This window comes from Ensifer sp. LC11, assembly GCF_001695835.1.
Classification (GTDB): domain Bacteria; phylum Pseudomonadota; class Alphaproteobacteria; order Rhizobiales; family Rhizobiaceae; genus Ensifer.
On record NZ_MBSO01000034.1, the window covers coordinates 172,039 to 228,700 of the forward strand.

General features: G+C 62.2%; 51 protein-coding genes and 1 pseudogene (1 of these 52 cut by a window edge). 22 read left to right on the forward strand and 30 right to left on the reverse strand.

All coding sequences use genetic code 11. The features are described from left to right. Window positions 1-505: 505 nt before the first annotated feature. The 6 genes from BBX50_RS22095 to BBX50_RS22120 all read right to left on the reverse strand — a co-directional run bounded on the left by BBX50_RS22095 (window position 506) and on the right by BBX50_RS22120 (window position 5,031). Complete coding sequence (locus BBX50_RS22095) at window positions 506-1,042, reverse strand: MerR family transcriptional regulator (RefSeq protein WP_065777457.1); 537 nt, start codon at window positions 1,040-1,042, stop codon at window positions 506-508. Window positions 1,043-1,181: 139 nt separating this feature from the next. Next, window positions 1,182-1,520 (reverse strand): integration host factor subunit alpha, encoded by a 339-nt coding sequence (locus tag BBX50_RS22100; protein ID WP_034803721.1) that lies wholly within the window; start codon window positions 1,518-1,520, stop codon window positions 1,182-1,184. Between the two features lie 92 nt (window positions 1,521-1,612). After that, window positions 1,613-2,584 (reverse strand): beta-ketoacyl-ACP synthase III, encoded by a 972-nt coding sequence (locus BBX50_RS22105; RefSeq protein ID WP_065777458.1) that lies wholly within the window; start codon window positions 2,582-2,584, stop codon window positions 1,613-1,615. Window positions 2,585-2,588: 4 nt separating this feature from the next. Next, window positions 2,589-3,647 carry a phosphate acyltransferase PlsX gene (gene plsX / locus BBX50_RS22110; protein WP_065777459.1) on the reverse strand — a complete coding sequence of 353 codons (1,059 nt, stop codon included), beginning with the start codon at window positions 3,645-3,647 and terminating at the stop codon, window positions 2,589-2,591. 201 nt (window positions 3,648-3,848) lie between these two features. Further along, window positions 3,849-4,400, reverse strand: coding sequence for a DUF177 domain-containing protein (locus BBX50_RS22115; RefSeq protein ID WP_065777460.1), 552 nt, complete (start codon window positions 4,398-4,400; stop codon window positions 3,849-3,851). Window positions 4,401-4,491: 91 nt separating this feature from the next. Further along, window positions 4,492-5,031, reverse strand: coding sequence for a ubiquinol-cytochrome C chaperone family protein (locus tag BBX50_RS22120; RefSeq protein WP_065777461.1), 540 nt, complete (start codon window positions 5,029-5,031; stop codon window positions 4,492-4,494). Window positions 5,032-5,169: 138 nt separating this feature from the next. Between BBX50_RS22120 and BBX50_RS22125 the strand changes: the two genes are divergently transcribed. Then, complete coding sequence (locus tag BBX50_RS22125; RefSeq protein WP_065777462.1) at window positions 5,170-5,676, forward strand: outer membrane protein assembly factor BamE; 507 nt, start codon at window positions 5,170-5,172, stop codon at window positions 5,674-5,676. A gap of 69 nt (window positions 5,677-5,745) precedes the next feature. Here the strand turns inward: BBX50_RS22125 and BBX50_RS22130 are convergent, their stop codons facing one another. The 4 genes from BBX50_RS22130 to ribH all read right to left on the reverse strand — a co-directional run bounded on the left by BBX50_RS22130 (window position 5,746) and on the right by ribH (window position 10,253). Next, window positions 5,746-7,881: a sodium-translocating pyrophosphatase gene (locus BBX50_RS22130; RefSeq protein WP_065777463.1), complete on the reverse strand. Its 2,136-nt coding sequence runs from the start codon at window positions 7,879-7,881 to the stop codon at window positions 5,746-5,748. A gap of 196 nt (window positions 7,882-8,077) precedes the next feature. After that, entirely contained in the window at window positions 8,078-9,283 is a 1,206-nt protein-coding gene (locus BBX50_RS22135) for an MFS transporter (RefSeq protein ID WP_161952204.1), read from the reverse strand. Window positions 9,284-9,312: 29 nt separating this feature from the next. Then, window positions 9,313-9,795 carry a transcription antitermination factor NusB gene (gene nusB, locus BBX50_RS22140; RefSeq protein ID WP_065777465.1) on the reverse strand — a complete coding sequence of 161 codons (483 nt, stop codon included), beginning with the start codon at window positions 9,793-9,795 and terminating at the stop codon, window positions 9,313-9,315. Next, window positions 9,792-10,253, reverse strand: coding sequence for a 6,7-dimethyl-8-ribityllumazine synthase (ribH, locus tag BBX50_RS22145; RefSeq protein WP_065777466.1), 462 nt, complete (start codon window positions 10,251-10,253; stop codon window positions 9,792-9,794). Before ribH ends, nusB begins: the two co-directional genes overlap by 4 nt. A 419-nt stretch (window positions 10,254-10,672) precedes the next feature. Between ribH and BBX50_RS22150 the strand changes: the two genes are divergently transcribed. From BBX50_RS22150 to BBX50_RS22160, 3 genes are all read left to right on the forward strand, one after another. Further along, a complete protein-coding gene (locus BBX50_RS22150) occupies window positions 10,673-11,173 on the forward strand; it encodes a cupin domain-containing protein (RefSeq protein ID WP_065777467.1) in 501 nt (166 codons plus the stop codon). A 24-nt stretch (window positions 11,174-11,197) separates the two neighbouring features. Then, on the forward strand, window positions 11,198-11,776 hold the full coding sequence (locus BBX50_RS22155) for a GNAT family N-acetyltransferase (protein WP_065777468.1): 579 nt from the start codon (window positions 11,198-11,200) through the stop codon (window positions 11,774-11,776). Window positions 11,777-12,052: 276 nt separating this feature from the next. Then, window positions 12,053-12,403, forward strand: a complete 351-nt coding sequence (locus BBX50_RS22160; protein ID WP_065777469.1) for a hypothetical protein — start codon at window positions 12,053-12,055, stop codon at window positions 12,401-12,403. A gap of 79 nt (window positions 12,404-12,482) precedes the next feature. On the opposite strand, the gene BBX50_RS22165 is transcribed toward BBX50_RS22160, so the two are convergent. From BBX50_RS22165 to BBX50_RS30575, 8 genes are all read right to left on the reverse strand, one after another. Further along, window positions 12,483-13,103 carry a riboflavin synthase gene (locus BBX50_RS22165; protein ID WP_065777470.1) on the reverse strand — a complete coding sequence of 207 codons (621 nt, stop codon included), beginning with the start codon at window positions 13,101-13,103 and terminating at the stop codon, window positions 12,483-12,485. After that, window positions 13,103-14,212: a bifunctional diaminohydroxyphosphoribosylaminopyrimidine deaminase/5-amino-6-(5-phosphoribosylamino)uracil reductase RibD gene (gene ribD / locus BBX50_RS22170; RefSeq protein ID WP_065777471.1), complete on the reverse strand. Its 1,110-nt coding sequence runs from the start codon at window positions 14,210-14,212 to the stop codon at window positions 13,103-13,105. The genes BBX50_RS22165 and ribD overlap by 1 nt, the downstream gene beginning before the upstream one ends. 20 nt (window positions 14,213-14,232) lie before the next feature. Continuing rightward, a complete protein-coding gene (nrdR, locus tag BBX50_RS22175) occupies window positions 14,233-14,706 on the reverse strand; it encodes a transcriptional regulator NrdR (RefSeq protein WP_034803756.1) in 474 nt (157 codons plus the stop codon). Between the two features lie 10 nt (window positions 14,707-14,716). Continuing rightward, entirely contained in the window at window positions 14,717-16,012 is a 1,296-nt protein-coding gene (glyA, locus tag BBX50_RS22180) for a serine hydroxymethyltransferase (RefSeq protein ID WP_065777472.1), read from the reverse strand. A gap of 182 nt (window positions 16,013-16,194) precedes the next feature. Beyond that, window positions 16,195-17,520: a murein L,D-transpeptidase gene (locus tag BBX50_RS22185; protein ID WP_065777473.1), complete on the reverse strand. Its 1,326-nt coding sequence runs from the start codon at window positions 17,518-17,520 to the stop codon at window positions 16,195-16,197. A gap of 493 nt (window positions 17,521-18,013) precedes the next feature. Further along, a complete protein-coding gene (locus BBX50_RS22190; protein WP_065777474.1) occupies window positions 18,014-18,526 on the reverse strand; it encodes a MarR family winged helix-turn-helix transcriptional regulator in 513 nt (170 codons plus the stop codon). 130 nt (window positions 18,527-18,656) lie between these two features. Continuing rightward, window positions 18,657-19,094, reverse strand: coding sequence for a DUF6163 family protein (locus BBX50_RS22195; protein WP_065777541.1), 438 nt, complete (start codon window positions 19,092-19,094; stop codon window positions 18,657-18,659). Then, entirely contained in the window at window positions 19,084-19,311 is a 228-nt protein-coding gene (locus BBX50_RS30575) for a hypothetical protein (protein WP_162493757.1), read from the reverse strand. The genes BBX50_RS22195 and BBX50_RS30575 overlap by 11 nt, the downstream gene beginning before the upstream one ends. Here BBX50_RS30575 and hemB point away from each other — a divergent pair. The 4 genes from hemB to BBX50_RS22215 all read left to right on the forward strand — a co-directional run bounded on the left by hemB (window position 19,277) and on the right by BBX50_RS22215 (window position 22,731). Then, window positions 19,277-20,293 (forward strand): porphobilinogen synthase, encoded by a 1,017-nt coding sequence (gene hemB, locus BBX50_RS22200; RefSeq protein WP_065777475.1) that lies wholly within the window; start codon window positions 19,277-19,279, stop codon window positions 20,291-20,293. The two genes, BBX50_RS30575 and hemB, sit on opposite strands and share 35 nt — an antisense overlap. Window positions 20,294-20,380: 87 nt before the next feature. Next, the gene (locus BBX50_RS22205) at window positions 20,381-20,845 is read left to right on the forward strand and encodes an RDD family protein (protein ID WP_065777476.1); all 465 of its coding nucleotides are present in this window, start codon (window positions 20,381-20,383) and stop codon (window positions 20,843-20,845) included. Between the two features lie 197 nt (window positions 20,846-21,042). Next, entirely contained in the window at window positions 21,043-21,831 is a 789-nt protein-coding gene (locus tag BBX50_RS22210; RefSeq protein WP_065777477.1) for an arginyltransferase, read from the forward strand. Window positions 21,832-21,834: 3 nt separating this feature from the next. Continuing rightward, complete coding sequence (locus tag BBX50_RS22215; protein WP_065777478.1) at window positions 21,835-22,731, forward strand: DMT family transporter; 897 nt, start codon at window positions 21,835-21,837, stop codon at window positions 22,729-22,731. 135 nt (window positions 22,732-22,866) lie between these two features. Here BBX50_RS22215 and BBX50_RS22220 read toward each other — a convergent pair. Together BBX50_RS22220 and parC are read right to left on the reverse strand one after the other, a co-directional pair. Beyond that, a pseudogene (locus BBX50_RS22220) lies at window positions 22,867-23,169 on the reverse strand (transcriptional regulator); the annotation flags it as partial. A gap of 160 nt (window positions 23,170-23,329) precedes the next feature. Next, window positions 23,330-25,606, reverse strand: coding sequence for a DNA topoisomerase IV subunit A (parC, locus tag BBX50_RS22225; protein ID WP_065777480.1), 2,277 nt, complete (start codon window positions 25,604-25,606; stop codon window positions 23,330-23,332). Between the two features lie 445 nt (window positions 25,607-26,051). Here parC and BBX50_RS22230 point away from each other — a divergent pair, with 445 nt between their 5' ends. From BBX50_RS22230 to groL, 5 genes are all read left to right on the forward strand, one after another. Further along, window positions 26,052-27,251 carry a hypothetical protein gene (locus BBX50_RS22230; protein WP_065777481.1) on the forward strand — a complete coding sequence of 400 codons (1,200 nt, stop codon included), beginning with the start codon at window positions 26,052-26,054 and terminating at the stop codon, window positions 27,249-27,251. 460 nt (window positions 27,252-27,711) lie between these two features. After that, window positions 27,712-29,040 (forward strand): cytochrome P450, encoded by a 1,329-nt coding sequence (locus BBX50_RS22235; RefSeq protein WP_244513092.1) that lies wholly within the window; start codon window positions 27,712-27,714, stop codon window positions 29,038-29,040. Further along, window positions 29,027-30,034: a hypothetical protein gene (locus tag BBX50_RS22240; protein WP_083213763.1), complete on the forward strand. Its 1,008-nt coding sequence runs from the start codon at window positions 29,027-29,029 to the stop codon at window positions 30,032-30,034. The genes BBX50_RS22235 and BBX50_RS22240 overlap by 14 nt, the downstream gene beginning before the upstream one ends. Window positions 30,035-30,169: 135 nt before the next feature. Further along, window positions 30,170-30,403, forward strand: coding sequence for a hypothetical protein (locus tag BBX50_RS22245; protein WP_065777483.1), 234 nt, complete (start codon window positions 30,170-30,172; stop codon window positions 30,401-30,403). A 103-nt stretch (window positions 30,404-30,506) separates the two neighbouring features. Next, window positions 30,507-32,132: a chaperonin GroEL gene (gene groL, locus BBX50_RS22250; RefSeq protein WP_065777484.1), complete on the forward strand. Its 1,626-nt coding sequence runs from the start codon at window positions 30,507-30,509 to the stop codon at window positions 32,130-32,132. Between the two features lie 21 nt (window positions 32,133-32,153). Here the strand turns inward: groL and BBX50_RS22255 are convergent, their stop codons facing one another. Beyond that, window positions 32,154-32,804, reverse strand: coding sequence for a TetR/AcrR family transcriptional regulator (locus BBX50_RS22255; RefSeq protein WP_201723509.1), 651 nt, complete (start codon window positions 32,802-32,804; stop codon window positions 32,154-32,156). Between the two features lie 102 nt (window positions 32,805-32,906). Between BBX50_RS22255 and BBX50_RS22260 the strand changes: the two genes are divergently transcribed. Further along, window positions 32,907-34,073 carry a serine hydrolase domain-containing protein gene (locus BBX50_RS22260; RefSeq protein WP_065777543.1) on the forward strand — a complete coding sequence of 389 codons (1,167 nt, stop codon included), beginning with the start codon at window positions 32,907-32,909 and terminating at the stop codon, window positions 34,071-34,073. A gap of 77 nt (window positions 34,074-34,150) precedes the next feature. Here the strand turns inward: BBX50_RS22260 and aspS are convergent, their stop codons facing one another. Beyond that, entirely contained in the window at window positions 34,151-35,938 is a 1,788-nt protein-coding gene (aspS, locus tag BBX50_RS22265; RefSeq protein WP_065777485.1) for an aspartate--tRNA ligase, read from the reverse strand. Between the two features lie 320 nt (window positions 35,939-36,258). Between aspS and BBX50_RS22270 the strand changes: the two genes are divergently transcribed. From BBX50_RS22270 to BBX50_RS22285, 4 genes are all read left to right on the forward strand, one after another. Continuing rightward, entirely contained in the window at window positions 36,259-37,497 is a 1,239-nt protein-coding gene (locus BBX50_RS22270; RefSeq protein WP_065777486.1) for an MFS transporter, read from the forward strand. Between the two features lie 98 nt (window positions 37,498-37,595). After that, window positions 37,596-38,996 (forward strand): multicopper oxidase family protein, encoded by a 1,401-nt coding sequence (locus BBX50_RS22275; protein WP_065777487.1) that lies wholly within the window; start codon window positions 37,596-37,598, stop codon window positions 38,994-38,996. 77 nt (window positions 38,997-39,073) lie between these two features. Further along, window positions 39,074-40,231 (forward strand): ribonuclease D, encoded by a 1,158-nt coding sequence (gene rnd / locus BBX50_RS22280; protein WP_065777488.1) that lies wholly within the window; start codon window positions 39,074-39,076, stop codon window positions 40,229-40,231. Between the two features lie 158 nt (window positions 40,232-40,389). After that, entirely contained in the window at window positions 40,390-41,445 is a 1,056-nt protein-coding gene (locus BBX50_RS22285; protein ID WP_065777489.1) for an adenylate/guanylate cyclase domain-containing protein, read from the forward strand. A gap of 24 nt (window positions 41,446-41,469) precedes the next feature. On the opposite strand, the gene BBX50_RS22290 is transcribed toward BBX50_RS22285, so the two are convergent. Beyond that, entirely contained in the window at window positions 41,470-41,877 is a 408-nt protein-coding gene (locus tag BBX50_RS22290) for a DUF2000 family protein (RefSeq protein WP_065777545.1), read from the reverse strand. Here BBX50_RS22290 and BBX50_RS22295 point away from each other — a divergent pair. Together BBX50_RS22295 and BBX50_RS22300 are read left to right on the forward strand one after the other, a co-directional pair. Next, complete coding sequence (locus tag BBX50_RS22295; RefSeq protein WP_065777490.1) at window positions 41,876-42,772, forward strand: AraC family transcriptional regulator; 897 nt, start codon at window positions 41,876-41,878, stop codon at window positions 42,770-42,772. The two genes, BBX50_RS22290 and BBX50_RS22295, sit on opposite strands and share 2 nt — an antisense overlap. A 103-nt stretch (window positions 42,773-42,875) precedes the next feature. Further along, window positions 42,876-44,234 (forward strand): esterase-like activity of phytase family protein, encoded by a 1,359-nt coding sequence (locus tag BBX50_RS22300; RefSeq protein ID WP_065777546.1) that lies wholly within the window; start codon window positions 42,876-42,878, stop codon window positions 44,232-44,234. 60 nt (window positions 44,235-44,294) lie between these two features. Here BBX50_RS22300 and ppx read toward each other — a convergent pair whose 3' ends face one another. From ppx to BBX50_RS22320, 4 genes are all read right to left on the reverse strand, one after another. After that, on the reverse strand, window positions 44,295-45,818 hold the full coding sequence (gene ppx / locus BBX50_RS22305) for an exopolyphosphatase (RefSeq protein WP_065777491.1): 1,524 nt from the start codon (window positions 45,816-45,818) through the stop codon (window positions 44,295-44,297). Window positions 45,819-45,829: 11 nt separating this feature from the next. Next, window positions 45,830-48,016 (reverse strand): RNA degradosome polyphosphate kinase, encoded by a 2,187-nt coding sequence (locus BBX50_RS22310; RefSeq protein WP_065777547.1) that lies wholly within the window; start codon window positions 48,014-48,016, stop codon window positions 45,830-45,832. 64 nt (window positions 48,017-48,080) lie between these two features. Continuing rightward, window positions 48,081-48,770, reverse strand: a complete 690-nt coding sequence (gene hdaA, locus BBX50_RS22315; RefSeq protein WP_065777492.1) for a DnaA regulatory inactivator HdaA — start codon at window positions 48,768-48,770, stop codon at window positions 48,081-48,083. Window positions 48,771-48,796: 26 nt separating this feature from the next. Beyond that, entirely contained in the window at window positions 48,797-49,918 is a 1,122-nt protein-coding gene (locus BBX50_RS22320) for an AI-2E family transporter (RefSeq protein ID WP_065777493.1), read from the reverse strand. Window positions 49,919-50,291: 373 nt separating this feature from the next. Here BBX50_RS22320 and purM point away from each other — a divergent pair, with 373 nt between their 5' ends. Both purM and purN read left to right on the forward strand, forming a co-directional pair. Then, window positions 50,292-51,362 carry a phosphoribosylformylglycinamidine cyclo-ligase gene (gene purM, locus BBX50_RS22325; protein ID WP_065777494.1) on the forward strand — a complete coding sequence of 357 codons (1,071 nt, stop codon included), beginning with the start codon at window positions 50,292-50,294 and terminating at the stop codon, window positions 51,360-51,362. After that, on the forward strand, window positions 51,359-52,027 hold the full coding sequence (gene purN, locus BBX50_RS22330) for a phosphoribosylglycinamide formyltransferase (protein ID WP_139108469.1): 669 nt from the start codon (window positions 51,359-51,361) through the stop codon (window positions 52,025-52,027). The genes purM and purN overlap by 4 nt, the downstream gene beginning before the upstream one ends. A 309-nt stretch (window positions 52,028-52,336) precedes the next feature. On the opposite strand, the gene BBX50_RS22335 is transcribed toward purN, so the two are convergent. From BBX50_RS22335 to BBX50_RS22345, 3 genes are all read right to left on the reverse strand, one after another. Continuing rightward, window positions 52,337-53,722: an AcvB/VirJ family lysyl-phosphatidylglycerol hydrolase gene (locus BBX50_RS22335; protein ID WP_083213766.1), complete on the reverse strand. Its 1,386-nt coding sequence runs from the start codon at window positions 53,720-53,722 to the stop codon at window positions 52,337-52,339. Then, window positions 53,719-56,328, reverse strand: coding sequence for a bifunctional lysylphosphatidylglycerol flippase/synthetase MprF (gene mprF / locus BBX50_RS22340; protein ID WP_065777495.1), 2,610 nt, complete (start codon window positions 56,326-56,328; stop codon window positions 53,719-53,721). Before mprF ends, BBX50_RS22335 begins: the two co-directional genes overlap by 4 nt. 103 nt (window positions 56,329-56,431) lie before the next feature. After that, window positions 56,432-56,662, reverse strand: partial view of an NUDIX domain-containing protein gene (locus BBX50_RS22345; RefSeq protein WP_065777496.1) — the end only. It continues 366 nt past the right edge of the window; 231 of the gene's 597 nt are visible here — the last part of the coding sequence; the start codon falls outside the window, past its right edge; the stop codon is at window positions 56,432-56,434.

Below are 56,662 nucleotides of genomic sequence, written 5' to 3' on the forward strand. Positions count from 1 at the left end.
GCTCCCTAACGCAACGTGAGCTTGCCATCACAGGTGATTTGAGGGACAGTTTGTTACTGGCCCTTGAGGCCTGGAGTGTCTCCCTTTCTAGGAGAAAACCATGCCTCTTAAGTCTCTTATGGCACTTGCGGCGATTGCACTTCTTACCTTGTCCGGGTGCGCAACGTCGGGGTCGACGAACACGACCTATGCGCAATGGACCGGTCCCTACCCCGAGCCGGATGTTTCGGCGTCCAGCCCCGGCGGCTTCCGACTTTCCTACTAATGATGGGTCTTTGGCGAACCGGACGCCGGACGGTTCGCCGCGGTTGCTCGCGCCCGATAGGCAGGCGCGCTATCTCAACATGACGGGAACCCGCACGACGGCACCGGAAGGGACGTGACCGTCGCCTCTCTCCCTGCCAACCTCGAACGCCTCATCACCCGTTGAGCGGATCTGGCATCTCCGATTCGTTGCAATGGGTTACTGTTTCAGCCGACCAGGCTGCGATACGCTACTCTCCGATCAGCGAACCTGATCAAGCAGCCGCTTGCATTCCAGGAGATCGTAGAGCGCCTCCTGAAGCAGGGCGCGATCCTCCTTGCCCACCGACGAGGACTTGCCGATCGAGATTTCCGGCACGTCGTCATTGCTGCTGCCGAAGGAGAAAAAGCGGCGACTGGCCGGCGCCTTGGCGCGACCGACGATCTGATCCTCCTCGGAAAGACCGGCCTTCGGCGGCGCAGGCTCCTCGTTGCTGGATGCTGCCAGTGCCTCGACGGTCGCAAGATCGCCGCTCGCTATTGCGGCAACGAACTTGTTGCCGTTGGCCTTCAAGAGTTTCTGCACGCCCTTGATGGTATAGCCGTGATCGTAGAGCAGATGCCGAATCCCCTTCAAGAGATCGACGTCTTCGGGCCGATAATAGCGCCGGCCGCCGCCGCGCTTCATCGGCTTGATCTGCTGGAACCGGGTTTCCCAAAAGCGCAGAACATGCTGCGGCAGATCGAGATCGTCAGCGACCTCGCTGATGGTGCGAAAAGCGTCCGGGCTCTTTTCCATATCATCCCATTCCATGTCATGCGACTCAGCGGTCGATAGCCGCAATGAACCGATATCGTGCCGATGATGGCACGAATCAGCTCGATTTCAACGGCTTATGGATGGGTTTTCAACCACATTTGTGGTTGGTGGCCAGCCCTTACGATACGGGAGATACAGGCTTCTGCTTGGCCCTGCGCCCCAGATGCGCCTTCAGCACGCGCTGCTTCAGCACATTCGACGCCTTGAAGGTCATGACGCGACGCGGCGAGATCGGCACTTCCTCGCCGGTCTTCGGGTTTCGCCCGATGCGCTCGTTCTTGTCGCGAACCTGGAAGGTCGCGAACGAAGACAGCTTCACGCTCTCGCCACGCACGATTGCGTTGCATATTTCGTCAATGACGGTTTCCACCAGCTCGGCAGACTCTGTCCGTGACAGACCCACCTTGCGAAAAACCGATTCAGCCAAGTCCGCCCGCGTTACTGTTTTTCCGCTCATCTTCCCCCACCAATGTCTGGCACGCCGATCAGCGACCGAAGACTATTGCCCTTGTCTTTTGCGGTCAAGCGTCTGTTGCTTAAGCAATTTCTTTACCAGCGGATGAGCACCGAGCCCCAGGTGAAGCCGCCGCCCATGGCCTCGAGCAGAACGAGATCGCCCTTCTTGATGCGCCCGTCGCCCGCTGCCACGTTCAATGCCAGAGGAATGGACGCCGCCGAGGTGTTGCCATGAAGATCTACTGTCACCACAACCTTGTCGAGAGGGATTCCAAGTTTCTTTGCAGAGCCGTCGATGATACGGCGGTTGGCCTGGTGCGGCACCAGCCAATCCAGATCTTCGGCGGTCGTTCCCGTCGCCTCAAAAGCGGCCTCGATCACGTCGGTGATCATGCCGACCGCGTGCTTGAAGACTTCGCGACCCTCCATCTTGAGATGGCCGACCGTGCCCGTGGTCGACGGGCCACCATCGACATAGAGCTTGTCGCGATGCGCGCCGTCGGAGCGCAGCTTTGCTGTCAGGACCCCACGATCGGCATTCGTGCCCTCCCCCTCCTCAGCCTCCAGGATGATGGCACCGGCACCGTCGCCAAACAGCACGCAGGTCGTCCGGTCATTCCAGTCGAGGATGCGCGAAAAGGTCTCGGCGCCGATCACGAGCACGCGCTTTGCGAGCCCGCCGCGGATGTAGGCGTCCGCCGTGGTTACCGCATAGACGAAGCCGGAACAGACGGCCTGCATGTCGAAGGCCGCACCGTGGCGCATGCCGAGCCGGTCCTGGATGTTGACGGCCGTTGCCGGAAACGTGTTGTCCGGCGTCGAGGTCGCCAGGATGATGAGGTCGATATCATCAGGCGTAAGGCCGGCATTGGTTAGCGCGGCACGCGCCGCGCCCTCACCGAGTGACGCGGTCGTTTCGCCCTCGCCGGCGATGTAGCGCTGCCGGATACCAGTACGCTGCACAATCCACTCATCGGACGTGTCGACTTTGGATTCCAGCTCCTGATTGGTTACCACGCGCTTCGGCAAAGCTGCGCCGAAGCCGCGAACGACGGAACGGATCATCTATTCAAACCTCATCATTCATGCCGGCGGAAAGGGCCTGCGGCGGCTCGGCGCCATGGTACTTCGCAAGATCGAACTCGATCTTCGACTTCAGGCCGTTCTTCACCATGTCATAGCCGACATCGATCGCGGCTGCGAAACCTTCGGCGTCCGCACCACCATGGCTCTTGATCACGACGCCATTGAGGCCGAGGAAAACACCGCCATTGACCTTGCGGGGATCCATCTTCTCGCGCAGACGGTCAAACGCACCTTTCGCCAGGATGTAACCGATCTTGGCAAGCAGGGTGCGCGACATCGCCGCGCGCAGATATTCGGCAATCTGGCGCGCCGTGCCTTCGGCGGCCTTCAACGCGATATTGCCGGAAAAACCTTCGGTAACGACGACGTCGACCGTTCCGCGGCCGATGTCATCGCCTTCGACGAAGCCGTAGTAGTCAAAGCCGTCGATGTTGGCTTCGCGGATCAGGCGGCCCGCTTCCTTGACCTCTTCCTGTCCCTTGATCTCCTCGACACCAACGTTGAGGAGACCAACCGTCGGCCGCTCGATTTCGAACAGCGCCCGCGCCATGGCGCCGCCCATCAGCGCGAAATCCATGAGCTGCTGCGCATCCGCGCCGATGGTCGCGCCGACATCTAGCACGATGCTCTCGCCTTTGAGCGTCGGCCAGATGGCAGCGATCGCCGGCCGCTGAATTCCCTGCATCGTGCGCAGGCAGAAGACCGACATGGCCATCAACGCGCCGGTATTGCCGGCAGAGACGACGACGTCGGCCTCCCCGGCATTGATCGCATCGATCGCCTTCCACATGCTCGATTTGCCGCGGCCGCGACGAAGCGCCTGGCTCGGTTTTTCGTCCATTCCGACTGCGATCTCGCAATCGTAGAAAGTGCAGTTGGCCTTAAGCTTCGGATGTTTTTCCAAGGGGGCCGTGCATTGCGATTCGATGCCGAACAGAACGAACTTGATGTCCGGATGACGTTCGAGCGCCCTTGCGGCGCCTGGGATGACGACTTCTGGACCATAGTCGCCGCCCATAACGTCAAGTGAAATTCTGACCACGCGTGTCTTATCCTTTATTTCTGCCACACAACACGTGCCGCCGCGGCGCACTCAATGGGAACGCAATGACGATACATATTGCTCTGACGCTTGAGCCAAGCACGCGGCAGATCGCTTTGGCGGCTCTTTCGGCCGGTTTGGGGCCAAAATACTGCTTTTCCTTTGCGTGACAACCGAATTGTAGGCGAAGCTTTCGCGGCCTCAGTCCTTTTTCCAGTCCTTCAGGACCGCAAACGGGTTCGGCTTCTTGTCATCGGCAGACGTGCTTTCGATGCGCTCGCCGAAAGTCGCGCCCGGTTTGCGTGGATAAGGGTCGATGGCGAGCGCCACCTGCTCGCTGACGACGACGCCAGCGTCGATCGTATCGCCGGTAAACGTGTCGGGAATGTCGGGTCCGGCCGGATCGAGAATCATCTCGCCGCCGTCGTTGCTCGCCTGGCGGGCAAGCCGCGATCCTTCAGGCACGAAAATAGCTTCGACCGGCTCGTCGATATAGGCTTCGACCGGCTCCAGCGTCACGACGCAGCTCTGCACGATGCGGGCCTTGACGTCTCCCTTGATCTTGACGCCATCCTTTTTCCAGCGGGCAATCTGCAGGTCGGCATCAAGCGAAAGAACCTCCTTGATGCTCCAAAGCTCGGCAAGCGCCTTGCGTTCCCGCTCGTTAGCGGAAAGATGCACGCTGACCGCGTTCGCCGAGATGTGGCCTACCCTCACCGGATAGGAGAATGCCGGTTGGCCGTCGTCTTTCATGATTGGGTCCTTCCTCGCGCAGGCTTTCAGGGTGCCCACTCGCGAATGCAGCCGCCGCCCGGGCTTCCGGTGACGGCGTATTTGTCTTCTATTACGCTCCGGCGGACGGAATGTGCAACTGGCCGGCTTCGACGGCCTCCTCCGGGACCTCGACGAGTTGCGCCTCGGCCGCCAGCAGATAGGCTGCAAGCGCCGCCATCGAAGGGGCCGCATCGTCACCGTTCGGGTGGAAGTTGCGCTTCAGCGCCGCAGCAAGGGTCGTAGCATCCTTCAGCTCAAGCGCGGTCGCATAGGATTCGAGTCGCCCGTAAAACATGCCGGCGAGTTTCTTCATCTTCTTCGGCACCCCGGCATCGCCGACGCCGAGTTCACGGATGGAATGGTCGACATCCTCGAAGAAGGCGTCGATGATCTCCTGGGCGATCTCCTGGCCGGGCCTTGCCGAGGCGCGCGTGCGGCGGAAATAGAGGATCAGGGTTGCCGACAGCATCTCGAAACGGCCCATGACCGTATCGGGCACATCGAGGTCGGTGTAGAGATAAGGTTGGCGCGCCGCCGACGTCAGCAGCGCATATTGCCGCTCCACAATCGCGGTATTGCCGTTTTTTCTTTTGAACAGTCCAAAAATCATCACAAAGCTCGGGCTTGGCTTTCTCGAAATGCGCGCAAGCGCCCATCCCGTTGTTGCATGACGGCCGAAGCTGGTTTACCGAAGCAGGCACGAATTGCAATGGCGGATCTGCCATCGTTACTCCAAGGGGAGCTGTCGTTGACGAAGCGGTATTTGAGAAGAAATTTTAAGACCCTTGGCCGCGTGGCGGTCGTTGCTACCATTGCCGGTTTTACCCTCTCCGCCTGCCAGTCCGCCAATGTCGGTGAAGTTCTCCATCAGGGCTACGTGGTTGACCAGGAAACGCTCAATCTCGTTCCGGTCGGCTCCAGCCGCGAACAGGTGCTCCTGTCGCTTGGCACGCCTTCAACGACGGCGACCTTCGACAACGAAGTGTTCTACTACATTTCGCAGACACGCAAGCGCCCTGTCGCCTTCATGAAGCCGAAGCTGATCGACCAGTCGATCCTGGCCGTCTATTTCGACAAGGAAGGCACCGTCAGCCAGCTCGCCCACTACACGATGAAGGACGGCAAGGTCTTCGACATGCTCACCCGCACGACGCCGACAGGCGGCAAGGAAACAAGCTTCCTCGGCCAGCTGCTGTCTGGCCCCGGCGCCGGGCAGGCCGCAGCGCGAAGCCTGTTCAAGGACTTCGGCAACTAAGCGCACCCCATCGCAACAAAAAGGCCCGCGGAATGATGTTCCGCGGGCCTTTTCAGTTTCAGGGCCTGATCAGGCGAGAACTGCCAACAGCAGCAGCGCCACGATGTTGGTGATCTTGATCGCCGGGTTCACCGCCGGTCCTGCTGTGTCCTTATAGGGGTCGCCCACGGTATCGCCGGTAACCGAAGCCTTGTGGGCGTCCGAGCCCTTGAGGTGCCGGTTACCGTTCTTGTCGACGAAGCCGTCCTCGAAGCTCTTCTTGGCATTGTCCCAGGCGCCGCCGCCTGATGTCATCGAGATCGCCACGAAGAGACCATTGACAATGACACCGAGAAGCGATGCGCCAAGCGCTGCAAAGGCCGAAGCCTTCGAGCCCGACAGCAGCAGCACGCCGAAGTAGACAATGATTGGCGCAAGCACCGGCAGCAGCGAGGGCACGACCATCTCGCGGATCGCAGCCTTCGTCAGAAGGTCGACGGCGCGGCCGTAGTCCGGCCGTTCCGTGCCTTCCATAATGCCGGGCTTTTCGCGGAACTGCCGACGGACTTCCTCGACGATCGAGCCGGCTGCCCGGCCGACGGCGGTCATCGCGATGCCGCCGAAGAGGTAGGGGATGAGACCACCAAAGATAAGCCCCGCAACCACATAGGGGTTGGAGAGATCAAAGGAGATCTGGCCGACATCCGCGAAGTACGGATACTTGTCGCCATTGGCGGCAAAGTACCTGAGGTCGTTCGAATACGCCGCGAAAAGCACCAGCGCGCCGAGACCGGCGGAACCGATCGCATAACCCTTGGTGACCGCCTTGGTGGTGTTGCCGACGGCGTCGAGCGCATCGGTCGATTTACGCACTTCCGGCGGCAGATGCGACATCTCCGCGATGCCGCCGGCATTGTCGGTAACGGGCCCGAAGGCGTCCAGCGCCACGATCATGCCGGCAAGGCCGAGCATGGCGGTGACAGCGATGCCGGTGCCGAAGAGGCCGGCGAGCTGGTAGGTGGAAATGATGCCGCCAACGATGACGATCGCCGGCAGCGCCGTCGATTCCAGCGAGACGGCGAGACCCTGGATAACGTTGGTGCCGTGGCCGGTAACCGAAGCCTGGGCGATGGAATTTACCGGCCGCTTGTTGGTGCCGGTATAGTATTCCGTGATCACCACGATCAGGGCCGTGACAACAAGGCCGACTATGCCGCAGATGAACAGGTTCCAGCCGGTGATGTCCTTGCCGTCGACGGTGCCGATCGTGCCCCATCCGATCGTGAAGGACGTGGCTGCGCCGAGACCGAGGACCGACAACACGCCGGTAACGATCAGGCCCTTGTAGAGGGCGCCCATGATCGAATTGTTGGCACCGAGCTTGACGAAAAAGGTGCCGACGATCGAGGTAATGATGCAGGCTGCGCAGATTGCCAGCGGATAGACCATGACCGTGGCGAGCACCGGCGTGCCGGCAAAGAAAATGGAGGCGAGCACCATGGTTGCGACGATGGAGACGGCGTAGGTCTCGAACAGGTCGGCCGCCATGCCGGCGCAATCGCCGACATTGTCGCCGACGTTGTCGGCAATGGTCGCCGGATTGCGCGGGTCATCCTCCGGAATGCCGGCCTCGACTTTGCCGACGAGGTCACCGCCGACGTCCGCGCCCTTGGTGAAGATGCCGCCGCCGAGGCGGGCGAAGATCGAAATCAGCGAAGCGCCGAAGCCGAGCGATACCAGGGCGTCGATGACTTCGCGCGCGGCGGGTTCATGCCCGAGCCCGGCCGTGAGGACGACGTAGTAGACGGAGACGCCAAGCAACGCCAGGCCCGCAACGAGAAGGCCGGTGATCGCGCCGGATTTAAAAGCGATATCGAGGCCGGAGGCAAGGCTGACAGAGGCCGCCTGGGCAGTGCGGACATTTGCCCGAACCGAAACATGCATGCCGATGAAGCCCGCAGCACCCGAAAGGATCGCACCGATCAGAAAGCCGAAAGCAGCGGCGGGAGAAAGAAGAATCCAAGCGGCGATGAATACGACGACGCCGACGATGGCAATGGTCTTGTATTGACGCGTGAGATAGGCCTGCGCCCCTTCACGAATGTAGCCTGCGATTTCTTGCATGCGGGCGTTCCCCTGGTCGGCGGCCAGCACCGACTGTGTTGCCCAGATGGCATAAGCCACCGCGAGCAACCCGCATGCGATAACGCCCAACAAAATGGTCATTTCGCATTACCCTCCGTTACAACCCGCGGACTCACTCCCGGCCGCAGGCCCCTCAAAACCGCGAATCACGCGCCACCTCCTCAAGCAGCACCCCCCGCGGCGCGGCCAGAGTGCGGTTGCAACGGGAGATCGTCAAGCCCCGGAAAACGCCACCGAGACGGCGTTCCGACGGCTTCGGATTTGAGCAGGAAGAGGTTTAAACGGCAGTGCTTCGCGGCGTCCGCTTCAGCAGCAGGAGGAGCACGAGGCAGACGATGGTGACGGGCCACACGACAGCGTTCAGCATGTCCCAGCCGTAGGCCGTGAGCACCTTGCCCGAAGCGAACGACGACAGGGCCACGGTGGTGAACAGGATGATGTCGTGGAAGGCCTGCACCTTGTCGGCTTCCTGCGGACGGTAACTGCTGGCGACGATCGCCGTCGAACCGATGAAGCCGAAATTCCAGCCGAGGCCGAGCAGCACCAGGGCGCCCCAGAAGTTCCAGAGTTCGATGCCCATATGCGCAACCGCGGCACAGGCCATCAACAGAAGCAGGCCGCAGCCGACAATGCGCTCGGCACCGAAGCGGCTGATCAGCCAGCCGGTGACGAAGCTCGGGGCAAACATCGCCAATACGTGCCACTGGATACCGAGTGTCGCAAGCTCGGTGGAAAAGCCGCAGCCCACCACCATGGCGACCGGCGCGCCGGTCATCATGAAGGTCATCAGCGCGTAACTCGAAATGCCGCACACCATGCCGGTGGCAAAGCGCTGGCTACGCACGATTGCGCCGAGCGGGCGCACCGCCTGATCATGGTGGTCGCTGATCATCGCGCCCGGCTCAGGCAGACGCAGCGGCGCAAAGAAAAGGGCCGCGACCAGGCAAACGGGGATCAGTACGACGAAGGCCCCGGCAAAGGCGACCGGAGCGAAAAGGTCACCGGCAAAGATGACGATCTGGGGGCCGAGAACCGCCGAGACGATGCCGCCGCCAAGGATCAATGAGATCGCCTTGGGCTTGTAGTACGAGGGGGAGGCATCGGCCGCCGCAAAGCGCAGCTTTTGCGTGAAGCCGTTCGACGAGCCGAGCATCGCGAGGGCGAAAGCGAAAAGCCAGAAGCTCTCACGAAAGAGAGCAACTGCGGCAAGGGCCGCACCAACGGCGGCGATGCCCGTCCCGGTGATGAATGCACTGCGCCGTCCGATGACGCGCGAAAGCATTGCCACCAGAACAACGCCGAGCGCCATGCCGACGTTGAAGGCGGTGAGCGGTGCGGTCGCCAGTGACTTGTCGTTTGCCAGCAACTGATAGCCGGCGACACCACCAATGGAAAAGCATATCGGCCCGACGACGCCGAGCATGGCCTGCGCGGCGGTCAGATGAAAAACGTTGCGGCGTGCTTCACGAAGGGCGCCGCCCATGTCATCCGCCGCAGCCGCCACCATGATCTCTATTTCCTCGCTTCGCCACGAACTTGCTTGGCGATGCGGTCGAGAACAGCGTTGACCAGCTTAGGCTCGTCATCGCTGAAGAAGGCCTTGGCGATCTCGACATATTCGGTGACGATTACCGGAACCGGCACGTCCTTGCGCTCGAGCATCTCGAAGGTGCCGGCACGCAGGATGGCACGCACCGTCGAATCGAGGCGCGACAGCGCCCAGTCGTCCTGAAGAGCTGCGCCGATCAACGGATCGAGCTTGCGCTGATCGCGCACGACGCCGGCAACGATCGAGCGGAACCAGGAGGCATCAGCCTTCAGATAGGTGTCGCCATCGACGTCCTGGCCGAGACGGTGAGCCTCGTACTCGGCAACCACTTCGAGCACGCCGCTGCCGCCGATATCCATCTGATAGAGCGCCTGCACCGCGGCGAGGCGCGCGGCACCGCGCTGGTTGACTTGCTTCAGCGGTTGATCCGAGGGTGTCTTCGTCACTTTTCCGTGCCCAGTTTCTTCTTCAATTCGATCATGGTGAGCGCCGCGCGCGCGGCAAACCCACCCTTGTCACCTTCCGACCGGCGGGCGCGTGCCCAAGCCTGATCGTCATTCTCAACCGTCAGAATGCCATTGCCGATCGCGAGGCTCTCGCTGACGGCAAGATCCATGATCGCGCGCGAGGATTCGTTTGCGACGATATCAAAATGGTAGGTCTCGCCACGGATGACCATACCGAGCGCGACGAAGCCATCATACTCCGTACCGCCCTCGTCCGCACCGTCAAGCGCCATGGCAATCGCCGGCGGGATTTCGAGCGCACCCGGAACCGTTACGATATCATAGGTCGCCCCGGCGGCGTCCAGCGCATGCTTGGCGCCGTCGAGCAGAGCGTCGGCCATATCGTCATAGAAGCGAGCTTCCACAATCAGGATGTGGGCAGCCGTGGTCTTCGCCATGGATCACCTGTCTTTGAGAGTTCTGCGCCGGATGCGACCGGCTGAGGCGGCGGTCAAACCATGCCCGGCGCCGAATGGCAAGCAAATTCCGCCACGGCCGGCCTTTTGCCGCGTCCGCCGGCCTGGTGACGACCGGCGGCGGGGCGCCCGGCCAAGGTCGCAAATCACCCTACAGCGCGTCGCCGTCTTCAAGAGATCGACGACGTGAACTATGCCGGGTTAGACGTGCAGACGCCGCAGCATGAAACCAGCGCGCGACAGCGCCTTGATGTTTTCGCCATTGAATTGCAACATCAGGATGTATTCAATTAGCCATCGACGCGAATTTTAGCCATCGTAGGTTGACGATTGGGCGAACGCGCGACACGGATAGGAACGCATAGGCGTTGCGGGAGAACGGCAGCGCCAGGGAGGAACATGTGACCGACACGAGAAAACCGATCGTCAACCCCGATAAACTCGAACTCGACCACTGGACAAAAGGCTCCTTCTTCGAATCGCGTGACGCCTCGTTTGGCGCTCTGCTCGGCCTCAAGAATCTCGGAATAGGTTATGGCGAAGTACCACCGGGAAAGTCTGGCTGCCCCTTTCACAACCACCATGTCGAGGAAGAACTCTTCATCATCCTTGAAGGCGAAGGCACGTATCGCTTCGGCAGCGAGCGCCATGCGGTCGGGCCGGGCGATATTCTTGGCGCACCTGCAGGCGGGCCGGAAACCGCACATCACCTGATCAACACCGGCACGGTTCCGCTCAAGTATCTTTCGATCTCGACCATGGCGGCCACCGAGATCTGCGAGTACCCGGACTCCGGCAAGTTCCTCGCCAAGACGCGCGGTGCTGACGGCGAGAGGCGATTCCGCTTCATCGGCCGGCCGGACAGCGCTGTCGACTACTGGGACGGCGAGCCCGGCGCCTGACTTCACCACAGTATAGGATCGAATATGCATAGCGTGCCTATCATCGAGACAGACCGCCTCATCCTGCGCCCGTATCGTCGTGACGATTTCCCCTCCTATGTCTCGCTGTTTGGCGACGCCGAGGTGATCCGCTATGTGGGAGGGGTGCCTTTTACGCGCGAACAATCCTGGACGCGATTCCTGCGTCAGGTCGGCATGTGGCATTATTTCGGCTTCGGCTTCTTTGCCATTCAGGATCGGGAAACGGGGGCCTTCCTCGGCGAAGCCGGCTTTCACGACGTTCACCGTGCCATTACGCCCTCGCTTGAAGGCACGATGGAGACGGGGTGGGCGCTGTCGCCGAAGGCGCACGGCCAAGGACTTGCGACCGAGGCTGTCAGCGCAGCGCTCAAATGGGCCGATCACCAATTCCCGATGCTGCGAAAGACCTGCATCATCGACGTCGGAAACCGCGCCTCCATCCGGGTCGCCGAGAAGCACGGCTTCAAGGAATTCTGGCGGACGACCTATCACGGCAACCACGTGATCATGTTCGAGCGCCACCAGAAGGCAACGGCTGCAACGACGACGACGACCAAGATGCGCGCGCACGCCGGAACATGAACAATTTTTAATTGTTTTCCAGACCTTTACGCCATGGAAACGGCCACATTCCAGCCCAGTTTCCTAGGCGTTGGCACGGCGCAACCTTCCCAGGACGAGAGCAAACGCCGCCCAATTAGTCGAAACAGTCCAGCGCTATTTGTTGCGGGGGAAGCCCTTCCGCAAACGAACCCTGCTGGCCGCTGTGATCCGCGAGTGACCGGCCCGCGCGGCCCAAATGGGTGCCGCGTTCGGGTACCTGGCTGCTGCCATCACAGCCATCAAAGGAGCATGACCATGAACCGCATTGCCAAGCTTTCCGTCATCGCTGCCCTCTCCGCCCTGTCTTTCGGCGGCATCTCGTACGCAGCGAGCGCTGCCATGAACTGGCCGGCTGAAATCGACCAGACGGTCCGTGACTTCAAGGGCGACCACTTCACGGTCGTTGACGTCGACACGCTCAAGGAATCGAGCCAGACGCGCATATGGATCAACGAAGCCACGCCTCAGCAACTCTCGTCCCTGCACGCCGCGGTGAACGCCAACAAGTCATTGGCGGCCAAGCTGAAGGCCCAGAACGTCGAAATGAACAACATCGCCGGCGCCGAGCAGGCAGCCGATGGCAGCCTGACCTTCTATCTGCGCTGACCGCGACGAACCTCCGAGGTTACGAGCCGCCCCCAAAAGCCGGGGGCGGTTCACGTTTCAGAGTTGCGCGACGGAAGCTCTACTCAGGTTTCGGCGCCGGGAACTCGGCGAGGCGAGCCGCGTAGCGGGCCATGGTGTCAACCTCGAAGTTCACGAAATCGCCTGCCTTGCGTTCACCCCAAGTGGTGACCTCCAGCGAATGGCGGATCAGGAGCACGTCGAATTCAGCGCCATCGACCTTGTTGACGGTCAATGACGTGCCGTCGAGGGCGACCGACCCCTTGGGCGCGACAAATTTTGCCAGATGCTCCGGCGCTCGCAGGCGAAAGCGCACGGCATCGCCTTCCGGCTCTATCGAGAGGATCTCGGCCCTGTCATCGACATGGCCCGACACCAAGTGGCCACCGAGTTCATCGCCGATCTTCAGCGACCGCTCGAGATTGATTCGCGAGCCTTTCTTCCAGGTCGCAATCGTCGTCAGGCGCAACGCTTCTTCCCAGGCCTCGACCTCGAACCAGCGCTCAATGCTGCCCTGGTCCGGCAAAGCAGTCACCGTCAGACACACCCCCGAATGGGCAATGGAGGCGCCCATGTCGATTGTCTTTGGATCGTAACTCGTGGCGACACGCAGCTTGATGCCTTCCTTCAGCGGGGTCACGGAATCGATCGTGCCAATGTCGGTAACAATGCCTGTGAACATCAGTTCTCTCTTTCGTATTCCTCGAACAGATCGTCGCCGTAACGCGCTTCGGCAACACGTGCGAAGCCTGATGGTACGGACTTCCGGTCAAATGGGGATGCAATACCGTTTTCGCCAATCGTCACGGGCCCCGTGTAGAGCTGGATGCGGTCGATGAGACCTGCGTCGAGGAAGGCACGGGCCGCGACTGCCCCGCCTTCGACCATGAGGGAGGAGATGCCGCGCGAGGCAAGTGCGACCAGGAGATCAGCGATCGAGCCGGCTTCGAGTACCTCGACCCCGGCGGCCTCCAGGGCGGCCTTGCGGGCGGCCACACTGTCGTCTGCACCGGCCTCCATCTCGCCCGATCCACCGCCGGAAACCACGATCACCGGCACGTCTCGCGCCGTCCGCACCAGCTTCGACGTCAGCGGCAGATCGAGACGGCGATCAAGAACGATGCGCACCGGCGAGCGCCCTTCGAGGCCCGGCAGGCGCACCGTCAGCTCCGGATCATCGGCCGTCGCGGTGCCGATCCCGACCAGGATCGCGTCTGTTTCAGACCGCAGCATCTGTACCTGCCCACGCGAGATCGGACCCGTGATGCGCACCTGCCCCTCCCCCTTGCGGCCGATCATGCCGTCGGCAGAAACCGCAAGCTTGAGAGTCACATAGGAGCGCCGGCTTACCTGGCGCATGAGATAGGCTTCGAGCGCGTGGTGGCCTTCTTCAGCCAGAACGCCGATATCGACGGTGATGCCGGCATCGCGCAGGCGCACGACGCCACGTCCGGCGACACGCTCATCCGGATCGAGGATCGAGATTACAACGCGGGCAACGCCGGAGGCGACCAGCGCATCGGCGCAAGGCGGCGTCTTGCCATGATGCGAACAGGGTTCCAGCGTCACATAGGCCGTCGCGCCCCTCGCCTTCTCGCCGGCCTCGGCGAGCGCCTGGGTTTCGGCATGCGGCCGGCCGCTTCGCGCTGTCACGGCACGACCGACGATGACGCCGTCCTTGACAATCAGGCAAGCGACCGAAGGGTTGGTGGATGTCTGGCCGAGATGGTGCCGCGCCAGCCTCAGCGCCGCGGCCATGAACCTTTCGTCTTCACGGTTGGGCGCTGTCATGGCTCTTTCCAGCGTGTTGTCTACTCGCCGGGATCGCGCGCGATCTTGGCGCTGATCTCGGTAATGACCTTCTCGAAATCCTCGGCATGCGAGAAGTCGCGGTAAACCGAAGCGTAGCGCACGAACGCCACGTCATCGAGGCTCTTCAGCGCTTCCAGCACCTGGAGGCCGATTTCTTCCGATGGGATCTCCGTTTCACCGGAGCTTTCCAGCCTGCGGACGATGCCGGAGACCGCCCGCTCGATGCGGTCGCGATCGACCGGGCGCTTCCTGAGTGCGATCTCAAAGGAGCGCAAGAGCTTGTCCCGGTCGAAAGGAACCTTCCGACCGGTCTTCTTGATGATCATCAGTTCACGCAACTGCACCCGTTCGAAGGTCGTGAAACGACCTCCGCAATCCGGACAAATCCGGCGGCGGCGAATGGCGTTCCCGTCCTCTGCAGGACGGGAATCCTTCACCTGACTGTCTTCAGAACCGCAATAGGGGCAGCGCATGAGCGACCGATCACATGTAGCCGTACATCGGGAAACGGTCGGTCAGCTTGACGACCTTTTCGCGAACGCCGGCTTCGACGGCCGCATTGCCTTCGTCGGAGTTGGCGACCTTCAGACCATCAAGAACCTCGACGATCAGCTCGCCGATCTCCTTGAACTCGGCTTCCTTGAAGCCGCGGGTCGTGCCGGCAGGCGTGCCGAGGCGGACGCCAGAAGTCACGAACGGCTTCTCGGGATCGAACGGAATGCCGTTCTTGTTGCAGGTGATGAAGGCACGGCCAAGTGCGGCTTCGGCGCGCTTGCCGGTTGCGTTCTTCTTGCGCAGGTCGACGAGCATCAGGTGGTTGTCGGTGCCGCCCGATACGATGTCGAGGCCGTTGGCCTTCAGCGTGTCGGAGAGCGTGCGGGCGTTCTTGACGATCTGGGCCGCGTAGTCCTTGAACGACGGGTGCAGCGCTTCGCCGAGAGCGACAGCCTTGGCGGCGATGACGTGCATCAGCGGGCCGCCCTGGAGGCCCGGGAAGACCGCCGAGTTGATCTTCTTGGCGACGTCCTCGTCGTTGGTGAGAACCATGCCGCCGCGCGGGCCGCGCAGCGACTTGTGCGTCGTCGTGGTGGCGACGTGGCAATGCGGGAACGGCGACGGATGCTGGCCACCGGCAACGAGACCGGCGATGTGGGCCATGTCGACCATCAGCCAGGCGCCGATTTCGTCGGCGATCTCGCGGAAGCGCTTCCAGTCCCAGATGCGCGAATAGGCGGTGCCGCCGGCGATGATCAGCTTCGGCTTGTGCTTGCGCGCCTTTTCGGCCACGTCGTCCATGTCGAGCAGGTGATCGTCTTCACGCACGCCGTAGGACACGACGTTGAACCACTTGCCGGACATGTTGACCGGCGAGCCGTGCGTCAGGTGACCGCCCGAGTTGAGGTCGAGCCCCATGAAGGTGTCGCCCGGCTGCAGGAGCGCCAGGAACACCGCCTGGTTCATCTGCGAACCGGAGTTCGGCTGAACGTTGGCGAAGTTGACGCCGAAGAGCTTCTTGGCGCGTTCGATCGCCAATTCCTCGGCGATGTCGACGAACTGGCAGCCGCCGTAATAGCGCTTGCCGGGATAACCCTCGGCATACTTGTTGGTCATGATCGAGCCCTGGGCTTCGAGCACGGCGCGGGAAACGATGTTCTCGGAGGCGATCAGCTCGATCTCGTGGCGCTGACGACCCAGCTCCTTCTCGATCGCACCAAAGATGTCCGGATCGCTGTCGGCCAGAGAGCGGGTGAAGAAGGCGTCATTGGTCTGTTCAGGCATCGGCGCGAGGCTCCTCTCAAGGGTGGCAGTTCTTTAGCTTCCTCGCACGACGAGAGCAATATCCGCTGTGCGGTTTGCGTCATTTCCCCCATCTGTCGCGCCGAAATATCGCGGGCTCCGCCCACGAAAAAGCCGCGCTCTCGGGGAAAGCGCGGCTCATCAATCTCGTGTCGCAAATTTGCTTATTGCGGCAGGGCGTCCTGCTCGACCGAACCAACCGGTTGCTCGACGCCATAAGGCGACTGGAGTGCCAGCTCGGTGGCACCGTCGCGCTGGTAGATATCGTCGCGGAACTGCACCACGCCATCCTTTGCGGACCAGGCGGTAATGTAGGTGAAGAACACGGGAACTTCCTCGGCGAGCGTGATCGGCGTGTTGACGCCGGTCTTGATGGTCGCCTCGATCTGCTGGCGCGACCAGCCGGCCGTATCCTTAAGCAACCACGTCGACAGATCGCGCACGTTCTGCACGCGAACGCAGCCGGAAGACTCGAAACGCATCAGCTTGTTGAACAGGCCCTGCTGGGGCGTGTCGTGCATGTAGACCTGATGCTCGTTGTGGAAGTTGATCTTCGTCGACGACATCGCGTTGATCTTGCCCGGGTCCTGACGGAACATCAGGTTCGGCGCCTTCTCCGCGTTCCAGTCGACGGTTTCCGGAGACACTTCGCCGCCGTTGCCATCGAACAGGCGGATCGAGTTGCGCGCCAGATAGGTCGGATCCTTGCGCATCAGCGGCATGATATCCTTCTGGATGATCGAGCGCGGCGCAGTCCAATAGGGGTTGAGGATGACCTCGTAGATCTTCGAGTTGAGGATCGGCGACTGACGATCGATCTTGCCGACGATTGCCGTGTGGCGCAGAGCCACGCGGCCGTTCTCCACGGCCTCGATGTATGCGGCCGGGATGTTGACCATCACATAGCGACGGCCGAGATCGCCGGACATCGACTGCAAACGAACAAGGTTGGTCTGAAGCTGGCCGAGACGGGTGTTGGCGTCGACATTGATCGCCTTCAGCGTGTATTCGCCGATGACGCCATCGGCCGGCAGGCCGTGGCGCGCCTGGAAGCGCTTGACCGCACCCTCGACATAGGAATCGAAAGACGAGGAAACGCCGGCCGACTGCGGCAGGTCGCCGGAGACCATCAGACGCTGGCGAAGCTGCTGCACCGAGGGGTCGGTCACACCAAGCTCGAGCTTGACGCTGGTCTGGACCATCGGCCAGCCGCCTTGCGACACGATGTTCTGGTAGTCGAAGATCGCCTGCTGGACGTGCGCGATCGTCTCCGGGCCGAAGACCGGCGTGTTGGAGACAACCGCCGTCGCGGTCCGCGAGGCCTTGGCGTCATACTGATCGTCCCAGGAACCACGGCGCGGCGAATTGATGATCTCGTTCAGGGCGTCCTGTGCGCTTGCGGCACCGGCGACTGCCACGGCGCCGAAGGTCGCAGCCGAGCGCAGAAAGGCGCGGCGCGAGAATGCATCAATTCCATTCTTTTTCGACATATTCCTACCATCCCAATGCGTTGGCACGCGCCCTATGCGCTGGCACGCACGTTGCCGCAGCCCTAACACGATCGTGGTTAACAAAGGTCAACCAACGAGCCACCCTGCCCTCACATGATTTCACGATACCACGAGTGAGGACCCTCTTTCGGCAGGCGAAACGCGAAACGAATCCACACTGAAAAACACGCGTGGCCGCACCTACCGCATGTCGTCGTCGCTGTCACAGCAATATGGCCAATTCGTGTCTCGGAGCGTTCGACGGGAGGAATGGCACGCCTTTTGCTTTTCGCTTCCGGCGATAGGTGCCGCGCCAGACTGCAGGTCGCAACATTCTGATTCTTTGTAACTTCTCGCTTCGAAAGCCAACCGGACAAACGATTGGCGCGGGGAAACAGTGCGGCTTTTCGGCAACAGCGAAAGGACCGACAAACGGCAAAGGCCGGACACGCAGGGATTGCGCCCGACCCTTGACTGGAGGTTTTTGCCTGGATCAGAGGCGGTACATGATCGAGTCGTTCCAGAAGCGGTCGAGGCGCTGCAGGAGCTTGTTCATTTGGGTGAACTCGTCCGAACCGATGCCGCCGACCTTCTGGATCGAGCCGATGTGGCGCTCGTAGAGCTTGGCGACGGTTTCAGCGATGTCCTGGCCGTCTTCCGTCAGGCTGATGCGGACCGAACGACGGTCGACGCGGGAGCGCTGGTGGTTGATCAGGCCGAGGTCTACGAGTTTCTTGACGTTGTAGGAGACGTTCGAGCCGAGGTAGTAACCGCGGGAACGAAGCTCGCCGGCGGTCAGTTCCGAGTTGCCGATATTGAAGAGCAACAGGGCCTGGACGGCGTTGACGTCGCTGCGGCCTTCGCGGTCGAATTCGTCCTTGATGACGTCGAGCAGACGGCGGTGCAGGCGCTCGACGAGGTGGAGGGATTCCATATAGAGACCGCGGATGGTTTCTTCCTGGGGGTCTCGCGGCTGAGCCGCCTGCGGCTTCATCTTGGTGTTCATTTGACTGCCTCACTGTTTTGTTTGGCGGTGTCTGTTTGTCTTCCCGCCTTGAGTGAGACCCTATCGAATACGTCTAAAATTCTACTTAAACCGCAGCCTTAACAAGAGCTTGCCATTTGGCGACCCTGTCTCAGGGTGAATCAACTCTTACCTGCTTGGCCAGCCGCCAGCGCTGATAGAAGAGTGCAGCGCGGAAAAGCACGAAGGTGACGGCGACGGCCGCATGCAGGACGACCAGCAACGGACGAGCGCCGAAACTGGCCGGGTAGAACTCGTGCATGGCGATCTCGATCGCCGCCGCGACCACCCAGACCACCGGCCCCCAGGAGACAAGCAACCAGAGGCCAAGAGCCGCCACCGGATAGACGACGGCAAGCGCGGTTGCGGCCGCGCGCCATTCCGGCGTCAGCAAATCGAACCGACCGGCGCCGCCATGGGAAAAGCCGATGAGCATGGCCCAGTAGTTGAGCGCGAACCAGATGCACGAGGCGGAGACCAGACGCAGGAAGAGACCGAAGAGGATTTCGGTCAGCGACGGTTTCGGCACGTGGGCAGAATCAGGAAGCATGGCCGGCAAGATAGGGCGGGTCTTCGTCATCCGCCAGCGGGATCGCGGCACCCCTTCCCCTGCCAATGCGCTTGAAGAGAAGAAATGCCGCAGGCTGGCCGCCGGGCGCGCAGTTTCCAAGCGCGGGCGCGCCATGATAAAGCGCATGGCCATAGACGATATCAGCGGAAAGGCGCGGCGCGATGAACGACAGGACAAATCTTGTGGACAGGATCACCGGCCACCGCCGCATGCGCCGCAACCGCAAGGCCGACTGGACGCGGCGGCTGGTGCAGGAAAACCGCCTGACGGTCGACGACCTGATCTGGCCGATCTTCATCGTGCCGGGCAGCAACATCGTGCAGCCGATCGATGCCATGCCCGGCGTCAACCGCATGAGCATCGACAAGGCCGTGGAAGCGGTCAAGGAAGCGGCCGATCTCGGCATTCCGGCGATTGCCACCTTTCCGAATATCGAGATGTCGCTGCGCGACGAGACCGGTTCCAACAGCCTTGCCGCCGATAACCTGATCAACCAGGCGACGCGTGCCTTCAAGAAAGCCGTGCCCGAGATCGGGATCATCACCGACGTGGCGCTCGATCCTTTCACCAGCCACGGCCACGACGGCATTCTGCGCAATGGCGAGATCGTCAACGACGAGACGGTTGAGATGATCGCCAAGGCCGCCATCGCCCAGGCCGACGCCGGCTCCGACATCATCGCCCCCTCCGACATGATGGATGGTCGCATCGGTGCGATCCGCCAGGCGCTCGACGCCGCCGGGCACCAGAATGTCGGCATCATGTCCTATGCGACGAAATTTGCCTCCGGCTTCTATGGCCCCTATCGCGAGGCGATCGGCACGGGCGGCCTTTTGAAGGGCGACAAGAAGACTTATTACATCGACCCGGCCAACGGCACCGAGGCGATCCGCGATGCCGCCCTCGATGTGGAGGAAGGCGCCGACATGCTGATGGTCAAGCCAGGCCTGCCCTATCTCGACATCTGCTGGCGGATGAAGGAGGCCTTCGGCCTGCCGGTCTTCGCCTATCAGGTGTCCGGCGAATATTCGCAGGTGAAGGCGGCCGCTGCCAACGGCTGGATCGATGGCGAGAAGGTGATGCTGGAAACGCTGCTCGCCTTCAAGCGCGCCGGTTGCGACGGCATTCTCAGCTATTTCGCCGTCGAGGTGGCGCGCATCCTGGCAAAGGGCAGATAGAATCGGCAAGGCAGCCGGACCATGGATCCTTGTTTTGCAGGGCGTCTCATCCCATATCCAGCATGCAACCAAGCGAGGCTTAGACGGATGACCATGCACAACGAAGAACTGAGGCTGCCGAGCAATGACTGGCGCGCCTATCAGGGCGTGCTGTCACGACGCGTCTTCGCCTTCCTGCTCGATTACGCCATCATCGCGCTTCTCTGGATCCCGGCGGCGGTCGTCGTCTTTTTCCTCGGCATCCTGACACTCGGCCTCGGCTTCATGCTCTACCCGGCGCTCTTTGCGATCGTCGCCATGCTCTACTTCGGCATGACGGTCGGCGGCCGCGAACAGGCCTCGCCGGGCATGCGCATGATGGGGCTCGCCATTGCCCGCACCGACGGTCGCCCGATGGACTTCCTGACGGCGATCGTTCATCTCGTCATTTTCTGGATCGCCAACGCGCTCCTGACGCCGCTGGTTCTGTTGATTGGCCTCTTCACCGATCGCAGCCGCCTGCTGCACGATCTCCTGATCGGCACCGTCACGGTCCGCCGTGACATGTATTGATCGGAATTGGCGCAAGGAAGGACATCTGCGGTATTCCGCATGAATCCCGGTCTGCCTTACCTTCGCCGCCTATTGTGGGCAGTGCTAAAATAACGGGCCGGCGGAAGCGGAAGCTGCAAACGAGTGAGTTGACGTTTTCCATTCTTCCGCCATGCTATCGTCATGGACAACCGCGCGAAGAGTAACCTCCGCACTCGATGAACACACAGACCGCACCGTCTCCACAATTCTACCTGACTGCGCCGGCAGCCTGCCCTTATCTGCCGAACGAGATGGAGCGGAAAGTCTTCACCCACATGGTGGGCGAGCGCGCGCCGGAGCTCAACGATCTCCTGACCCAAGGCGGATTCCGCCGCTCGCAGAACATTGCCTATCGCCCGGCCTGCGAAACCTGTCGCGCCTGCATCTCGGTGCGAATCCTCGCCAACGAGTTCAAGCCCACCCGCTCCATGCGCCGCGTGCTTGCCACCAATCATGACGTGATCTCAGCAGAATATCCGGCTGAACCCTCAAGCGAACAGTACAACCTCTTCCGCCGCTACCTCGACCGGCGTCACCAGAAGGGCGGCATGTCCGACATGTCGGTGCTCGACTACGCCATGATGGTCGAAGATACACACGTGCATACGAAGATCATCGAGTATCGCCTGAGGGCCGAAGGTGACGGCATCAGCGAGAAGGCGCGCGGGCCGTTGATCGCCGCCGCGCTGACCGATCGCATGGGCGACGGGCTTTCGATGGTTTACTCCTTTTTCGATCCCGCACGGGAGGACCGCTCGCTCGGCACGTTCATGATTCTCGACCACATTCGCCGTGCCAGAGAGCGGGGCCTTCCCCATGTCTATCTCGGCTATTGGGTCAGGGGATCGCGGAAGATGGGGTACAAAACAAAGTTTTTGCCGCAAGAGCACCTTATGGCCCGCGGCTGGGAACGCTATGAAGGTGGAAACACTACCTTGGAAGCCGCTCCTACGAAAACGGGTTAGACATTGAGTTCCTCCTCTGATGCTGCGATGCACCGGCGCGGCCTTGCCATCACCGGCCTCGGCGGCCTTGCGCTGTCCTTCGACATTCCGCTGATCCGATCGGCGGGCGGCGATGTCTGGTCGCTGCTGGCGGTGCGCAGCCTGTCGACCTTCGTCATCGCGCTCGGCGCCTGGTTCGTGATCAATCGGATCCTCGGTCGGAAGATCTCGCTCATGCCCGGCAAGGCCGGCCTCGTCGTCGGCCTCTTCTACGGCATCAATTCCTGTACTTTCCTGCTCGCCGTCTTCAACACCTCGACGGCGAATGTGGTCTTCATTCTGGCCTTCACCTCGATGTTCGCGGCCATCCTCTCCTGGATTTTCCTCAAGGAGAGACCATCAAACGCCACGCTGACGACCATGCTGGTCATGGTGTTCGGCGTCGGACTGATCGTCCAGGATGGGCTGGAAAGCGGTCATCTCTTCGGTGACGCGATGGCGGCGTCCTCCGCCTTTCTGCTGGCAAGCGCGATCACCATCAGCCGCGCCAGCAAGCGCGACATGGCGCTGGTGCCACTGGTGACGGCGATCTTCCCGGCAGCGGTTGCGCTGCTGATGCTTCCGGCCGGTGGCTTCGCGATCGCGGCGCCCGGCTACATCCTCTTCAATGGGCTCGTCATGATCCCGCTTGCCTTCTTCTGCCTGGCGACGGGGCCGCGTTACCTGTCGGCACCGGAAGTGGGCATGTTCTATCTGCTCGAGACGATCCTCGCACCGATCTGGGTCTGGCTGGTTTTTTCAGAAACGCCTACGACGCAGACGCTGATCGGCGGCACGATCCTGATCTTCGCGCTGATCGGTCACTCGCTCTGGCAGATGCGCAACCGTTCGCTTCGAGCGGCCGCCCCCTGCGCCGAGTAACGGATCACTCGCTCAACGATCACCGCGTGGGCCGGACGGCCGCGGACGGCGCGGCTTCTGGTCGACGCGCCGGTCGTGCACCGAGGGCCGCTCAGATGCATGGTCCTTTCCAAGCGAAGCAAGACGGGGGTCCGGCATCTGGATCCGCATGGCCCAGAGCTCGCGGTTGGTGTTGATCCAGCTTGCGGCCTCATTCAGTGGCGCCGGGTGGCCAGTCAGGGCATCGCCATCGCGGCGCCGCAGGCGGGTGACGAGGCCGGCAGTCTCGAGAAGCGCGATGTGTGTTTCCAGGTCCTCGCCTGTGACCGAAACGGCCGTAGCCATATCTGCGACGCGCGCTTCGCCGGCAAAGAGGATCTCGAACATCCGGCGGCGAACCGGGCTTGCTAGCGCCAGCAGCACATCATCAAGGGCAGTGGTCTTCGGCATCGCTGTCATCCTATTGGACGCGCAGTGATCCATGATCGCCCCGCCGCTTACAAGCGCCGGCTCTTGCTCCGTTTCATTTGGATTTGCAATAGCTTAAAGCGCCGGGAAGCTGCGCCAAAACGGAACATCGGCCGCGCGATCCATCGACCGCACGGCTGACTTTTCCTGATCAGCCGCTGAACTTTCCGCTGCGCGGGAAGCCCTTCGGGACGACGCGGCCAGCCGACGCGCGGTCGCCCTGCCATTCGATCAGTTCGTCCTTGGTCTTGGTGAAGACGCGGCCGGCGCTGTCTTCCCAGACAAGGCCCTCGGCGATCGTGAAGCAGCGAATGTCGGAGACACCGCCATCCTTGTAGCGTTGCAGCCGCACACCCTTACCGCGCGCCATCTCGGGGATCTGGACAAGCGGGAAGACCAGCATCTTGCGGTTCTCGCCGACGACGGCAACGTGATCGCCCTTGATCGGCACAACCAGCTTGGCCTCATCGTCCGAAGCGACATTCATCACCTGCTTGCCCTTGCGGGTATTGGCAACGATATCGCTTTCGGTCACGACAAAGCCGTTGCCGGCAACCGAGGCAACAATAAGCTTACGCGCCGGGTCATGGACGAAGGCCGTCAAAACGTCCTGGTCGTTCTCCATGTCGACGATGATGCGCAGAGGCTCGCCGTGGCCGCGACCGCCCGGCAGCTTGTCGCCGCCGAGCGTGTAGACCTTGCCGCCGGTCGTGAAGACGAGGATCTTGTCGGTCGTCTGCGCCGGGAACGCCACCTTCAGCGCGTCGCCCTCCTTGAACTGGAGCGAGGACGTATCGGAGATGTGTCCCTTCAGAGCGCGAATCCAGCCCTTTTCCGAGATGACGACGGTGATCGGTTCCTTCTCGATCATCGCCTGCTGGATCGCTTCGACGTCAGCTTCCGGCGCGTCGGCGAAGGTGCTGCGGCGCTTGCCGATCTCGGTCGCCTTGGCGAATTTCTTTTTGACCTCACCGATCTCCCAGGCGACCGTCTGCCACTGCTTCTCGTCAGACGCGAGCAGCGCCTCGATCTCGGCTTTTTCCTTCGAGAGCGCGTCGAACTCGGTGCGGATCTCGAACTCTTCCAGCTTGCGCAAGGAGCGCAGGCGCATATTGAGGATCGATTCGGCCTGAAGGTCGGTGAGCGAGAACCGCTCCATCATGACAGACTTCGGCTCGTCTTCCTCGCGAATGATGCGAATGACTTCATCGATGTTCAGATAGGCGACCAGATAACCGCCGAGGATTTCGAGGCGGCGATCGATCGCGGCCAGGCGATGGCGCGAACGGCGCTGCAGCACCTCGCGGCGATGCGCCAGCCATTCCGACAGCACCTCATTGAGCGCCATGACCCTGGGCACGCGCCCCAGCGACAGCACGTTCATGTTGAGCGGGATGCGGCTTTCGAGCTCGGTGAGCTTGAACAGCGATTCCATCAGGATGCCGGCATCGACCGAGCGGCTCTTCGGCACGAGCACGATGCGGATGTCTTCCGCAGACTCGTCGCGAATGTCCTCAAGCAAGGGCAATTTTCGCGCAACCAGAAGCTCGGCGATCTTCTCGATCAGGCGCGACTTCTGCACCTGATACGGAATCTCGGTAACGACGATCTGGTAGCCACCGCGACCGAGGTCCTCCTGGGCCCAGCGCGCACGGACGCGGAAGCCACCGCGGCCGGTGCGGTAGGACTCAGCCATGCTTGCCCGGCTCTCGACGATCACGCCTCCGGTCGGGAAGTCGGGTCCTTCGATACCACCCTTCTGCGGGTTGGCCGGATCGTAAAGCAAGTCTTCAACGCTTGCGCCCGGATGACGGATGAGATGCAGCGCCGCGTCACACAGCTCATGGGCGTTGTGCGGCGGGATCGAGGTCGCCATGCCAACGGCGATGCCGGTCGCACCGTTCGCCAGCAGGTTCGGGAAGGCCCCGGGGAGCACGGTGGGCTCCTGGTCTTCCTCGTTGTAGGTCGGGCGGAAATCCACCGCGTCCTGATCGATCCCCTCAAGCAGCAACGAGCAGACGTCCGTCATCTTCGCTTCGGTGTATCGCATCGCCGCGGCGTTATCGCCATCGATGTTGCCGAAGTTACCCTGACCGTCGACCAGCGGGTATCGGATCGCAAATTCCTGCGACAGGCGCACAAGCGCATCATAGATCGACGCGTCGCCATGTGGGTGGAACTTACCCATGACGTCGCCGACGATGCGGGCGCACTTCTTGAACGACGAATTGGGCCTGAGCCCCATCTCGCTCATCGCGTGCACGATACGTCGGTGCACGGGCTTCAGCCCGTCGCGAACGTCCGGCAGTGCGCGGTGCATGATGGTCGACAAGGCATAGGCGAGGTAGCGCTCTTCCAGCGCCGCCTTGAGGTCAACCGGCTGAATGTTGTCGTCCCCGCCTGACGGGGGATTGAGGCTTTGTCCCATAGGTTCTTGCTAGCGCAACAGACCCGGAACAGCAAGGTTTTCAGGGCTTGCGCTTGTGGAGAACCCATTGCGCCGAGCAACCGGGCCGGAACCGTTCCGCTTGCCCCGGCGCAATGTTCGTGCAACGGTCGGGCGGCAATGCGTCGGTGGCGAGCGCTTGGTAACGTCCCGGAAAGCATGCTCGAGCCGGAACATGCGCCGTTTCGCCAAGCGAATATAATTTCGCCCTGTTTCGTATTAGCTTCGGCGTCAGTTGATTTGGACGATTTGCGAGGGGGGACTGCAAGACACGGACTGACCGACGGAAACAGGCAATTCCATGCCGCCGGCCCCACCGGATGTTGCCGCTCGAGCGCAGTAAATCCCTCTGCCGAGATAGACCAGATTGGCGACGCCCCATTCTTCGAAACAGCTACAATCTAAGATTTTCACGAAGGAACTCGATATGATGCACACGCGCAACATCCGCCTGATGATGGCGAGCGCCGCGCTCCTCACCCTCGCTAGCCCAGCCTTCGCGCTCGATGGCGCCGATCTGATGAAGAAGCTCGACGCAGCGACGAACGCGAACGGTACGTCGATCGCCTATGACAAGGCCGAGGTCGATGGCGACAAGGTCACGGTGACCGGGGTGAAGCTCAAGGTCGCAAGCCAGCCGGGCGAAGCGGTGGACCTGAAGATCGGGGACCTGACCTTCGAAGGCGTCGAGGAAACCGAGGGCGGCGGCTATTACGCCGAAACCGTGTCGTTCCCCGATGTCAATCTCAGCCAGGACGAAGGAAGCGTGTCGGTCAAGGACATCCTGCTCTCTGGCCTGACGATCCCTGCCAATGCGACTGGCGGAACGATCAACGACATTCTTCTTTATGAAAGCGCGAGCACCGGCCCCATCGCGGTCAGCTCCAAGGGCAAGGAAGTGTTCTCGCTCGAGAGCACCGAAGCCAATTTGGCGCGCCAGGAGAACGACGCCGGCTTTGACTTCGACGCAACGGCCTCCGGCATCAAGGCGGACCTTTCCTCGGTCGAAGATGCCAAGACGAAGGAAGCGATCGAGAAGCTCGGCCTGACCACGCTTGACGGTGCTCTGACGATGAAGGGCAGCTGGGAAGTCGAGAGCGGCAATGTTGCTCTGGAAGAATATGCCGTCGACTTCAAGAATGTCGGCCGGCTGAACTTCGCCCTCGACATTTCCGGCTACACGCTCGCTTTCGTCAAGTCGATGCAGGAAGCGATGAAGGCTGCCGAGGCCAACCCGAACAAGGAAGAAGCCAACCAGGCCATGGGTCTCGCCATGATGGGCCTGATGCAGCAACTGACCTTCAACAGCGCCGAAATCCGCTTCGACGACGCATCCATCACCAAGAAGGCGCTCGATTACGCCGGCTCGCAGCAGGGTGTCTCGGGTGATCAGATGGCGCAGTCGCTGAAGGGCCTGGTGCCGATGATGATGGCGCAACTCAACGTGCCGGAACTGCAGAACCAGGTGTCGGCCGCGGTCAATGCCTATCTCGATGGCCCGAAGAGCCTGACGATCAGCGCCGCGCCGGAAAAGCCCGTGCCGTTCCCGATGATCATGGGCGCCGCGATGGGCGCACCAAACACGATCCCCTCGGTGCTCGGCGTCAAGGTGACGGCGAACGATTGATCCTTCTTGGCGCTGGCCCCGACCCTCAATCGGTCGCGAGCCGGCCCAGGAAGTACATTACGAAGACATTTTTGCGCGCCTGTCCGGGCGCGCAAAGCTTATCGAGACGGATCGCGGCCAAAGCGGTCATACGCCGCCGCCATCGCCAATCGTTCATTCGAGAAAATTTTCTCCCGGGGCCGATGGCGCTTTTCTTGAAAATCGGGCATGTCCCAATTGAAGCGGCGAGAACATCCGCCGACAGCGAAGGCGAGTAACTTGCGGCGCGCAGAACAATACACGTTTGCAGACATAACAAGCTGAAATTTCAATAAAAACCCGATAGCCCTCTTTTCTCACGGCAGATCGAACATAAATGCTCGCCTGGCTCCAGCAATCCGTCAATTTCAAAGAAGAACTGCTGGAGGGGAAGTTCGCTCCCGTCCGGGCTGACTATTACTCCGGGCCACCGGGAAATCCGTTGCGACTCCTGCTGCAGGCACGCACCGATTTGATGTCGATCTGGCGCGCCAGCGATTTTACCGAAAAGGTCTCGCAAATCCGGCTGCTCGGCCGGCAGGTGATCCTTGTCAACTCCCCCGACCTGATCCGCCAGGTCGTCGTCAAGCGCCACGAAAACTTCGAGCGCAAGAGCCCGCAGATGCGCCGGGCGCTGGAGTTTCTCCTGGGCGACGGGCTGTTCATCTCCGACGGCGAGACCTGGAAACAGCGACGGCCGCTCGTTGCTGACATTGTCCACGCCAAGAGGGTACCGGCCTTCGGCCCGGTCATGGAGAAGACGACCAGCGAACTCGTCGAGCGCTGGAACCAGATGCCCGATGGTGCGGAGGTCAACGCCCTGCACGAAATGGCAGGGCTGACGGCCGAGATCATCGCGCGCAGCGTGTTCGGCAACCAGCTCGGCGACGATAGCGCGGCTGCGGTCACCGACGGTTTCACCAGCTACCAATCGCTGGTCGATTCCATCAACATCGGCTACTTCCTCGGCTTCAACGACGGCTTGCCAGTGCTGCGCACGCCGAGCCTGCGTCGCTCGGTCAAGCGCATCCACGGGATCATCGACAAGGTAGTGGAGGATCACCTTGCCGGACGCGGCGACCACAATTCGATGGTCGAGCTGCTCATTCGGCGTCAGCAGAGAAATCCGGAACTGAAGCTGGATGTCGTTGCCTTGCGCAACGAAGCCGCGACCATTTTCATGGCCGGCCACGAGACGACAGCCGCCACCCTCACCTGGACCTGGTATCTGCTGTCAAAAGCGGGATGGGTCGAAAAAGCCGTGCACGACGAGATCGCGCGTGTCTGCGGCGATCGCACGCCGACGATCGACGACGTGCCGCAACTCGAATGGTGCCGGGCCGTCATCGAGGAAACGCTGCGCCTGTATCCGCCGGTTCCGATCCTCGCCAGACAAACGCGTGAGGCGGACACGATCGGTGACATCGCCGCCGAGCCGGGCTCACTGATCCTGATCGTTCCGTGGCTTCTGCATCGGACGGCCAGCCTTTTCGAAGACCCGCACCATTTCCACCCGGAGCGCTTCACGGAAGGCCGCCGTCCGACGCCCTACAGCTTCATTCCCTTTGCCAGCGGTCCGCGCGTTTGCCCAGGCCTTCATTTCGGCCTGACGGAAGCCATTCTCTGCCTGGCAATCATTGCCCAGCGCTACCGGGTTCGCCTTCGCAAGCACCATGCGGTCGGGCCGATCTGCCGCCTGACCCTCAGGCCGAAGGACGGACTTCCGGTTACCCTGCACAAGCGGGAGAGCTCGACACATGGCGCCAGCTGACCCGCACCTGCGGCAACCGATTACCAAACGCAAGGCCTGGACTTTCGCCGAGCCGGGAGCTCCCGGTCTGGCGGACGCACTGGCAGGTGGCGATCGGCTGCAGGCGTTCTGGCGTTACTGGGTCATCGACAACCTGTGGAACCTTGCCAACCTGCTTGCCCATTTCGGCATGAAGCTTCTGCCGATGGATACCTGCTCGCGCCTGGGGGCAGCACTTGGCCTCTTTGTGGTGCCCCGTTTCCACAAGGTCGCCACGCGACGCGCCCGCGATACGATCCGGCATCTGCGCCCGGACCTCAGTCCTCAGGAGCAAGAGGCGCTGTTTCTCGCAAACTGTCAGGCCCAGGGTCGTCTGATGACGGAATTCTCCGTCGTCAACCGATTGCAGCAACGCCATGATCGGCTGCGGACCGATGGCCTCGCCCCGATCCGCGCGATTGCGAACAAGGGCCCGGTCATCCTCGTTGGCCTGCATCTCGGCAACTGGGAGGTCGGCACGATCGCGTTCCGCAACCTCGGCCTTCAGCCACACGCCTTCTACGTGCCTCCCAAGAGCCGGGCAAAGGCCTGGATCGCCAATCGGGTCCGCAGCAAGGCCGGCTTGCGATTTCTGCCGCCGGGCGTCGAGGGCATTCGGCCGGCGCTCAAGGTCCTGAAGAGCGGTGGCGTCGTCAGCATGTTCTGCGACGAGGGTTTTGGCGGCATGATCCGCGGGCCGTTCTTCGATCGCAAACCGCATCAGGAAGGCAACCTTGCGCTGGCGATCCGCCTAGCGCGCATGACGGGGGCGACGATCTGTCCGTGGTACGGCCTGCGCACCGAGGGCTTCCGCTTCGAATGCCAGGCACTCGAGCCCATCCGGTTGCCGGCCGAGGACCATCCCAATGCAAGGCTCCTGGACGACATGCTGCTCTTGAACAACGCGATCGAGCCCATCGTGCGCGCGCATCTCGACCAGTGGTACTTCCTCGACAATGCGCTTCGGCCTGAGTGATCCCTTCCGCGCTTTTTCGCCCCCAAGGCTCCCATGATATGATCAGCGCTTGATGCCGATCTCCCCTGGCCTATCTAGTCTGTACGGGGACCGCGGTCTCCGCATTCCTGACCGATAAAACGGGAGGAGAAGCTCATGGGACTGAAGCACGCGGATATTACCGCCATCCTTGGTCCGGTCGACGAGACGCTGATGGCCGAGTTGCTAGCGACGGGCGCGACGGCGGGCGAACTTGCAGAAGCAATCGCCTGGGTCAACAACGATGAAGCGCTGATCGGTGAGGGCCGCCACCTGCCCGCGGGACGCGTTGCAGCGTTGATCGATATCCTGACACCCGACAATGACGAGGAGCGTAGTTTCGAGATGTAGTCGACCTCGGTACTGTCCTGAGGCGATCGATTGCAGGCAAGGTTGCCCGGTGTTGGGCGACGGGCGCATGAAGCCAGGTGTTTCGTGTTGAGGGAGGTCAACAATGGCTGCCAAGGAAGTCAAGTTCAGTAGCGATGCCCGCGACCGGATGCTGCGCGGTGTCGACATATTGGCCGACGCGGTAAAGGTTACACTCGGTCCGAAAGGCCGCAACGTCGTCATCGAAAGGGCCTTCGGCGCGCCGCGCATCACCAAGGACGGCGTCTCGGTCGCCAAGGAGATCGAACTCGAAGACAAGTTCGAAAACATGGGCGCGCAGATGCTGCGAGAGGTGGCCTCACGCACCAGCGATGTCGCCGGCGACGGCACGACGACGGCCACCGTGCTGGCGCAAGCCATCGTCAAGGAAGGCGTCAAGGCAATCGCCTCGGGCATGAACCCGATGGATCTGAAACGCGGCATAGACCTTGCTGTCGATGCCGTCGTCGCGCAACTGAAGACCCATGCTCGCAAGATCTCCAACAACGACGAGATCGCTCAGGTCGGCACGATCTCTGCCAATGGAGATACGGAAATCGGGCGCTACCTGGCAAAGGCCATGGAACGTGTCGGCAATGAGGGGGTGATCACCGTCGAGGAAGCCAAAACCGCCGAGATCGAACTCGAAATCGTCGAGGGCATGCAGTTCGACCGCGGCTATCTCTCCCCCTATTTCGTCACCGACCAGGAGAAGATGCGGGTCGAGTTCGAGGACCCCTACATCCTGATCCACGAGAAAAAGCTTTCCAACCTGCAGGCGATGATCCCGATCCTCGAATCGGTGATCCAGGCAAGCCGGCCGCTTTTGATCATCGCCGAGGACGTGGAGGGCGAGGCACTCGCCACGCTCGTCGTCAACAAGCTACGCGGCGGCCTGAAGATTGCTGCTGTCAAAGCGCCGGGGTTCGGCGACCGGCGCAAGGCGATCCTTGAGGACATCGCGATCCTGACGGGCGGCACGGTCATCTCCGAGGACCTCGGTATCAAGCTCGAAAACGTGACACTTGACACCCTCGGCCGCGCCAAGAGGGTCATGGTCGAGAAGGAAAATACAACGATCGTCGACGGCGCAGGCGGCAAGCCGGATATCGAAGGACGCGTCAGCCAGATCAAGGCGCAGATCGAGGACACGACATCCGACTACGATCGGGAAAAGTTGCAGGAACGGCTTGCCAAGCTCGCCGGCGGCGTTGCTGTGATCCGCGTGGGCGGCTCGACCGAAGTCGAAGTCAAGGAGAAGAAGGATCGCGTCGACGATGCGCTGCATGCGACGCGGGCCGCAGTGGAGGAAGGGATACTGCCTGGCGGCGGCGTCGCGTTGCTCCGGGTCGTCCATGCGCTCGACGGGCTTAAGGCCGCCAATGACGATCAGCGCGTCGGCGTTGAAATCGTACGACGCGCGCTCGAGATGCCGGTGCGCCAGATCGCCGAGAACGCCGGCGCCGAAGGCTCGGTCATCGTCGGCAAACTTCGGGAAAATAGCGACTTCGCCCACGGCTGGAACGCCCAGACGGGTGAGTACGGCGATCTCTTCCGCATGGGCGTCATCGATCCCGTGAAGGTGGTGCGCGCCGCTCTGCAGGACGCGGCCTCCGTGGCGGGACTGCTGGTAACAACCGAGGCCATGGTCGCCGAGAAGGCAAAGAAGAACGGTCCCGCGCTGCCGACTGGCCCCGGCATGGACTTCTGACAGGTTCCGCGTCTCATTCTTTCAGGAAGAGGGCTGCCGGTGACGTGCGACCTCGCCGATCGCCAGTTCGGCGATCTGCAGGAGTTCCGTTTCGCTGGCGCCGTCCTGCGCCTGGACCGTCATACCCTGGAGGATCGCGCCGACGAAGCGCGCAAGCCCGGCGGCGTCCGTTTCCGCGCCCAGTTCCCCGTCAACGACGCCCTGCCTGAGACGATGCTCCAGCAGCGCCAGCGTCTCGCCGCGCAGGGCAGATACGTGCTTTGCGATCGCCTGGTTCTCGACGGCGCAGGTCAGCACCGCGGTTGAGATCATGCAGCCCTTCGGTCGGCCGGGGAGTGTGAATTCATGTGCCGAGGCACGCAGCATCTTGCCGATCACCTCGACCACATGCCCTTCGCTGGCGAGACTGCGGCCCGCCGCAGCCCCCTCCTCCTGCCGATACTGTTCAAGCGCCTCGCGATAAAGATCCGCCTTTGAGGTGAAGGCGGCATAGAGGCTTTGCGGCGTGATCCCCATGGCCGCGGTCAGATCGGCTATCGAGGCGCCCTCGTAGCCGAGCCGCCAGAAGGTCTCGCCGGCCGCGGCCAGAGCGACGTCACGATCGAACGCACGCGGTCGTCCACGGCGACGCGCAGAAGATTCTGCCGAATTGCTATTTTTCACAATGGTCACTCTAGAATTCTCGTAAGTCCTGGCGTATTCAGGAATGGTCATTGTGATTATAGAGGGATTTGTCCGATGAGTCTCCACCTGAAAGGCGCCGCACTGCTGGGCATGTTGCTCGCCGCTCCCGCATTTGCAGACGATCAAAGCGCATCGCTTCGTGCACGGCTCGACCCGGTGATTGACCGCGCGATCGCCGACAAGCGCATCGTCGGCACGGTGATCCTCGTCGCCCGCGACGGCGAACTGGTCTACGCCCGCGCCGCCGGGCAGGCCGACCGGGAGGCTGGCCGGGCGGAGAAGGAAGATGACATCTTCCGCTTCGCGTCCGTCACCAAGCCGTTCGTGACGGCCGCGGCCATGCGTCTCGTCGAAGAGGGGCGGATCACACTTGACGATCCGGTCAGCAAGTGGCTCCCGGATTTCCATCCGACGTTCGACGGCAAACCGGCGACGATCCTTGTTCGTCATCTGCTCAACCATACGGCGGGGCTTGAATACGGCTTCTTCCAATCGCCTGGCGGCTCCTATGCCAAGGCCGGCGTCTCCGACGGTCTTGATCTCACCGATATCTCGCTCGACGAGAACCTGAAGCGTCTCGCCAGTGTTCCGCTCGCCTCCGAACCGGGCAAGACCTTTCGCTATTCGCTGGCGATCGACGTTCTTGGCAGCGTCATCGAGAAGGCGACCGGTAAGACGCTCGACAAGGCCGTCGACGAACTGGTCGTCGCTCCGCTGTCCATCACCGGCGCAGGCTTCTCGACAAAGCCATCTGAAAGGCTGACCGCCGCCTATTTCGACGGTTCGCCGGAACCGAAACGCATGGAGGGAAGCATCGCCGTGCCGATCGGCGAAGGCCAGTTGATGTTCTCGCCGGACCGCATCCTAGATGCCAAGCAATTCCCTTCGGGTGGCGCCGGCATGGCCGGCACCGCAAAGGATGTGCTGACCTTCCTCGAGACCATCCGCAAGGGTGGCAGCCCTATCCTATCAGGCGAAACGGTGACGACGATGATGCAGGATCAAACCGGCCCTGAGGCGCAGACGCAGGGGCCAGGTTGGGGGTTCGGCTACGGCTGGGCCGTGCTCGTCGACCCTGAGGCGGCGGGCACGCCGCAATCGAAAGGCACGATCCAGTGGGGCGGCGCCTATGGCCACAACTGGTTCGTCGACCCGGTCGAAAAGATCACCGTCGTCGCCATGACCAACACGACCTTCGAGGGCATGTGGGGCCAGTTTACGCACGATGTTCGTGACGCCGTCTACGGCAAGCGCTGAACCGGGATCAAACGCGGAAATGAAAAAGCCCGGCGAGACGATCGCCGGGCTTTTCTTTTGATCGGGTCTATCCGACCTCAATCCTTCTTCTGCGGGATCGGGCGGATCGCCAGTTCGCGCAGCTGGGCAGGCGTCGCCTCGGACGGCGCACCCATCAGCAGGTCGACGGCCTGCTGGTTCATCGGGAAAATCGAAATCTCGCGCAGGTTCTTGGCGCCGACGAGCAGCATGACGATGCGGTCGATGCCGAAGGCCATGCCGCCATGCGGCGGTGCGCCGTACTGGAAGGCGCGGTAGAGGCCGCCGAACTGATCTTCGACTTCCTGCTGCGACTTGCCGGTGAGCTCGAATGCCTTGACCATGACTTCGGGAAGCTGGTTACGGATCGAGCCGGAGGCGATTTCGAAGCCGTTGCAGACCATGTCGTACTGGTAGGCCTTGATCGACAGCGGGTCTTCGCCGTTCAGCGCTTCCAGACCACCCTGCGGCATAGAGAAGGGGTTGTGGGCGAAGTCGATCTTCTTCTCGTCTTCCAGCCATTCGTAGAACGGGAAGTCGACGATCCAGCAGAATTCGTAGCGGTCGCGGTCGACGAGGTTCAGTTCCTCGCCGGCGCGGGTGCGGGCTTCGCCGGCAAACTTGTAGAACTTCGCGGGATCGCCGGCGACGAAGAAGCAGGCGTCGCCATCGTCCAGACCAAGCTGGGTGCGGATCGCATCGGTGCGCTCCTCGCCGATGTTCTTGGCGAGCGGACCGGCACCTTCGAGCTTCTCGCCTTCCTTGCGCCAGAAGATGTAGCCGAGGCCCGGCTGGCCCTGGCTCTGCGCCCAGGCATTCATGCGGTCGCAAAACGCGCGCGAGCCACCGGTCTTGGCCGGGATCGCCCATACTTCGACCTTCGGGTTCGACGCGATCATGTTCGCGAACACCTTGAAGCCGGAGCCGGCGAAGTGCTCCGTGACGGCCTGCATCTCGATCGGGTTGCGCAGGTCCGGCTTGTCGGAGCCGTATTTGCGGATCGCCGTGTCATAGGGAATGCGCGGGAACGTCTCCGTCACCGGCTTGCCGTCGGCAAACTCGACGAAGATGTCGCGGATGACCGGCTCCATGGTCGACCAGACGTCTTCCTGTTCGACGAAGCTCATTTCGAGGTCGAGCTGGTAGAATTCGCCCGGAAGGCGGTCGGCGCGCGGGTCTTCGTCGCGGAAGCACGGTGCGATCTGGAAGTAACGGTCGAAGCCGGCAACCATCAGCAGCTGCTTGTACTGCTGCGGCGCCTGCGGCAGCGCGTAGAAGCTGCCGGGATGGATGCGCGACGGCACGAGGAAGTCACGCGCGCCTTCCGGCGACGACGCGGTCAGGATCGGCGTCGTGTATTCGGTAAAGCCGACGTCGCCCATGTGACGGCGCATCGACGAGATGATCTGGGTGCGCTTGACGATGTTCTTGTGCAGCGTGTCGCGGCGCAGGTCGAGGAAGCGATACTTGAGGCGCACGTCTTCCGGATATTCAGGCTCGCCGAAGACTGGCAGCGGCAGTTCCTTGGCGGCCGAGAGAACCTCGATCTCCTGAGCGTAGAGCTCGATTTCGCCCGTCGGCATGCCCTTGTTGACGGTGTCGTCCATGCGCGCCTTGACGAGACCGTCGATGCGCACGACCCATTCGCCGCGAACGGTTTCGGCCGCCTTGAATGCCGGGCTGTCCGGATCCGCGACGACCTGCGTGATACCGTAGTGGTCGCGCAGGTCGATGAAGAGCAGCCCGCCATGGTCGCGGACGCGGTGAACCCAGCCGGAGAGGCGAACGGTGGAGCCGACGTCCGACTTGCGGAGGGCGGCACAGGTGTGGCTGCGGTAACGATGCATCGTCTTATCCCGGAATTGCGAAAGGGCCGCGCAGGCTCGTGGGACACGGCGCGCGGCACATGGTCAAAATCGGGCGGAAAAGCGCATGATGCGCCGCCTTTGTCAAGCCGCGCAGCCGCTGCCGCCCCCGATGGAGGTGCGTTGTAGACGAAGGAAACGGCCAGTCCAAGGGCGCTTGTAGCGAGAGCAAGCCGAAATGCCGCGAAAAGAACGGCAACCGTCACAATTCGGGGCTGTCCGACGGCCGAATGCGCGGCTACACAAACGAAGGCCCGCTGTGATCCCCGAGTCGCGGCCGATTTCCGGATGTCGCCTGCCCCATGTCTCAGATTCGCCCGCTCATCCCCCTTCTCGTTACCGCAGGCATCCTCATCGGCGGCAATGGCCTGCAGGGGACTTTCATCTCGCTTCGCGCCTTGGAAGAAGGTTTCTCGACATCGCTGATCGGCGTCGTCGGGGCCGGCTACAACATCGGCTTCGCACTCGGCTGCGTCTACGTCACCCGCATCCTGCGCTCGATCGGCCACATCCGTACCTTCTCGGCCATGGCGGCGATTGCGTCCGCGGCGGCGATCTCGATGGTGCTCGTCATCAATCCGCTGATGTGGTTCCTGATGCGGCTCCTGGCCGGCATCTGTTTTGCCTGTCTTTTTGCAACCGTCGAAAGCTGGCTCAATGCCAGCGTCACCAATGCCAACCGGGCGCGCACGCTTTCGGTCTACCGCCTCGTCGACCTCGGCTCAGTGACGGCGGCGCAATATGTCATCCCCGGCATCGGTCTCGGCGGCTTCGAACTCTTCGCCATCATCTCCATGGCGCTGACGCTGTCGCTGGTGCCGATTTCCTTTGCAGACCGGTCGAGCCCGGTCGCACCGGAAGCCATCCGCTTCGACGTCAAGGCGCTCTGGAACATCTCGCCGCTTGCGACCGTCGGCTGCATCGTCGTCGGCCTGACCAACGCCGCCTTCCGCTCGCTCGGGCCGATCTATGCGCAAGGCATTGGCCTTTCGGTGACCGCAATCGCCACCTTCATGAGTGCCGGCATCATTGGCGGCGTCGTGCTGCAGTACCCGCTCGGCCACTATTCCGACCAGATCGACCGCCGTCTGATCATCCTGATTGCCACCTTTGGTTCGCTGCTCGCCGGCCTGTTCCTCGCCTTTGGCGCTGGCAACGACGAATGGCTGAACTTTGCCGGCATCTTCCTGTTCGGCGCATTCGCCATGCCGCTCTATTCGCTGTGCTCCGCCCACGCCAACGACCATGCGGCGGAGGGCCAGCACGCGCTCGTTTCCGCCGGCATGCTGTTCTTCTGGTCGCTCGGCGCGATCATCGGGCCGCTGTTTGCCTCCTTCCTGCTCGACCTCTTCGGACCCCAGGCGCTGTTCATCTATACCGCCGCCATCCTCTTCCTGTTCATGCTCTACACGTTGCAGCGCATGATTGCGCGCGGCCCGGTACCGGCTGCGGCGCGGGCTATGCCGTTCCGCAACCTGCTGCGCACCTCGTCGTTCTTCAACAAGCTGGCGGCCGGTAACCACAAGCGCAAGGACGGTTGAACAGCCTGCGGCAAGATGCGCGCGGCTCGGCGAATTGCTGATTGCCGCAATCAGGTTTAGAACCGATGACAACTTAACCGCTTGTCGAGATTGCCGAAATGCCCGTAATCAATCGCCGCACCTTTCTTCAAGGCTCTGCAGCCCTCGGAGGCGCATTCGCGCTTGGCGCCGGCATGGCGGCGCGGGCAGGCGCCGCGCCCGATCCGCAGATCCTGACGGCGCAGCTGACGGAAGCGAAAATCGCCGGCGACGGGATCACGCCGAAGATCATGACCTATGGATTGGGAGAGGCGCCGGTGAACGGCATGCCGCCCGTGCTGCGCATGCGCAAGGGCGAACCCTATGCCGCGCGCCTCATCAACCGGCTCGACGAACCAACGACGGTGCATTGGCACGGGCTGAGGATCGCCAATGCGATGGATGGCGTGCCCGAACTGACGCAGCCCTACGTCTATCCGTATGATCCCTTCGACTATGTGTTCACGCCGCCGGATGCCGGCACCTTCTGGTACCACCCGCACTGCAACACGCTGACCCAGATGGGCAGCGGTCTCACCGGTGTCATCGTCGTCGAGAATCCCGACGATCCGGTCTTCGATGCCGAGATCGTGCTGAACCTGCGCGACTGGCGACTGGGCACAGGCGGGGCCTTCATCGACCCGTTCAAACCGCGGGATGCGGCCCGCGGCGGGACCTATGGCACGGTGCGCACCGCCAACTGGCAGCAGGAGCCGACCTACGACGCGCCGGCCGGCGGGCTGGTGCGGGTGCGGATCGCGGCCACCGACGTTACACGCATCTATACGATCGGCCTCGATGGCGCCGCGGCGATGGTGATCGCGCTCGACGGCAACTCCGTCGACAAACCTTTCGCGCTCGACCGCTACGATTTCGGTCCCGGCCAGCGTATCGATCTGGCGCTGCGCATGCCCGACGTCGAGGGCCAGACTGTCGCGCTCGGCAATTTCCGCGGATCGCATCCCTGGACCATTGCCCGCTTCCGAGCGACCGGCGCTTCGCTGAAACGCGATCTGCGCGATGTTGTCCCCCTGCCCGCCAACCCGATCGCAGAAGCCGACCTGTCCGTTGCCACGCGCGTGCCGATCGATCTCACGGCAACCGCCGAACACAAGGCGGCCCCTTCGATCTGCGGCTCGCTCGGCTACACCTTCTGGGCGATCAACAAGGTGCCGTGGCCGGGCGACACCCCAGACCCGATCGCACCGATCGAGGAGATGAAGCTCGGCAAGAGCTACGTGCTCCAGATCGCCAATCGGACACCGCATGCGCATCCGATCCATTTGCACGGCTTGAGCTTCCGCATTCTCAATTCCAACAAGCGGACCTTTCTGCCGCCGCCGACCGACACGATCCTGCTTTTGCCCGACGAACAGGCGGAAGTGGCGCTTGTGGCAGACAATTTGGGCGATTGGGTCGTCCATTGCCACATCATCGAGCACCAAAAGACCGGCATGACGGGTTATTTCAAGGTCGTCTGAGAATTTCGATTGTGACAGATGCCGCGACGGGCTACACGAAATCCCAGCCGCATTTTCGCCACAGTGATTTAAATCTGATGATTGAAACAACCGTAGACCTAGAGGCCGCCTGCCAGCAGCTGGCCCGCTCAAATTATATTACGATTGATACTGAATTCCTGCGCGAGACGACCTTCTGGCCGGAGCTCTGCCTGATCCAGATGGCGAGCCCGGATCTTGCCGTCATCGTCGACCCGATGGCCAAAGGCATCGACCTTTCGCCCTTCTTCGCGCTGATGGCCAACACTGAAGTCGTCAAGGTGTTCCACGCCGCACGCCAGGATATCGAGATCATCTTTCATCTCGGCAATCTCATCCCGCACCCGATCTTCGACACGCAGGTCGCAGCCATGGTCTGCGGCTTCGGCGACAGCGTCTCCTACGACCAGCTCGTCAACCGGGTCACCGGCACGCAGATCGACAAGTCATCGCGCTTCACCGACTGGAGCCGCCGGCCGCTGACCGACAAGCAGCTCGACTATGCGCTGGCCGACGTCACCCATCTGCGCGATATCTACAAGTATCTGACGGCAGAACTCGAGCGCGAGGGTCGTTCGCTCTGGCTGACCGAAGAGATGGCGATCCTTGAGGCCCAGGACACCTACGACCTGCACCCTGACGACGCCTGGCAGCGCCTGAAGATGCGCGTCAAGAAGCCGATCGAACTCGCCGTCCTGAAGACCGTCGCCGCCTGGCGCGAGCGCGAAGCGCGCGCCCGCAACGTGCCGCGCGGCCGCATCCTTAAGGACGACGCCATCTACGAAATTGCCCAGCAGCAGCCGAAGGATACCGAGGCGCTGGCACGGCTCAGAACCATTCCGAAGGGCTGGGAACGTTCGAGCGCTGGAGCGGCCGTCACCGAAGCCGTCAATGAGGCCCTCGCCATCCCCAAGACAGATCTGCCGAAACTGCCGCGTCAGAGCCACACGCCGGAGGGGGCGGCTGCCGCGAGCGAGATGCTGAAAGTTCTTTTGAAGCTTATCGCCGAGAAGCAAGGTGTGGCTGCCAAGATCATCGCCAACAGCGAGGATCTCGACAGAATAGCGGCCGAAGGCGAGAAGGCCGACGTCGGGGCGCTCAAGGGCTGGCGGCGCGAACTCTTCGGCGAAACGGCACTGAAGCTGATCAATGGTGAAGTCGCCCTGCGCTTCGTCGACAAGAAGATCGAGGCGGTAGAACTCGCGGCTGAGCCTTAAAGGGCGGAGACAAGTTTCCGCCCGAATCCGGCTCTAGCTGAAAGCCCGGCGAAACAGAATCACCGTCGCCTCAAACGAGGTGACAAGGCGTGGAGCCGGCGCGGTAGCTCGTGCCGACTGACACGGATGCCGCTTCTTCCGGTACCGGGGCTTTCCGCATGCGTTGGCGCTTCTCCACTTTCGAAGGACTTCTCCTGCTGCTCTTCGTCGCGGGCGCCGGAGCCGTCTACGCCTGGGTTTTCTATGGGAAGGGCGCTTTGATCGGTGCAACCTACGCGCTTTTCATGTGCATCCCGATTGTCGCCTTCGAACGGCGCGTCATTTTCCGGCGCCTTAATCGGCGGATCCATGCCTTCTCGACTCCCGTCTTCTTCGTCGCTTCGCTCGCGATCTATTTCGTGCTTCTCGACGTGGGCTACGCGACCGCCGGCCTGATCATGCAGGCGAGTGGCGTTATGGAGGACAACTGGATGGAGGCGATGACGCCGTCCAAGACCGTCCTCATCTTCGCGCTCGGCATTTCGGGATCGCTTGTCTTCATTCTCAGGGTTCGCGAACTGCTGGGGCGCGACGTGTTCCTGAGCCTTCTGACGGGGCGGTACCGCAGACCGATCCAAGAGGAGCGCGTCTTCCTGTTCATCGATCTCGCCGGTTCGACCTCCTATGCCGAACGCAATGGCGACCTGCGCATGCAGGAATACCTCGGCAAGCTGTTCGCGACGATTGCCGACCCCGTGCTGCGCTATCGCGGCTCCATCGACGACTATGTCGGCGACGCCGCCGTCATTACCTGGCCCTTCGACCGCGCCACCAACAACGCGGCTTGCGTCCATTGCGTCTTCGACATTCTTGAAGTCATCAATGCGGACGCGCACCGCTGGCAAAAGGAGTTCGGCGAGGTCCCGCGGCTGCGCGCGGCCCTTCATGGCGGCACCATCGTCGCCGCCGAAATCGGCCTCGACAGGCACAAGATCACCTATTTCGGAGACACCGTGAACACCACCGCTCGGCTGGAGGGCTTTTGCAAGACGCTCGGCCACCAGGTGCTGATCTCCACCGACCTCGCACGCAAGATGCGCCTGCCGCACTATGTCCGGGTCGAGGATCTCGGCGAGCACGCCATCAAGGGGCGCGGCCAGAAGCTCGGCGTGCTGGCGCTGCGGGTGGGCGGCTCGATGCCCGTCACCGCCCCTGCACCCAGTCCAGCTGAATAGTCATTGTCGGGGCTCCAAGCCCCATCAGCCGTGCAGTTTCGCGCCCTTGATGATCTTGTCGACAAGCTTCTTGTCGGCATGGATAGCGATGCCGGCGACGGCGGCCTCGTCCGGACGGGTCTCGGCGAAGACCGCCCGATTGGCACTGTCATGGCCCGTGGCAAACATGGCGTCGACATAGATCGATGCACGCACGTCCCTCTCTATCGCGCGCCGTTGAATGTTGCCGAGTGTCTTCCCATCTGCAGCTAACACGATGATCGGCTGAACGCTTAGCGCGTTGTAGACGTTGCCGGCGCCGTCGCGATAATCTTCTCCGATGATGTCGGGCTTCTGCCCGGCAATCCCTGTGGCGAGGAAGGCGGTGACGTTCAGCTTCTGCCAGGTAGCCAGGTCCTCGCGCAAGACGATTGCAAATTTGGTATCGAACATGACGGCCATCTCCATTTCAGCCCGGCAGGGCGTGCCGGAAGACGCATTATCGGAGGATGCCGCATTCGATCTTGAACGATTGTGCGGCATGCGCGGCGACGGCATTCGGGTTGCGCGTGCCGTCGATGGCATCGAGCGCATCGAAGCGCGCCTACACGGGAAATTCTTCGAACCGCACCGTCACGACACCTATGCGATCGGCGTGACGCTGGGTGGCATCCAGACGTTCCAGTACCGCGGTGAAAGCCGTTTCAGCCGACCTGGGAGCATCATCATCCTTCACCCGGACGAAGTGCACGATGGCGGCGCGGGAACGGAGGTCGGCCTGCGCTACAGGATGATGTACCTGCAGCCGGAACGGTTACTCGCAGCACTTGACGAAACGGGCCGCTCCCTGCCCTTCGTTGCAGCACCGGTGGTGGGTGATGAGGCCCTGCGGCAGGCGGTCGGAGAAGCCGTCATGGATCTCGACAACGGCATCGACGAACTGGCCCTTGACGACATCCTGGTGCGGATTGCCGAGGGCCTTTACCGGCATGCCGGCACCAAGGACATCAAGCCCGGAAAGGCCGACAAGCACGCCGTTCTGGAGGCGACCGAATTCCTTCGCGCCAATCTCGAACGGCCCGTCGGTTCCCAGGAACTCGCGGCGGTGAGCGGCCTTGACCGCTTTACGCTGGCTCGGCAGTTCCGCAAAGTCCTCGGCACCAGCCCGCATCGTTACCTGCTGATGCGCAGGCTGGAGCGGGCGCGCCAGATGATCGCCAAGGGCGAGAGCCTCGCAGGTGCTGCACTCGAAACCGGCTTTGCCGACCAGGCGCATTTCACCCGTCATTTCAAGCGCGCCTACGGCATCACGCCCGGGCGCTGGGCAAGCCTCGCAATCGCAGGCTGAGCCCGTCACCAAAGCTTCATCGGGCTGTAAAGCAAGCATCACCCAACCGTCATCAAAGCCGCCTACGGGTTGCCGTCTTTGGCTCAAACCCATGGTGAATTTCATGACGAAAACGCTTCTCGCCACCGCGGCTCTTTCTCTTTTGATGACGATGGCCGCCTCGGCCGAGGAAAAGTCCTTCACCGCGACCCTGAAGGGTCACGCGATCCTTCCGGCAAACACGATCATCTCCGCCCCGTCGGACGCGCCCGACTACCTGAAGACCTCAGGCAAGTTCACCACGCCGGACCGCAAGCGCGCCGAAGCGCTCGGCACCGTGCCGGGCAAGGACGGCGTGCGCCTGACCGGCCTGTCGCTGCCCTTCAACGGCCAACCGATGCAGGGCTTCTCCGGCATCAAGGCGATGGAAGACGGCACCTTCTGGAGCCTCTCCGACAACGGCTTCGGCAACAAGCTGAACTCCACCGACGCCATGCTGATGTTGCACCACGTGAAGATGAACTGGGACGCCGGCAAGGTCGAAGCGCTGAAGACGCTGTTCCTGACCGACCCGGACAAGAAGGCGCCCTTCCCGATCGTCATGGAAGGGTCGGACAAGCGTTATCTCACCGGCGCCGATTTCGACGTCGAATCGATCCAGCCGGTCGCCGACGGCTTCTGGGTCGGCGAAGAGTTCGGCCCCTTCATTCTCAAGTTCGACCTAGAAGGCAGGCTCACCGACGTGATCCCGACGGCGGTCGATGGCAAGCCTGTCCTGTCGCCCGACAACCCGACACTGACGCTGCAGGCCGACCCGTCGAAGAAGACGCCTGCCTTCAACCTGAAACGTTCGGGCGGCTACGAGGGCATGGCGCTTTCCAAGGATGGCAGCAAGCTCTACGGCCTGCTCGAAGGCCCGCTCTGGACCGACGGCGAAACGGTCGAGCAGGCAGAAGGCCGCCCGGCGCTGCGCATCATCGAGCTCGATGTCGCATCCAAGGCCTGGACCGGCCGCAGCTGGCTCTATCCGCTGGCCGAAGGCGGTGAGGCGATCGGCGACTTCAACATGCTCGACGAGAAGACCGCGCTGGTCATCGAGCGCGACAATGGCGCCGGCACGGTCGACAAGGCCTGCGCCGATCCGAAGGACCCGAAGCCGGATTGCTTCGCAACCGGTTCCAAGGTCAAGCGCATCTACAAGATCGCGTTCGACGACAGCAATGTTGGCAAGGCCGTGCGCAAGATTGGTTACATCGACCTGTTGAAGATCGCAGATCCTGACAACAAGAAGCGCCAGGGCGGCGGCGAAGGCTTTTATGACATGCCCTTCGTCACCATCGAGAACGTCGATCGCGTCGATGAAACCCATATCATCGTCGGCAACGACAACAACCTGCCCTTCTCGGCCGGTCGCGCACTCGACAAAGCCGACGACAACGAATTCGTGCTGCTCGAAGTCAGCGACTTCCTGAAGGCCGAATAATCAAGAAAAGGCGCGCAAGCCCGGGCCTGCGCGCCTTTTTCGCTTCCAAACGTTCTCGGCTTAGCTCTCGAAGTGGAACGAGAGCCTTTTGCCGGTCAGCTTGCCGAGTTGCTGCAGGCGCCCGTCGAGCCGCTCGCCGGCGAACTCCGAATAGGCAGCCGGTACGACGATTTCGAGATCCACGTCAGGCTGAGACGACTTGCGGAAACTCAGGTGCCGCGCAATCCCCGGCATCGACGCCGAGAAGAGATAGGCGACGCGCAGCAGGCCGCCGAGCAACTTTGCAAGTTCGAGAAGGCGTGGCGTGGTGATGCCCGCAAGCGCGTTCGTGGCCCCGTCGTCGTTGAGCCCTTCGAAACGGTAGTAGTTGGCGAGCGCGATGTAGGCGCGGCCCGCATGGGTGATCCCGGAAAACGTCGAATGGGCAATGATGTTCAGCGCCTGCAGTCCACGGTAATCCGGGTGCGCGCGCCAGCTGATATCGGCAAGCAGGCATGCGGCCTGGCGATAGCGGCTTTCCTCTTCCGTCTCCTCGACCCCGAAGAACGGCACCATGCGACCGGTCCAGTCGGCGAGTTCGCGGGCATGCTCCGGCGAACGGGCGCGCAGGATGGCGATTTCGTTCGCAGCCGTCAGCAGCGGATCCTGCGCACGCTCGTGGTCGTTGAGCAGCGAGAACAGATAGCCTTCGCGCACGCCGAGCGCCGAGAACGAAATCCGCTCCGGCTTCATGATCGACAGCGCTTCCTGCATGGCGATCGCCCCGAATGGCAGCAATGTACGACGGCTCTTCGAGATCGTCGCATAGGCCGACGGCTTGATGTTCTTCGGCTCGATCACTTCGGGCAGAAGCGCCATCGCCTCGTCAAAGGAGATCTCGTAGCCCTGCATCATGTGCAGCGGATAGTCGCGGGTTTCCATGTGCAGCTTCGCGATCGAGCGCCAGGTGCCACCGACGGCGTAGAAGGTGCGTCCGGTGCCTGTCCACAGGACGGCGGAGCTCTTCATGAACTTCCGCACCCAGGTGCGCGCCTTCGTCAGCGAGCCGTTACTGTGCTCGAACAGGCGGATGCCGCCAAGTGGCAGCGTGATGCCCTTGCCGATCCTCGTGCCGCTGACTTCGACGAGTTCGAGAGAGCCGCCGCCAAGGTCGCCAACCACACCATCCGGGTCGTGATAACCGCTGACGATGCCCATGGCAGAATAATAGGCCTCTTCCTCACCTGTAAGGATGCGGACCTTGTGGCCGAGGATCGCCTCGGCCTTTGCGATGAAGGCGGGGCCGTTGCTCGCCTCGCGGGCGGCGGCGGTGGCAAGCACGTAGACCTGCGTGGCGCGCGCCTGCTGCGAGAGCGCGTGAAAGCGATGCAACGCCTTCAGCGCACTCTCGACGCTATCTTCATCCATGCGGCCGGTGGCATCGATGCCCTTGCCGAGACCGCACATCACCTTTTCGTTGAACAGCATGGCCGGTGACCGGCTCAGGCCTTCATAGACGACAAGGCGGATGGAGTTCGAACCGATATCGATAACAGAAACCGGGCGGATGCCGGGCAGACGCCCCTGCGCTTCAGATTCGACCATGCAATTCCAGTTTATTTGTGCCAGCCGCTCTTCCAGCCGGCTATGAGCTTCGGTGCACTGGACTTCAGGGCCTCACCCCGGCCGGATAGGCTGGGATTGGTCATGAAATAGTGCTGCGCATTGAAAGGCTCGGCATCCTTGCCGACCTCCATCCGGCGAGATGTGCCATCGGGAAGAATTTCGTAGCTCTGCTGGTTGTCGATGAGATTGCCCAGCATGATCTGCGACAGAACCTGTTCGTGTACAGTCCGGTTGATGAGAGGCACGAGCGTCTCGACCCGCCGGTCCAGATTGCGCGGCATCATATCCGCCGAGCCGATATAGACAAGGGCATTTTCCGATGGAAGCCCATGTCCGTTGCCGAAGCAGAATATGCGGGAATGTTCGAGGAATCGGCCGACGATGGACTTGACACGGATGTTGTCGGAAAGCCCAGGCACCTGCGGGCGCAGGCAGCAGATGCCGCGCACCACCAGGTCGATCTCGACGCCGGCGCGGCTGGCCTTGTAGAGCGCGTCGATGATTTCCGGATCAACGAGCGAATTCATCTTCATCCAGATTGCAGCCGGACGTCCGGCCTTGGCATGCTCGATCTCTTCGTCGACGTGCTTCAGGATGCGCGGGCGCAGCGTGTGCGGCGAAACCGCCAGCTTCATGCCCGCCTCCGGCTCGCCATAGCCGGTGATGAAGTTGAAGATGTTCGCCATGTCGTGGGCGATCACCGGATTGCAGGTAAAGAACGACAGGTCGGTGTAGATCTTCGCCGTCACCGGATGATAGTTGCCGGTGCCGAGATGGCAGTAGGTCCTGAGCCTGCCTTCCTCGCGCCGCACCACCATCGACATCTTGGCGTGGGTCTTCAGTTCGATGAAACCGAAGACGACCTGGACGCCGGCGCGCTCGAGGTCGCGTGCCCAGCGGATGTTGGCTTCCTCGTCGAAACGCGCCTTGAGCTCGACCAGCGCCGTCACCGACTTGCCGGCCTCGGCCGCATCGATCAGCGCGCGCACGATCGGGCTGTCGTTCGAGGTGCGATAGAGTGTCTGCTTGATGGCGACGACTTCAGGATCACGCGCCGCCTGCAACAGGAACTGCACGACGACGTCGAAGGATTCATAGGGGTGATGAACCACCATGTCCTTCTCGCGGATCGCCGCCAGGCAGTCGCCGGCATGTTCGCGCACGCGCTCGGGGAAACGCGGATTGTACGGTTCGAAGCGCAGATCGTCGCGCGGCGCCTTGGTGATTTCGGACAAAGTGTTGAGCGCAAGCAGCCCGGGCAGGACGGCGATCCGGTTTTCCGGGACGCCGAGTTCCTGCACGACGAACTGGCGCAGCGACGCCGGCATCTCCGAATCGGTCTCGATGCGGATCACCGAACCGCGGCGGCGGCGCTTCAACGCCGTCTCGAAGAAGCGCACGAGGTCTTCGGCCTCTTCCTCCACTTCGATATCGCTGTCGCGGATGATGCGGAACGTACCGGAACCCTTGACCTCGTAGCCGGGGAACAAGCGGTCGATGAACTGGCTGACCATATCTTCAAGCGTGATATAGCGGATGACGTTCTTGACGTCTGGCAACCTGATGAAGCGATCGAGCGCGACGGGGAGGCGCAAGAGCGCCGTCATCGGCTCACGGCCCGTCTTGCTGACGAGCTGCAGCCCCATCGAGAAGCCGAGGTTCGGAATGAACGGGAACGGGTGGGCCGGATCGATCGAAAGCGGCGTCAGCACCGGGAAGATCGACTGATCAAACTCGTTGGCAAGCCAGCTCCTGTCCTGCGCCGACAGGGCCGCCGGGCGCACGATCAGGATATCTTCCTTGGCGAGATACTGCTGCAGGACGGCAAGCGAGGCCTGCTGCTCCATCTGCAGGTTGTCGATTTCCTTCAAGATGTCTTCGAGCTGCTCGACCGGCGTCTTGCCGTCGGGTGAACGCATGGAAAGACCCTGGCGCACCTGCCCTTCGAGGCCAGCGACGCGCACCATGAAGAATTCGTCGAGGTTGGCCGCGGAGATCGACAGGAAGCGGATGCGCTCGAGCAGCGGATGCGCGGTGTTCAGCGTTTCCTCGAGCACACGGCGATTGAACTGCAGCCAGGAGAATTCGCGATTGATGAAGCGCTTTGGGCTGGTCAGCAGATCGACGTCTTCGGCCGCAGCCTGGTTTTCGTTCACCGCAGATATCGCGTTATCCATGCTCATCAGATCCCATTGCTCCGGCTGCACCGGCTAACCCAGTTTGACGACGGTTCTGTGACAGTCAATCGGACCGGCGTTGATTTCCCAGCTCTTCCAGCACTTCGGATGCAAGGCTGCGGGTGAGCCTCGTTCCGCGGGCAAGCGCCAGATGATCGATGCGCTCGACGATCGTCTGCGCCGCCTCCAGCGACCGCTCCATCCGCTGGACGATGTAGCCGACGAGCCGCTCGTCGACGAAGAGCTGGCGATCGGCAAAGAGCTTGATCAGCACCTGCGTCAGCAATTCGTCGTCCGGCTCGCCGATCTCGACCACGGTCGCCGCCTTCAGGCGCGAGCGCAGATCGGGAAGTGCAACCGGCCAGGACATTGGCCAGAGCCGCGTCGTCATCAGGAGCCCGGTGCCGTGCTGGCGTACGCTGTTAATGACGTGGAAGAGTGTCGTGTCATCGAAGCCGCCGCGATCGGCATCCTCGAAGAGAACAGGCTTTTCCGTGGCAATCAGCGCGGCATCCGAGCCGGCAACCGGATGGATCACCTCAGCCCCTGCCCGCTCCTTCCAGATGCCGGCAAGGTGCGATTTGCCTGAACCGACAGGCCCGGCAATGATGACGACCGGCGAGGGCCAGTCCGGCCAGTGATCGACGATCGCGATCGCCGCGCTCAGCCGGTCGGAGACGAGCAGATCGTCACGGCCCGTCGCGGGGTCGTGGCCAAAGGCCAGGGGCAATTGTTCAAAGGGGCGTTTTGTCATGCTGTACTCGGGACAATCGTCGGAAATCAGGCGACCTGATCGCCCTTTGCCTTCTTTTCCGCGGCTTTGCCGTGCCCGTGATAAAGATCGCTATCAAGGTACCGCTGGATGCCGAAGCGGACAAGCACACCAATGGCCGCTGCCGCCGGAACCGCCACGAGAAGGCCGACGAAGCCGAAGAGCGCACCAAAGGCAAGCAGAGCAAACATCAGCCAGACCGGATGCAAGCCAACGCTCTTGCCCACCAGCTTCGGCTGGAGGATGTTACCCTCCATGAACTGGCCGCTGAAGAAGATTGCAAGGACGAGGCCGATCCAGAGATAGTCCGGCCAGAACTGGACCAGAGCCACGCCGACGGCCAGAACGAGACCGACCAGGGATCCGACATAGGGAATGAAGCTGATCATGCCTGCAAAGAGGCCGATCAGCAGACCGAAATTGAGGCCGACCAACGATAGGCCGATGCCATAATAGAGACCGAGAATGACGCAGAGCGAGCCCTGCCCGCGTACGAAGCCGGCGATCGTGGTGTTCATGTCACGGGCGATCTGGCGCACATCGGAGACGTAGTCGCGCGGAACCCAGCTGTCGACCTTCTCGACCATCCGGTCCCAGTCGAGCAGCAGGTAAAAAGCGACGACGGGCGTGACGACCAGCAGCGAGATAACGTCAAGAAGCGCCACGCCCGAATTCCAGATCTGCTGGAAGAGCGTGCCGACGAAGGCCGCCCCCTGTTCCAGGAGCTTGCCGGAGCTTTGCTGGATCGATGGAATCTGGCTCGCCAGCCAGTCCGGGATCAGCCGCGTTTGCGCTTCGTTGACGAGCACCTGCAGCTTGGCGGCATAGCCGGGGATGTTGGCGATGAAATCCGACGCCTGGCTGACGATCACGGGAATGATGACCATCAGGGCCAGCACGAAGACCACAACGAAGCTGATCAGGATCACGACCGTTGCCATCAGCCGGCTCAAGCCCAGGCGCTCCAGCCGGTCGGCCACCGGATCAAGGAAATAGGCGAGCGCCATGCCGGCGAGGAAAGGCAGCAGGATCGAGCTGAAGACCATCAGGAAGGCGATGAAGGCGGCAAGCACCAGCAGCCAGAAGACAATCTGGCGCTGTAATCCGGAACCGCTGACCTTCGTATTCATGACAATCCCTTTAGGTCACGATGATTTTAGGTCGGATCGACCTGAAATCATAAACGTGATCGTTTTTCATAAGCGAGAGCGGGATGCGGGCGGAAAACCGCACACACTTTTCCTCATCTCGCTCCAGCGCGCCGCACGCACCTATTGCGTATCACAATCCTGGCAAGGAGATAGGGGTCGGTGCGGGCGCCGGTCAAGTCTGGTGGCCCAAGCCGGCGTGGTTTGGCGACTCTCGGGTCGGCTTGCACCGTGGGATATGGGCAAAATGGTGAAAAATCGCCGTCAACGCGGCCTCTCGGCTTGCACTCCCTTGCCTGCCGTGCCAATCGCATCCGCAAAATACCTGTCGCACGACGAGCCTTGGAGAACGAGCATGAGCCAGTCGGGAAAGAACGGCCTCACCTATAGCGACGCGGGCGTGGATATCGACGCCGGCAACCTCATGGTCGAGAAGATCAAGCCGCATGTGCGCTCGACCCGCCGGCCCGGTGCCGACGGCGAGATCGGCGGCTTCGGCGGCCTCTTCGACCTGAAAGCTGCGGGCTTCACCGATCCGGTTCTGGTTGCTGCCAATGACGGCGTCGGCACCAAACTCAAGATCGCCATCGACGCCAACAAGCACGACACGGTCGGCATCGACCTTGTTGCCATGTGCGTCAACGACCTCGTGGTCCAGGGCGCCGAGCCGCTGTTCTTCCTCGACTATTTCGCGACCGGCAAACTCGATCCGGACCAGGGTGCTGCGATCGTCGCTGGCATTGCCGCCGGCTGCCGGGAGGCCGGCTGCGCGCTGATCGGCGGCGAGACCGCCGAGATGCCGGGCATGTACTCGGGCGGCGACTATGATCTCGCCGGCTTTGCCGTCGGCGCCGCCGAGCGCGGCCAGCTGCTTCCGGCCGGTGACATCGGCGAAGGCGATGTCATCCTCGGCCTTGCCTCGTCAGGCGTTCACTCCAACGGCTATTCACTGGTGCGCAAGATCGTTGCTCTCTCGGGCCTTGCCTGGGACGCGCCGGCGCCGTTCGGCGAAGGCACGCTTGCCGATCTCCTGATGACGCCGACGCGCATCTATGTGAAGCCGCTGCTGAAGGCGATCCGCGAAACCGGAGCGATCAAGGCGCTTGCCCACATCACCGGCGGCGGTTTCCCAGAGAACATTCCGCGCGTGCTGCCGAAGCACCTGGCGGCCGAGATCGACCTCGATGCGATCAAGGCGCCAAAGGTGTTCTCGTGGCTCGCTCAGACGGGTGGCGTCGCCGCCAATGAAATGTTGCGCACCTTCAACTGCGGCGTCGGCATGATCGTCGTCGTTCCGGCCGACAAGGCCGCCGAAGTCTCGGCCGTCCTGACGGCCGAGGGCGAAACGGTGTTTTCGCTCGGCCGGATGGTCGCGCGCGCTGAAGGTGCTGCCGGCACGATTTACAAGGGCAGCCTCGCCCTATGACGAGCGACGTGACGTCAGCTAAGAAGCGGGTCGTCGTCTTCATTTCGGGCGGCGGCTCCAACATGCTGGCGCTCGCAAAGGCGGCGGCGGAACCGGGATTTCCGGCCGAAATCGTCGCGGTCATCGCCGACAAGGCGGATGCCGGCGGCCTTGCCAAGGCGGAAGCCCTCGGCATTGCCACACGCAGTTTCCTGCGCAAGGATTTTGAGAGCAAGGACGCCCACGAAGAGGCGATCCTTGCCGAACTCGATCGCCTGTCGCCCGATATCATCTGCCTCGCCGGCTATATGCGGCTGCTGTCGGCGACGTTCATTAAGCGCCATGAAGGACGGATCCTCAACATCCATCCGTCCCTGCTGCCGCTGTTTCCCGGCCTGCACACCCACCAGCGGGCTATCGACGCCGGCATGAAGGTCGCCGGCTGCACGGTGCATTTCGTCACTGAAGGCATGGACGAAGGCCCGATCCTCGCGCAGGCCGTGGTACCGGTGCTCCCTGGCGATACCGCCGACAGTCTTGCTGCGCGGGTTCTCACTGTCGAACACCGCACCTATCCGATGGCGCTCAGGCTAATGGCCGAAGGCAAGGTGCGCATGGTGGACGGCAGGGCTGTGACTGACGGCGCCTTCGAGGCCACGGGCACGCTGATTTCGCCGGCGGCGTGATCGCGTCGCAGCTTTTTCCGGTTACCTATGTAGAGCTATCGCGCGTCACGCTCGGCTAACGCCAAGGCTACCCCCTCTGCCCTGCCGGGCATCTCCCCCACAAGGGGGGAGATTCGCTAGAGGCTCGCGCCCGTTACGACTGAACCATATCGCCCGCCGCATCGATATTGGGGATGAGGCTTTCCTTACCAAGTAGAGTTGCTACCGGCGGCACGGTAATGAGCGCCTGAGCAATCGCCACTTGCCGATCTCCCCCTTGTGGGGGAGATGCCCGACAGGGCAGAGGGGGTTAAGTCCCACCGCGAGCGTTCACTTCGCAGACGCCAATCGCCGGTCGAGTGCGTCGAGCACGCGCCTTGTCAGTGCCGGATAGTTCTCGTCGAAGTGGTGGCCGCCGTCTATGCCGATGACGTCAACGCCGGTGCCCTTGAGCTCGGGGCACGCATCATCCTCTTCGTCCGTGCCGTAGATGCATTGTACGAGCGCAGGATCGATGCGCTTGATGTCATCGAGTGGATCGCCGCCCTTGCCATCGCCTTCCGCGCCGAGCCAGCCGAGCACGGAGACCTTGTAGTCGACCATGTGCGACAGGGCCATCAGCGTCACCTGGCGAACATGGGCTTTCTCGCCTGATGGCAGCAGGTTGAAGGTGCGCGGCAAAACGTCGGCGCCGAAAGAGTAGCCGATCAGCAGCACGTTGCGGACGTTCCAGTGCTTGCGATAGTAGCTCATGACCCTGGCAAGGTCGTCCGCGGTCGCCTGCGGGTCCCGTTCCGACCAGAAGTAATGCAGGGAATCTAAGCCGACGACCGGAACGCCCTGTTGCTGCAAGACGTCGCCGACCTCCTTGTCGATGTCGCGCCAGCCGCCGTCACCCGAATAGATCACCGCCATGGTGTCGCGCGTCGGCTTCGCCTCAAGCACGGTCAGCGGCAGGCCGAAGGGATTGCCGGCATCGCTTTCGCTGTCGATGATATCCGTGAGGCGGTCGGACAATACCGTGTAGGCGTCGTCGTCGCTGTCCTCTTGCGCGATGTCAGAGTGTTTCGCAACGAGCGCCGCCACGTGCGCACGCCCCTCCGTGGAAGCTGCCGGCGAAAAGACGACGGAGACCGGATCCGGCAACGCGCCGTCCGTCAGGCCATAGACCATGCGCTCGTCTTTTCTGACCTTTTCGGCCGGGGTGCACAGCTGCTTTTCAAGCGCGATCCCCTCTTCCGGATCGATCGCCAGCGTCTGACCGATGGTGGCAGGCGGCGTCTGGGCGGCAATCGCGAGCGCCATCGCGCCGCCGGCGCCGACGCCGGCGACGATGGGGAGCTGATAGGCATCCGTGCCGACTGCCCGCTGCACCTGCTGACTGAGCGACTCGATGTCCGAGACCATGTAGATGCAATCGCCGTCGTCCTTCGCGAGCGAGGCGAGATAGGCCTTGAGATCGATGCCGACCACAACCGCCTTGTCACCGGATAGCGTCTCGGCGATCGCCTGCTCCTTGTCCGTCCAGCCACCGGCATCCGATAGCAGCACGACGAGTGCCGCCGCCTTCTCCTTCGGCAGCAGGATGCGCGGCGACGGGATCATGCCCGTATCATAGGTCTTCGGCGCGTCCTCGGCGGCGGCAGGAAGAACGGTAGCTGCCAGCAAAAGCGCCACGGGGGCCAGGCATTTCCAGCGGTTCGCGATACCGATCATTTCTTCACCACTCCCTTCAGACCACCGCCAATCAGGAATGTTGCGTCCATCAAGGCGAGGATCGGGTTGATGCCGCCGCTGGCGACAAGATAACGCGGTTGCCATTGCGGGTGAAACTTCGACTTGAAGGCGCGCAGACCTTTGAAATTGTAGAAGCGTTCGCCGTGCTCGAAGAAGGTGCGGCCGGCCCGGTCCCAGACCGGCGCGATCTGACGCGTCGACATGCCGGACAGCGGCGCCATGCCGAGATTGAAGGCATGAAAGCCTTCCGCCTTCAGATACTCCATCACCTGGGCAAAAAGGAAATCCATGGCGCCCTTCGGCGCGTCCGGCGAGAAGCGCATCAGGTCGACGGTGCCCTCCTCCTTCGTCGCGGTCACCAGAATATTGGCGAAGGCGACGATGCGTCCGGCACAGGTGAGGATCGCAACCGGCTGCTCGGCCAGATAATCAGGATCGAATGCTCCGAGGGAGAAACCCTTTTCCTTGGCGTTGTGGTGCGCAAGCCAGGCATCTGAAACGGCGGTAAGCTCGGCCATGATGCCCCGAACGTCCCCCGGCAGTACAACACGAAATTCGAGCCCGTCGCGCTGAGCACGGCTCACCTGCTGGCGAAGATTCGCCCACTTTCCGCCCTTCATCTCGAAGCGGCCGAGATCGACGCGCGCCAGTTCGCCGAGACGGAAGGCGCGCAGCCCTGCATCGGCATAATAGGCAAGGCCTTCCGCCGAAACCTGGTAGAACACGGCCCGGCAGCCGGCCGCACGCGCCTTCTCGATGAACTGCCAGATCAGCTCCGGCCACGCGTCGATCGGGCCGACGGGATCGAAGAGCGCAATCCAGGAACGCGCCCGTTGGCCATACATGATGAAGGCGCGCCCATCGGCGGCGAACAGGATGCTCTTGTCGCCCATGCGCACCAGATTGGCGTCGGACATGTCCTGCGCCTCGACGATCGCCAGTGCCCGCTCCAGCGCATCGTCTGAGGCCGGCTCGGCGGTCCCAGTTGCCGGACGCATCAGGCTCCAGATCGCCAGCATGCTCGCCCCGATCGTGACGCCCAGAAGGGCGCGCAAGCCTCTCGGCGCCTCGGCTGAGAATTCGAATTGCCACCAGAGCTCGTGGCTGTACTCGACATCGCGATAGACGAACAGCAGCACCACCAGAGCGCCCAGGCAAATGACCCCGAGCGCGGTCAACCACGGTACCGTCAGCGCCTGCCCGAAGAGCGAGGCGGGGCGTACGAACAGGCGGCGGCTGACGATAAGGCCCAGAAGGAAGAAGGCCAGCATGCCCGCCTCCACCACGGCGATCGCCTTTATCAGCGACAGCAGGAGTGCCGCGATCGCAAGCGCAATCGATGCCCACCAGGCGCCATCCAGCCTCAGCGCAAGTCCGCGGGAGACGACGACGAGCGCCAGACCGAGCAAGCTGGCAAGGAAATGAGCCCCTTCGACGATCGGCAGGGGCAGCAGGCCTTCGAGGAATGCAAGGTTCTGGTCCGGGGTCGGGGTAACGCTCGAAAGAACCAGCATGATCGCCAGCACGATCCCGAGCGTGGCCAGCAGCAGCGGCGTCATGCGCCCGCCGATGCGCCGCACGCTCGAGGCGACCGGGTGGCCGGAAAGCTGCCGCAGCTCAATGCCGATGACGACGGCGATCGCGATCACCAGCGGCAGCACATGGTAGATGACACGGTAGAGGACCAGTGCGCCAAGGATGGTATCGACATCGGCATTGTGGCCGAGCGTTGCGATGATGATCGTCTCGAAGACGCCAAGACCGGCGGGAACGTGGCTCAGAACACCGACACCGACGGCGAGCGAATAAACCGCGAGGAAGGCCGGCCAGCCGATCGTTCCAGCGGGCAGGAGCACGTAGAGAACCGTCGCGGAGGCGGCGAGATCAAGCGCGGTTACCAGGAACTGGCGCGAGACGGTGCGCGAATCCGGCAACCGCAATGTCAGGCGTCCGAACGTGACCTCGCGTCCGTCCCGCGCAAGGTAAAACACCGTGAACAAGCCACCGAGGACGACCGCTGCGATGAGGCGTAGCAACAATGGATCGAGCCCGGTCATCGGCGCCACATACTCGCTGACGGCAAGCAGGCTGAGGCAGGTCACCGTCAGTAGCCCAAGCCCGAATGCGAGCGTCACGAAGGCAATGATCCGGGCGATGTTTTCGGGTTCAATGCCGAGGCGCGAATAGGAACGATAGCGGATGGCGCCGCCGCTGAGCGCTCCGAAACCTGCGGTGTTGCCGACCGCATATGCCGAGGCCGCCGTCAGTGCCACGTCGGCATAGGGCAGTTTCCGCCTGACATAGTCGAGCGCACCGACATCATAGAAGGTGAGCGCGAGAAAGCTCAATGCGGTGAAAAACACCGCCGCTGTGACCGACGTCCAGCTGGTATCCGCCAAGGCCTGAACGACTTCGTCGTATTGAACTTCCGATGTCAGGTGAAAGATCGCAAAGCCGAAGAGAGCGATTACAAATAGCGTGCCAAGGGCCGAGAGATAACGGCGGTTGCGGCGCAGGTATGAGATCCATCCCCCCTCCGCCTGCTGCTCGTCGTCGACTGCACTTTCCGGTAGGGAGGATGTCATGGAGCGCCCATGTCGATGGTGAGGACATCAGCGCTTTAACTTACCCGATACGGATCAAAAAGTGAAATATCCGTAATGAATTATATTCTTTTAAAACAATCGCTTACGCGAACAACTCCTGGCGGTTGAGCTTCGCCCATTGCAGCAGCATGATCGTCTTGGCATCGCAGATCTCGCCTGATGCGATCATCGCGAAGGCTTCGTCGAAAGGGATTTCCAGAACTTCGATGTCCTCACCCTCATGCGCAAGGCCGCCGCCGATGCCGCGCTTCTCAAGTGCGTCGATGTGGCCGACGAAGAAACTCGCGCGCTCGGTCAGCGCGCCCGGGCTCAT

What these genes read in the sequence shown, in the direction of transcription:
- hdaA (WP_065777492.1), bottom strand. Translation starts at nt 48,770, where the DNA reads ATGACAAAACGCCCCTTTGAACAATTGCCCCTGGCCTTTGGCCACGAC.
- parC (WP_065777480.1), bottom strand. Translation starts at nt 25,606, where the DNA reads ATGGGACAAAGCCTCAATCCCCCGTCAGGCGGGGACGACAACATTCAG.
- nrdR (WP_034803756.1), bottom strand. Translation starts at nt 14,706, where the DNA reads ATGCGCTGCCCCTATTGCGGTTCTGAAGACAGTCAGGTGAAGGATTCC.
- BBX50_RS22320 (WP_065777493.1), bottom strand. Translation starts at nt 49,918, where the DNA reads ATGAATACGAAGGTCAGCGGTTCCGGATTACAGCGCCAGATTGTCTTC.
- BBX50_RS22205 (WP_065777476.1), top strand. Translation starts at nt 20,381, where the DNA reads ATGACCATGCACAACGAAGAACTGAGGCTGCCGAGCAATGACTGGCGC.
- glyA (WP_065777472.1), bottom strand. Translation starts at nt 16,012, where the DNA reads ATGCCTGAACAGACCAATGACGCCTTCTTCACCCGCTCTCTGGCCGAC.
- BBX50_RS22115 (WP_065777460.1), bottom strand. Translation starts at nt 4,400, where the DNA reads ATGAAAGACGACGGCCAACCGGCATTCTCCTATCCGGTGAGGGTAGGC.
- BBX50_RS22130 (WP_065777463.1), bottom strand. Translation starts at nt 7,881, where the DNA reads ATGACCATTTTGTTGGGCGTTATCGCATGCGGGTTGCTCGCGGTGGCT.
- BBX50_RS22335 (WP_083213766.1), bottom strand. Translation starts at nt 53,722, where the DNA reads ATGATCGGTATCGCGAACCGCTGGAAATGCCTGGCCCCCGTGGCGCTT.
- BBX50_RS22290 (WP_065777545.1), bottom strand. Translation starts at nt 41,877, where the DNA reads ATGTTCGATACCAAATTTGCAATCGTCTTGCGCGAGGACCTGGCTACC.
- BBX50_RS22100 (WP_034803721.1), bottom strand. Translation starts at nt 1,520, where the DNA reads ATGAGCGGAAAAACAGTAACGCGGGCGGACTTGGCTGAATCGGTTTTT.
- BBX50_RS22260 (WP_065777543.1), top strand. Translation starts at nt 32,907, where the DNA reads ATGTTGCTCGCCGCTCCCGCATTTGCAGACGATCAAAGCGCATCGCTT.
- purN (WP_139108469.1), top strand. Translation starts at nt 51,359, where the DNA reads ATGACGAGCGACGTGACGTCAGCTAAGAAGCGGGTCGTCGTCTTCATT.
- BBX50_RS22270 (WP_065777486.1), top strand. Translation starts at nt 36,259, where the DNA reads ATGTCTCAGATTCGCCCGCTCATCCCCCTTCTCGTTACCGCAGGCATC.
- BBX50_RS22275 (WP_065777487.1), top strand. Translation starts at nt 37,596, where the DNA reads ATGCCCGTAATCAATCGCCGCACCTTTCTTCAAGGCTCTGCAGCCCTC.
- BBX50_RS22245 (WP_065777483.1), top strand. Translation starts at nt 30,170, where the DNA reads ATGGGACTGAAGCACGCGGATATTACCGCCATCCTTGGTCCGGTCGAC.
- ribD (WP_065777471.1), bottom strand. Translation starts at nt 14,212, where the DNA reads ATGACAGCGCCCAACCGTGAAGACGAAAGGTTCATGGCCGCGGCGCTG.
- groL (WP_065777484.1), top strand. Translation starts at nt 30,507, where the DNA reads ATGGCTGCCAAGGAAGTCAAGTTCAGTAGCGATGCCCGCGACCGGATG.
- BBX50_RS22185 (WP_065777473.1), bottom strand. Translation starts at nt 17,520, where the DNA reads ATGTCGAAAAAGAATGGAATTGATGCATTCTCGCGCCGCGCCTTTCTG.
- BBX50_RS22230 (WP_065777481.1), top strand. Translation starts at nt 26,052, where the DNA reads ATGATGCACACGCGCAACATCCGCCTGATGATGGCGAGCGCCGCGCTC.
- purM (WP_065777494.1), top strand. Translation starts at nt 50,292, where the DNA reads ATGAGCCAGTCGGGAAAGAACGGCCTCACCTATAGCGACGCGGGCGTG.
- BBX50_RS22240 (WP_083213763.1), top strand. Translation starts at nt 29,027, where the DNA reads ATGGCGCCAGCTGACCCGCACCTGCGGCAACCGATTACCAAACGCAAG.
- BBX50_RS22095 (WP_065777457.1), bottom strand. Translation starts at nt 1,042, where the DNA reads ATGGAAAAGAGCCCGGACGCTTTTCGCACCATCAGCGAGGTCGCTGAC.
- rnd (WP_065777488.1), top strand. Translation starts at nt 39,074, where the DNA reads ATGATTGAAACAACCGTAGACCTAGAGGCCGCCTGCCAGCAGCTGGCC.
- BBX50_RS22165 (WP_065777470.1), bottom strand. Translation starts at nt 13,103, where the DNA reads ATGTTCACAGGCATTGTTACCGACATTGGCACGATCGATTCCGTGACC.
- BBX50_RS22310 (WP_065777547.1), bottom strand. Translation starts at nt 48,016, where the DNA reads ATGGATAACGCGATATCTGCGGTGAACGAAAACCAGGCTGCGGCCGAA.
- ppx (WP_065777491.1), bottom strand. Translation starts at nt 45,818, where the DNA reads ATGGTCGAATCTGAAGCGCAGGGGCGTCTGCCCGGCATCCGCCCGGTT.
- BBX50_RS22295 (WP_065777490.1), top strand. Translation starts at nt 41,876, where the DNA reads ATGACGGCCATCTCCATTTCAGCCCGGCAGGGCGTGCCGGAAGACGCA.
- BBX50_RS22190 (WP_065777474.1), bottom strand. Translation starts at nt 18,526, where the DNA reads ATGAACACCAAGATGAAGCCGCAGGCGGCTCAGCCGCGAGACCCCCAG.
- aspS (WP_065777485.1), bottom strand. Translation starts at nt 35,938, where the DNA reads ATGCATCGTTACCGCAGCCACACCTGTGCCGCCCTCCGCAAGTCGGAC.
- BBX50_RS22155 (WP_065777468.1), top strand. Translation starts at nt 11,198, where the DNA reads ATGCATAGCGTGCCTATCATCGAGACAGACCGCCTCATCCTGCGCCCG.
- BBX50_RS22120 (WP_065777461.1), bottom strand. Translation starts at nt 5,031, where the DNA reads ATGATTTTTGGACTGTTCAAAAGAAAAAACGGCAATACCGCGATTGTG.
- ribH (WP_065777466.1), bottom strand. Translation starts at nt 10,253, where the DNA reads ATGGCGAAGACCACGGCTGCCCACATCCTGATTGTGGAAGCTCGCTTC.
- BBX50_RS22135 (WP_161952204.1), bottom strand. Translation starts at nt 9,283, where the DNA reads ATGGGCGGCGCCCTTCGTGAAGCACGCCGCAACGTTTTTCATCTGACC.
- BBX50_RS22300 (WP_065777546.1), top strand. Translation starts at nt 42,876, where the DNA reads ATGACGAAAACGCTTCTCGCCACCGCGGCTCTTTCTCTTTTGATGACG.
- BBX50_RS22285 (WP_065777489.1), top strand. Translation starts at nt 40,390, where the DNA reads ATGCGTTGGCGCTTCTCCACTTTCGAAGGACTTCTCCTGCTGCTCTTC.
- hemB (WP_065777475.1), top strand. Translation starts at nt 19,277, where the DNA reads ATGAACGACAGGACAAATCTTGTGGACAGGATCACCGGCCACCGCCGC.
- BBX50_RS22210 (WP_065777477.1), top strand. Translation starts at nt 21,043, where the DNA reads ATGAACACACAGACCGCACCGTCTCCACAATTCTACCTGACTGCGCCG.
- BBX50_RS22160 (WP_065777469.1), top strand. Translation starts at nt 12,053, where the DNA reads ATGAACCGCATTGCCAAGCTTTCCGTCATCGCTGCCCTCTCCGCCCTG.
- BBX50_RS22195 (WP_065777541.1), bottom strand. Translation starts at nt 19,094, where the DNA reads ATGCTTCCTGATTCTGCCCACGTGCCGAAACCGTCGCTGACCGAAATC.
- BBX50_RS22105 (WP_065777458.1), bottom strand. Translation starts at nt 2,584, where the DNA reads ATGATCCGTTCCGTCGTTCGCGGCTTCGGCGCAGCTTTGCCGAAGCGC.
- mprF (WP_065777495.1), bottom strand. Translation starts at nt 56,328, where the DNA reads ATGACATCCTCCCTACCGGAAAGTGCAGTCGACGACGAGCAGCAGGCG.